This window comes from Afipia sp. GW822-FHT04G07 (assembly GCF_058800765.1).
On the sequence record NZ_JBXAMP010000002.1, the window covers coordinates 403,568 to 460,132 of the forward strand.

At 61.8% G+C, this 56,565-nt stretch carries 53 protein-coding genes and 2 riboswitches (2 of these 55 only partly in view); of the genes, 24 read left to right on the forward strand and 29 right to left on the reverse strand.

Annotated elements, in window-relative coordinates:
• The 5 genes from AC1RKJ_RS21530 to AC1RKJ_RS21550 form a co-directional block, all read left to right on the forward strand.
• Positions 1-712, forward strand: the 3' portion of a protein-coding gene (locus AC1RKJ_RS21530) for an ABC transporter substrate-binding protein (protein ID WP_492793158.1). It extends 509 nt beyond the left edge of the window; 712 of the gene's 1,221 nt are visible here — the last part of the coding sequence; its start codon lies beyond the left edge, outside the window; the stop codon is at positions 710-712.
• Between the two features lie 110 nt (positions 713-822).
• Positions 823-1,677 carry a branched-chain amino acid ABC transporter permease gene (locus tag AC1RKJ_RS21535; protein WP_492793159.1) on the forward strand — a complete coding sequence of 285 codons (855 nt, stop codon included), beginning with the start codon at positions 823-825 and terminating at the stop codon, positions 1,675-1,677.
• A 1-nt stretch (position 1,678) separates the two neighbouring features.
• A complete protein-coding gene (locus AC1RKJ_RS21540; RefSeq protein WP_492793161.1) occupies positions 1,679-2,608 on the forward strand; it encodes a branched-chain amino acid ABC transporter permease in 930 nt (309 codons plus the stop codon).
• Positions 2,605-3,348, forward strand: a complete 744-nt coding sequence (locus AC1RKJ_RS21545; protein WP_492793162.1) for an ABC transporter ATP-binding protein — start codon at positions 2,605-2,607, stop codon at positions 3,346-3,348. The genes AC1RKJ_RS21540 and AC1RKJ_RS21545 overlap by 4 nt, the downstream gene beginning before the upstream one ends.
• Complete coding sequence (locus tag AC1RKJ_RS21550) at positions 3,335-4,042, forward strand: ABC transporter ATP-binding protein (RefSeq protein ID WP_492793163.1); 708 nt, start codon at positions 3,335-3,337, stop codon at positions 4,040-4,042. Before AC1RKJ_RS21545 ends, AC1RKJ_RS21550 begins: the two co-directional genes overlap by 14 nt.
• A gap of 140 nt (positions 4,043-4,182) precedes the next feature.
• Here the strand turns inward: AC1RKJ_RS21550 and AC1RKJ_RS21555 are convergent, their stop codons facing one another.
• From AC1RKJ_RS21555 to AC1RKJ_RS21565, 3 genes are all read right to left on the reverse strand, one after another.
• Positions 4,183-4,578 (reverse strand): carboxymuconolactone decarboxylase family protein, encoded by a 396-nt coding sequence (locus AC1RKJ_RS21555; RefSeq protein ID WP_492793164.1) that lies wholly within the window; start codon positions 4,576-4,578, stop codon positions 4,183-4,185.
• 141 nt (positions 4,579-4,719) lie between these two features.
• Positions 4,720-5,703: a tripartite tricarboxylate transporter substrate-binding protein gene (locus AC1RKJ_RS21560; RefSeq protein ID WP_492793165.1), complete on the reverse strand. Its 984-nt coding sequence runs from the start codon at positions 5,701-5,703 to the stop codon at positions 4,720-4,722.
• 78 nt (positions 5,704-5,781) lie between these two features.
• Complete coding sequence (locus AC1RKJ_RS21565) at positions 5,782-6,864, reverse strand: tartrate dehydrogenase (protein ID WP_492793166.1); 1,083 nt, start codon at positions 6,862-6,864, stop codon at positions 5,782-5,784.
• A 190-nt stretch (positions 6,865-7,054) separates the two neighbouring features.
• Here AC1RKJ_RS21565 and AC1RKJ_RS21570 point away from each other — a divergent pair, with 190 nt between their 5' ends.
• The 3 genes from AC1RKJ_RS21570 to AC1RKJ_RS21580 all read left to right on the forward strand — a co-directional run bounded on the left by AC1RKJ_RS21570 (position 7,055) and on the right by AC1RKJ_RS21580 (position 10,040).
• Positions 7,055-7,759 carry a GntR family transcriptional regulator gene (locus tag AC1RKJ_RS21570; RefSeq protein WP_492793167.1) on the forward strand — a complete coding sequence of 235 codons (705 nt, stop codon included), beginning with the start codon at positions 7,055-7,057 and terminating at the stop codon, positions 7,757-7,759.
• Positions 7,760-7,900: 141 nt separating this feature from the next.
• Positions 7,901-9,118: an MFS transporter gene (locus AC1RKJ_RS21575; RefSeq protein WP_492793168.1), complete on the forward strand. Its 1,218-nt coding sequence runs from the start codon at positions 7,901-7,903 to the stop codon at positions 9,116-9,118.
• An 85-nt stretch (positions 9,119-9,203) separates the two neighbouring features.
• Positions 9,204-10,040: an alpha/beta hydrolase gene (locus AC1RKJ_RS21580; protein ID WP_492793169.1), complete on the forward strand. Its 837-nt coding sequence runs from the start codon at positions 9,204-9,206 to the stop codon at positions 10,038-10,040.
• An 8-nt stretch (positions 10,041-10,048) separates the two neighbouring features.
• Here AC1RKJ_RS21580 and AC1RKJ_RS21585 read toward each other — a convergent pair whose 3' ends face one another.
• Both AC1RKJ_RS21585 and AC1RKJ_RS21590 read right to left on the reverse strand, forming a co-directional pair.
• Positions 10,049-11,218: a M20 aminoacylase family protein gene (locus AC1RKJ_RS21585; RefSeq protein ID WP_492793170.1), complete on the reverse strand. Its 1,170-nt coding sequence runs from the start codon at positions 11,216-11,218 to the stop codon at positions 10,049-10,051.
• 88 nt (positions 11,219-11,306) lie between these two features.
• The gene (locus tag AC1RKJ_RS21590) at positions 11,307-12,437 is read right to left on the reverse strand and encodes a M20/M25/M40 family metallo-hydrolase (RefSeq protein ID WP_492793256.1); all 1,131 of its coding nucleotides are present in this window, start codon (positions 12,435-12,437) and stop codon (positions 11,307-11,309) included.
• Between the two features lie 228 nt (positions 12,438-12,665).
• Here AC1RKJ_RS21590 and AC1RKJ_RS21595 point away from each other — a divergent pair, with 228 nt between their 5' ends.
• Positions 12,666-13,535, forward strand: coding sequence for a DMT family transporter (locus AC1RKJ_RS21595; protein WP_492793258.1), 870 nt, complete (start codon positions 12,666-12,668; stop codon positions 13,533-13,535).
• Positions 13,536-13,541: 6 nt separating this feature from the next.
• Here AC1RKJ_RS21595 and hppD read toward each other — a convergent pair whose 3' ends face one another.
• A complete protein-coding gene (gene hppD / locus AC1RKJ_RS21600; RefSeq protein WP_492793171.1) occupies positions 13,542-14,666 on the reverse strand; it encodes a 4-hydroxyphenylpyruvate dioxygenase in 1,125 nt (374 codons plus the stop codon).
• Between the two features lie 139 nt (positions 14,667-14,805).
• Between hppD and AC1RKJ_RS21605 the strand changes: the two genes are divergently transcribed.
• On the forward strand, positions 14,806-15,282 hold the full coding sequence (locus AC1RKJ_RS21605; RefSeq protein ID WP_492793172.1) for an Lrp/AsnC family transcriptional regulator: 477 nt from the start codon (positions 14,806-14,808) through the stop codon (positions 15,280-15,282).
• On the opposite strand, the gene fahA is transcribed toward AC1RKJ_RS21605, so the two are convergent.
• The 6 genes from fahA to AC1RKJ_RS21635 are packed head-to-tail and all read right to left on the reverse strand — an operon-like array spanning position 15,279 to position 21,384.
• Positions 15,279-16,550: a fumarylacetoacetase gene (fahA, locus tag AC1RKJ_RS21610; RefSeq protein ID WP_492793173.1), complete on the reverse strand. Its 1,272-nt coding sequence runs from the start codon at positions 16,548-16,550 to the stop codon at positions 15,279-15,281. The genes AC1RKJ_RS21605 and fahA overlap by 4 nt on opposite strands.
• A gap of 16 nt (positions 16,551-16,566) precedes the next feature.
• A complete protein-coding gene (gene maiA, locus AC1RKJ_RS21615; RefSeq protein ID WP_492793174.1) occupies positions 16,567-17,205 on the reverse strand; it encodes a maleylacetoacetate isomerase in 639 nt (212 codons plus the stop codon).
• Positions 17,206-17,215: 10 nt separating this feature from the next.
• A complete protein-coding gene (hmgA, locus tag AC1RKJ_RS21620) occupies positions 17,216-18,562 on the reverse strand; it encodes a homogentisate 1,2-dioxygenase (protein ID WP_492793175.1) in 1,347 nt (448 codons plus the stop codon).
• Between the two features lie 4 nt (positions 18,563-18,566).
• The gene (locus AC1RKJ_RS21625) at positions 18,567-19,523 is read right to left on the reverse strand and encodes an MBL fold metallo-hydrolase (protein ID WP_492793176.1); all 957 of its coding nucleotides are present in this window, start codon (positions 19,521-19,523) and stop codon (positions 18,567-18,569) included.
• A complete protein-coding gene (locus AC1RKJ_RS21630; RefSeq protein WP_492793177.1) occupies positions 19,520-19,753 on the reverse strand; it encodes a DUF2783 domain-containing protein in 234 nt (77 codons plus the stop codon). Before AC1RKJ_RS21630 ends, AC1RKJ_RS21625 begins: the two co-directional genes overlap by 4 nt.
• Positions 19,750-21,384, reverse strand: a complete 1,635-nt coding sequence (locus tag AC1RKJ_RS21635) for an FAD-dependent oxidoreductase (protein WP_492793178.1) — start codon at positions 21,382-21,384, stop codon at positions 19,750-19,752. The genes AC1RKJ_RS21630 and AC1RKJ_RS21635 overlap by 4 nt, the downstream gene beginning before the upstream one ends.
• A 65-nt stretch (positions 21,385-21,449) precedes the next feature.
• Here AC1RKJ_RS21635 and AC1RKJ_RS21640 point away from each other — a divergent pair, with 65 nt between their 5' ends.
• Entirely contained in the window at positions 21,450-21,983 is a 534-nt protein-coding gene (locus tag AC1RKJ_RS21640) for a MarR family winged helix-turn-helix transcriptional regulator (RefSeq protein WP_492793179.1), read from the forward strand.
• Between the two features lie 181 nt (positions 21,984-22,164).
• On the opposite strand, the gene AC1RKJ_RS21645 is transcribed toward AC1RKJ_RS21640, so the two are convergent.
• The 3 genes from AC1RKJ_RS21645 to AC1RKJ_RS21655 all read right to left on the reverse strand — a co-directional run bounded on the left by AC1RKJ_RS21645 (position 22,165) and on the right by AC1RKJ_RS21655 (position 28,630).
• Complete coding sequence (locus AC1RKJ_RS21645) at positions 22,165-24,210, reverse strand: methyl-accepting chemotaxis protein (RefSeq protein WP_492793180.1); 2,046 nt, start codon at positions 24,208-24,210, stop codon at positions 22,165-22,167.
• A 203-nt stretch (positions 24,211-24,413) separates the two neighbouring features.
• Positions 24,414-25,547 (reverse strand): ribonucleotide-diphosphate reductase subunit beta, encoded by a 1,134-nt coding sequence (locus tag AC1RKJ_RS21650; RefSeq protein ID WP_492793181.1) that lies wholly within the window; start codon positions 25,545-25,547, stop codon positions 24,414-24,416.
• A 161-nt stretch (positions 25,548-25,708) separates the two neighbouring features.
• Positions 25,709-28,630, reverse strand: coding sequence for a ribonucleoside-diphosphate reductase subunit alpha (locus AC1RKJ_RS21655; protein WP_492793182.1), 2,922 nt, complete (start codon positions 28,628-28,630; stop codon positions 25,709-25,711).
• Between the two features lie 110 nt (positions 28,631-28,740).
• Positions 28,741-28,959: riboswitch (cobalamin riboswitch) on the reverse strand.
• 248 nt (positions 28,960-29,207) lie between these two features.
• Positions 29,208-29,423: riboswitch (cobalamin riboswitch) on the forward strand.
• A gap of 99 nt (positions 29,424-29,522) precedes the next feature.
• Here AC1RKJ_RS21655 and metE point away from each other — a divergent pair.
• On the forward strand, positions 29,523-31,865 hold the full coding sequence (metE, locus tag AC1RKJ_RS21660) for a 5-methyltetrahydropteroyltriglutamate--homocysteine S-methyltransferase (RefSeq protein ID WP_492793183.1): 2,343 nt from the start codon (positions 29,523-29,525) through the stop codon (positions 31,863-31,865).
• Between the two features lie 147 nt (positions 31,866-32,012).
• Here metE and AC1RKJ_RS21665 read toward each other — a convergent pair whose 3' ends face one another.
• From AC1RKJ_RS21665 to soxY, 8 genes are all read right to left on the reverse strand, one after another.
• The gene (locus AC1RKJ_RS21665) at positions 32,013-32,411 is read right to left on the reverse strand and encodes a c-type cytochrome (RefSeq protein ID WP_492793184.1); all 399 of its coding nucleotides are present in this window, start codon (positions 32,409-32,411) and stop codon (positions 32,013-32,015) included.
• Between the two features lie 114 nt (positions 32,412-32,525).
• Positions 32,526-33,800 (reverse strand): FCSD flavin-binding domain-containing protein, encoded by a 1,275-nt coding sequence (locus tag AC1RKJ_RS21670; protein ID WP_492793185.1) that lies wholly within the window; start codon positions 33,798-33,800, stop codon positions 32,526-32,528.
• 45 nt (positions 33,801-33,845) lie between these two features.
• Positions 33,846-34,163 carry a c-type cytochrome gene (locus tag AC1RKJ_RS21675; protein WP_492793186.1) on the reverse strand — a complete coding sequence of 106 codons (318 nt, stop codon included), beginning with the start codon at positions 34,161-34,163 and terminating at the stop codon, positions 33,846-33,848.
• Positions 34,163-34,867: a c-type cytochrome gene (locus AC1RKJ_RS21680; RefSeq protein ID WP_492793187.1), complete on the reverse strand. Its 705-nt coding sequence runs from the start codon at positions 34,865-34,867 to the stop codon at positions 34,163-34,165. The genes AC1RKJ_RS21675 and AC1RKJ_RS21680 overlap by 1 nt, the downstream gene beginning before the upstream one ends.
• A complete protein-coding gene (soxC, locus tag AC1RKJ_RS21685) occupies positions 34,851-36,128 on the reverse strand; it encodes a sulfite dehydrogenase (protein WP_492793188.1) in 1,278 nt (425 codons plus the stop codon). Before soxC ends, AC1RKJ_RS21680 begins: the two co-directional genes overlap by 17 nt.
• 75 nt (positions 36,129-36,203) lie before the next feature.
• A complete protein-coding gene (soxB, locus tag AC1RKJ_RS21690) occupies positions 36,204-37,901 on the reverse strand; it encodes a thiosulfohydrolase SoxB (RefSeq protein WP_492793189.1) in 1,698 nt (565 codons plus the stop codon).
• Between the two features lie 76 nt (positions 37,902-37,977).
• On the reverse strand, positions 37,978-38,307 hold the full coding sequence (soxZ, locus tag AC1RKJ_RS21695) for a thiosulfate oxidation carrier complex protein SoxZ (RefSeq protein WP_492793190.1): 330 nt from the start codon (positions 38,305-38,307) through the stop codon (positions 37,978-37,980).
• A gap of 48 nt (positions 38,308-38,355) precedes the next feature.
• Positions 38,356-38,820 (reverse strand): thiosulfate oxidation carrier protein SoxY, encoded by a 465-nt coding sequence (gene soxY, locus AC1RKJ_RS21700; protein WP_492793191.1) that lies wholly within the window; start codon positions 38,818-38,820, stop codon positions 38,356-38,358.
• A gap of 176 nt (positions 38,821-38,996) precedes the next feature.
• Between soxY and soxA the strand changes: the two genes are divergently transcribed.
• Genes soxA through AC1RKJ_RS21715 form a run of 3 tightly spaced genes read left to right on the forward strand, consistent with a single transcriptional unit; the run spans position 38,997 to position 40,995 of the window.
• A complete protein-coding gene (soxA, locus tag AC1RKJ_RS21705) occupies positions 38,997-39,821 on the forward strand; it encodes a sulfur oxidation c-type cytochrome SoxA (protein WP_492793192.1) in 825 nt (274 codons plus the stop codon).
• A 14-nt stretch (positions 39,822-39,835) separates the two neighbouring features.
• Positions 39,836-40,468: a sulfur oxidation c-type cytochrome SoxX gene (gene soxX / locus AC1RKJ_RS21710; protein WP_492793193.1), complete on the forward strand. Its 633-nt coding sequence runs from the start codon at positions 39,836-39,838 to the stop codon at positions 40,466-40,468.
• Between the two features lie 29 nt (positions 40,469-40,497).
• On the forward strand, positions 40,498-40,995 hold the full coding sequence (locus AC1RKJ_RS21715; protein ID WP_492793194.1) for a GlcG/HbpS family heme-binding protein: 498 nt from the start codon (positions 40,498-40,500) through the stop codon (positions 40,993-40,995).
• Positions 40,996-41,691: 696 nt separating this feature from the next.
• Here the strand turns inward: AC1RKJ_RS21715 and AC1RKJ_RS21720 are convergent.
• Both AC1RKJ_RS21720 and AC1RKJ_RS21725 read right to left on the reverse strand, forming a co-directional pair.
• Complete coding sequence (locus AC1RKJ_RS21720) at positions 41,692-42,243, reverse strand: SoxW family protein (RefSeq protein ID WP_492793259.1); 552 nt, start codon at positions 42,241-42,243, stop codon at positions 41,692-41,694.
• A gap of 46 nt (positions 42,244-42,289) precedes the next feature.
• Entirely contained in the window at positions 42,290-43,033 is a 744-nt protein-coding gene (locus AC1RKJ_RS21725) for a cytochrome c biogenesis CcdA family protein (RefSeq protein WP_492793195.1), read from the reverse strand.
• Between the two features lie 40 nt (positions 43,034-43,073).
• Here AC1RKJ_RS21725 and AC1RKJ_RS21730 point away from each other — a divergent pair, with 40 nt between their 5' ends.
• The 3 genes from AC1RKJ_RS21730 (at position 43,074) to AC1RKJ_RS21740 (ending at position 45,076) form a co-directional block, all read left to right on the forward strand.
• Entirely contained in the window at positions 43,074-43,478 is a 405-nt protein-coding gene (locus tag AC1RKJ_RS21730) for a thioredoxin fold domain-containing protein (RefSeq protein WP_492793196.1), read from the forward strand.
• Positions 43,479-43,517: 39 nt separating this feature from the next.
• Positions 43,518-43,895: an ArsR/SmtB family transcription factor gene (locus AC1RKJ_RS21735; RefSeq protein WP_492793197.1), complete on the forward strand. Its 378-nt coding sequence runs from the start codon at positions 43,518-43,520 to the stop codon at positions 43,893-43,895.
• Positions 43,896-43,966: 71 nt separating this feature from the next.
• Complete coding sequence (locus AC1RKJ_RS21740; RefSeq protein ID WP_492793198.1) at positions 43,967-45,076, forward strand: YeeE/YedE family protein; 1,110 nt, start codon at positions 43,967-43,969, stop codon at positions 45,074-45,076.
• Between the two features lies 1 nt (position 45,077).
• On the opposite strand, the gene AC1RKJ_RS21745 is transcribed toward AC1RKJ_RS21740, so the two are convergent.
• The 3 genes from AC1RKJ_RS21745 to AC1RKJ_RS21755 form a co-directional block, all read right to left on the reverse strand.
• Positions 45,078-45,530 carry a DsrE family protein gene (locus tag AC1RKJ_RS21745; RefSeq protein WP_492793199.1) on the reverse strand — a complete coding sequence of 151 codons (453 nt, stop codon included), beginning with the start codon at positions 45,528-45,530 and terminating at the stop codon, positions 45,078-45,080.
• 14 nt (positions 45,531-45,544) lie between these two features.
• Complete coding sequence (locus tag AC1RKJ_RS21750; protein WP_492793200.1) at positions 45,545-46,018, reverse strand: DsrE family protein; 474 nt, start codon at positions 46,016-46,018, stop codon at positions 45,545-45,547.
• An 81-nt stretch (positions 46,019-46,099) separates the two neighbouring features.
• Positions 46,100-47,155, reverse strand: coding sequence for a YeeE/YedE family protein (locus AC1RKJ_RS21755; protein WP_492793201.1), 1,056 nt, complete (start codon positions 47,153-47,155; stop codon positions 46,100-46,102).
• 365 nt (positions 47,156-47,520) lie between these two features.
• Here AC1RKJ_RS21755 and AC1RKJ_RS21760 point away from each other — a divergent pair, with 365 nt between their 5' ends.
• Complete coding sequence (locus tag AC1RKJ_RS21760) at positions 47,521-50,355, forward strand: bifunctional transaldolase/phosoglucose isomerase (RefSeq protein WP_492793202.1); 2,835 nt, start codon at positions 47,521-47,523, stop codon at positions 50,353-50,355.
• Between the two features lie 91 nt (positions 50,356-50,446).
• Here the strand turns inward: AC1RKJ_RS21760 and AC1RKJ_RS21765 are convergent, their stop codons facing one another.
• Positions 50,447-51,877, reverse strand: a complete 1,431-nt coding sequence (locus AC1RKJ_RS21765; RefSeq protein ID WP_492793203.1) for an aldehyde dehydrogenase family protein — start codon at positions 51,875-51,877, stop codon at positions 50,447-50,449.
• A gap of 323 nt (positions 51,878-52,200) precedes the next feature.
• Between AC1RKJ_RS21765 and AC1RKJ_RS21770 the strand changes: the two genes are divergently transcribed.
• The 5 genes from AC1RKJ_RS21770 to AC1RKJ_RS21790 all read left to right on the forward strand — a co-directional run.
• Positions 52,201-53,100 (forward strand): LysR family transcriptional regulator, encoded by a 900-nt coding sequence (locus tag AC1RKJ_RS21770; RefSeq protein ID WP_492793204.1) that lies wholly within the window; start codon positions 52,201-52,203, stop codon positions 53,098-53,100.
• Positions 53,101-53,381: 281 nt separating this feature from the next.
• A complete protein-coding gene (locus tag AC1RKJ_RS21775) occupies positions 53,382-53,822 on the forward strand; it encodes a PAS domain-containing protein (RefSeq protein WP_492793205.1) in 441 nt (146 codons plus the stop codon).
• 105 nt (positions 53,823-53,927) lie between these two features.
• Entirely contained in the window at positions 53,928-54,986 is a 1,059-nt protein-coding gene (locus AC1RKJ_RS21780) for an acyl-CoA dehydrogenase family protein (RefSeq protein ID WP_492793206.1), read from the forward strand.
• 27 nt (positions 54,987-55,013) lie between these two features.
• A complete protein-coding gene (locus tag AC1RKJ_RS21785; protein ID WP_492793207.1) occupies positions 55,014-56,174 on the forward strand; it encodes an acyl-CoA dehydrogenase family protein in 1,161 nt (386 codons plus the stop codon).
• Between the two features lie 25 nt (positions 56,175-56,199).
• Positions 56,200-56,565: the 5' end (the start) of an enoyl-CoA hydratase/isomerase family protein gene (locus tag AC1RKJ_RS21790; RefSeq protein WP_492793208.1), read on the forward strand. Its footprint extends 420 nt past the window's final position; only the first 366 of its 786 coding nucleotides appear in the window; its start codon is at positions 56,200-56,202; the stop codon falls past the right edge of the window.

The window sequence follows — 56,565 nt, forward strand, 5'->3', positions numbered from 1 at the left end:
CAAGGGCGAGATGGGCTTGAAGAAGATCGCCATTGTCGGCGAGAACGCCAAGTGGGTGCAGGATCTCGTTCCGATCCTGAAGAAGGGCGCGGTCGAGGGCGGCACCGAAGTGCCGCTGGCCGAATTCTTCGACACATCGACCTCGGACTTCTCGCCGCTGTTTGCCAAGGTGAAATCCAGCGGCGCGCAGTATCTGATCGTGATCCTGTCGCACGCCTCCTCGGACATCTTCGTCAAGCAGTGGCATGACGCGCAGGTGCCGATTCCGATCGGCGGCATCGATGTGAAAAGCCAGGACGCGGACTTCTTCACCCGCGTGAGCGGCAAGGCGCTGTCCGAGACCGTCGGCCTGTTCGCGACCCGCGCCGAACTGACGCCCAAGACGATCCCTTTCTGGGACGAGTTCGTCAAACGCTTCGGAACGGCGCCTGTCTACACCGGCGTCGGCGCCTACGACGCGATCTACGTCTACGCGGAGGCCGTGAAGCGCGCCAACTCGGTCGAGCCGAGTGCGGTCATCAAGGAACTCGAGAAGACGGATTATGTCGGCATCGCCGGCAAGATCCAGTTCGACGAAGTCCACGATGTGAAGACCGGACCCGGCCTGCAGAACCTGTTGTTCGCGCAATGGCAGAAGGACGGCGCACGCATCGTCGTGTGGCCGAAGGCTTCCGAAACGGGGAAGATGATCCCGCCGCCCTGGATGAACTGATCTGTACTTGTCGTGAGACGCGGCCGGTAATGAACTTACCGGCCGCATCCCTTCGCTCTGGAAGGGTGAAGCGAACGTCGGATACGGGACACTAGGAACAGCAGGGATCCATGCTCGAAATCCTGATTTACGGCGCGGTCTCCAGCGCAATTTACGCGATGCTCGCGGTGGGCTTCACGCTCATCTTCGGTGTCGCCCGCATCCTCAATCTCGCGCACGGCGCATTCTACGCTTTGGGCGCGTATGCCGCCTACGTCTTCACCTCCTTGCTGAATTTCCCACTGTTCATCGCGGCACCGCTGGCCGTCCTGCTGGTCGCGGGATTTGGCGTTCTTATGGAGCGCTATCTGGTGCGGCCGCTGCGCGCGTCGCAGCTCGCGGTGCTGATGATTACGCTGGCCGTTTCACTTGCCGTCGAGCAGGCGCTGTTCATCACCTTCGGCTCCGAATACCGCAACGTCCCCTCCTTCGTAGCGGACAAGGTTTCGATCGGCGGCGTCGACATCGGCGGCCAGAGATTGCTCGCGCTTGTCGCCGGCGTCCTGGTGCTGCTCATGCTGTGGCTGTTCATCCAGCGCACGCGGCTCGGCGCGGCCATTCTCGCTGTGTCGCAGGACCCGGAGGCCGCGCAATACATGGGCATTCCGACCAACCGCATTTTCTCCATTGTCATGGCGATTTCGGCCGGCACCGCGGCGCTAGCCGGCGTGCTGGTGTCGCCATTTCTTACCGTACAGCCGACCATGGGGCTGCTGCCGATGGTGAAAGCCTTCGCCATCGTCATTGTCGGCGGATTGGGATCGATCCCGGGCAGCATCATTGCCTCGCTGATCCTCGGCTATTCCGAAACCATCGTGGCCTATCTGGTTTCGACGTCATGGACCGAACTGGTGTCGCTGGTCGCGGTCGTCATCACACTCATGATCAGACCGTCCGGAATTCTCGGCCGGCGGGCGGCTTTCTGACATGCGGCAGGTCTCAACGATCGATATCGCCGGTGGAATCGCGGTCGTCGCCATCCTGGCGCTGGCTCCGGTGTTCGTGGCGAGCAACTACCTCACCGGCGTGCTGACGGTCTGCGCCATCTACGGCATCTGGGCGTCGAGCTGGGATTTCATGTCCGGCCTGACCGGCCGCGAAAATTTCGGCCACTCGCTGTTCATCGGCGCAGGTGCTTACACCGCGGGCTTTCTTGCGACGATCTGGTTTGCCAATCCGTGGTACAGCCTGCCCGCCGCCGTCGTTATTGCGGTGGCATTCAGTCTCATCGTCGGCTTTCCGACATTACGCCTGCGCGGGCCCTACTTCGCGCTGGCGATGCTGTCGGCGTCCGCAATCCTGCAACGCCTCTGCCTGATCTTCTGGGAGCAGACCGGTGGCGAAGAAGGCCTCTATGGCCTCGAACCGCTAATTCGTAATCCCATGCACTACTACTGGTTCGTGCTGGCGGTCCTCGTCGTCACCGTGATCGCGCTGACGCTTCTCGCGCAATCGCATTGGGGCCTGCTGCTGCGCGCCATTCGCGGCGACGAGGCAACCTGTCAGGCCGCCGGCATCAACGTCACCTTCTACAAGATCGCATCGCTGGCCATCAGCGCGGCGTTCGCGGGGCTCGGCGGCGCGCTTTATGCGCATTACCAGCTTCAGGTCAGCCCGCCGCTGTTCTCGGTCATCGTGTCGATCACCATCATCATCATGTGCTACGTCGGCGGCATCGGCTCGATCTATGGCGCGGCCATCGCAGCGATCCTTCTCACCCTGCTCACCGAGATGCTGCGCGGCTTCGGCGAGTACCGGCTCTGGATCTACACGCTCACCCTGATGCTGATCCTGTTCTTCCTGCCGAACGGCCTGGTCGCGCCGCTCTGGCGCCGGTTGACGGAGCGTTTCCGATGACGGCGTTGCTCGAAGTCCACGACGTCACCAAGCGCTTCGGCGGCCTCACAGCCGTGAAGAACGCGACCTTCACGCTGCAGAAAGGCGAATTCACCGGAATCCTCGGGCCGAACGGCGCCGGCAAGACGACGCTGTTCAATTTGCTCACCGGCTTCATGGCGCCGACGTCCGGCACCATCAAGTTCAACAACGAGGCGCTGCAGGGCCTCGCGCCGTACAAGATCGTCAATCGCGGCATGGCGCGTACCTTCCAGCTCACGCGGCCGTTCGTCGGCATGAACCTGCTTGAAAACGTGCTCGTCGCCTGCATGTCGCCCCGCGCACATCAGGACAAAGACAAGGAAGACCGCGCGCGCCACCTGCTCGAACAGGTCGGTCTCGGAGGACGCGGGCTGGAGCCGGTTGAAACGCTGCCCTACGGCGACCTGCGGCGGCTCGAAATCGCCCGCGCGCTGGCGACCCGGCCCGACCTGCTGCTGCTCGATGAACCCTTCGCTGGATTGGGCAGCAGCGAAATCGAACCGCTGGCGCAACTGATCAAACGCCTGCATCGCGAGGAAAACCTGACCATCCTTCTGATCGAACACAAGCTGCGCGAGTTCATGGCGCTGGTCTCTCGGGTGATCGTGATGAATTTCGGCGAGATCATCGCGGTCGGCCCCCCGGATGAGATCGTGAAAAATCCGAAGGTGGTCGAAGCGTACATCGGCAAGACGGAGGACACCCATGCCTCTGCTTGAAGTCTCCAACCTGCGCGTCAGCTACGGCAAGGCGCTCGCCATCGAATCCGTCTCAATCAAGGTCGAAAAAGGCGAACTGGTCGGCGTGCTCGGCCCCAATGGGGCCGGCAAGACCACGCTGCTCAAAGCCATCTCACGCTCGATTCCGTCGCAGGGCACACTGAAGTTCAAGGATCAATCGCTTGAGGGCGTCGCGCCTTACGATGTGGTTGCGCGCGGCATCTGTCACTGCCCCGAAGGCCGCAAGCTGTTCTCCGAACTGTCGGTGCTGAAGAACCTGCAACTCGGCGCGTATCTGCGCAAGAACACCGCCGAGATCAGCGCCGATCTGGAGCGCGTGTTCACGCTGTTTCCCGTGCTGCGCGAACGGCAGTGGCAGCAATCCAGCACGCTCTCCGGCGGCGAACAGCAGATGGTTGCCATCAGCCGCGCGCTGATGGGCCGCCCCGAACTGCTGTTGCTCGACGAGCCGTCGGTCGGCATCGCCCCGCGGCTGAAGGGTCTGATCTTCGACGCAATCCAGCAGATCCGGAAGGATGGCACCGCCATCCTGATCGTCGAGCAGGACGCAACCTCTACCCTGAAGATCACCGATCGCGTCTATGTGCTCGAACACGGTCACACCATCCGCGAAGGCACGGCAAAGGACCTCGCGGGTGACGAGTATATTCGTCAGGTGTATCTGGGAGTTTGACGACAGAGATCAGCATATTGTCATGGCCGGGCTCCTCCCGCCATCTACGCCTGTTTGTCGCTATGCTCTTAAGACGTAGATGGCCCGGCACAAGGCCGGGCATGACGCCGTAGAAAAATTGTAACCTCAGATATGCCGCGTTACTTCTTGTCGAGCGCACCTTCGGCTTTCAGCACCTCGTGCGCGGCCTTGAAGGCCTCGAGGCCTGCAGGAATGCCGCTGTAGACCGTGGCGTGCAGCAGGATTTCCTTGATCTCATCCACGGTGACGCCGTTGACCAGTGCGCCTTTGACATGGAGCTTGAGCTCATTGGGCGCTTTCAGCGCCGTCAGCATGGCGAGATTGAGCATGCTGCGCGTCTTGCGATCGAGGCCGGGCCGCGTCCATGCATAGCCCCAGCACCATTCGGTGGTGATGCCCTGGAACGCCATCATGAAATCGTCGGCCTTGGCGATGCTGTTGTCGACATAGTCCTTGCCCAGAACGTCACGACGGACGGCCAGACCTTTTTTGAATTGTTCGCTTTCGCCGCTCATGACGTCCTCCAGACACTTCAACCAATGATGATTTATCAGCCTTAGCGGCTCTTCGTTGATCCGACAATCGCCTGTTTGCGCGTTGCCGCCATGATCGTCCGGCGGCGTTGCGCCGCCGGACGATCATCGTATCAGGTTCGCCTAGTTCGCCTTCGCGCCCGAGGCCTTGATGACAGGCGACCATTTTGCGACTTCGGCCTTGAGATGGGCGGACAGTGCTTGCGGACCTGCCTGCGCAGGTTTCACAGGCTCCGTGCCCAGTGCGGCCAGACGCTCGATGACTTTCGGGTCCTTCAATGCGGTCTGCAAGGCGTCGCTCAGTTTCTTCTGGACATCGGCAGGCAGTCCCTTGGGCGCCCACATCGCGTGCCACGCAGCCACCTCGAAGCCCTTGAGGCCGACCTCATCGAGGGTCGGCAGATCGGGCAAAACCTTCAGCCGCTCCCTGGTCGTCGCGGCGTAGCCCTTGATCTTGTTTTCCTTGATCTGCATCGTGGTGGTCGTGGTCTGGTCGCACATCACGTCGAACTGGCCGCCGAGAAGATCGGTCATCGCCGGCCCGGTCCCGCGATACGACAAGGCGGTCATCTGCGTATCGATGGCGCTCATCAACATGATCGCGCACAGATGCGACGCCGAACCGATGCCTGCATGGGCATAGGTGACCGCGCTCTTCTTCTGCTTGATCCAGTCGATCAGTTCCTTGGCCGTCTTCGGCTCAAGGCCGGCCTTGCCGACGACCGTCATCGGAACGTCAGCGATGCGGCCGATGGAATCGAAATCGTCGATCACGTTGTAGCGCAGGTTGTCATAAAGAGTCGGCGCGGTCGCCTGCGCGATATGCCAGACCGTCACCATGTATCCGTCGGCGGGAGAGTTCGCGACACGCGTCATGCCAATGGTGCCGCCCGCGCCGCCGACATTCTCGACAATAATTCGCTGACCCAGCGTTTGCCCCATCGATTCCGCGACCAGGCGGGAGACCGCATCCGTTGGCCCGCCCGCAGCGGCCGGAACGATCAGGGTGACCGGACGAGACGGAAAGTCCTGTGCCGTGGCGCGTTCGATGCCGACCGGCAACAGCGCCGTTATCGAGAATACAAGTCCAACGAATAGCTTCCGCATGACGTCCTTCTCCCTGTGCTTTTGTTTCCTTGCCGTGTTCTTGTTTTTGTTCTTTTGACCTTTACCGCTGGCTGGATTTCAGTCCGCTTGATTGTCTCCGATGAGCGCGTCGCACACGGCCTTCGTGACGTCGGCCGTTCGGGCTTTTCCGCCCAGATCCGGCGTGTGCAGCGATTTGTCCGCCGTGACCTTCTCGATCGCCCGCATCAGGCGCGCCGCCGCGGATGGCTCGCCGAGATGTTCCAGCATCATGACACTGGACCAGAACGTGCCGACCGGATTGGCGATGCCCTTGCCGGTGATGTCGAAGGCCGAGCCATGAATTGGCTCGAACATCGACGGAAACTGGCGCTCGGGATTAAGGTTGGCGGTCGGTGCAATGCCGAGCGAGCCGGCCAGCGCCGCCGCCAGATCGGACAGAATATCGGCATGAAGATTGGTCGCGACGATGGTGTCCAGCGTCTCGGGCTTGAGCGTCATACGCATGGTCATGGCGTCGACCAGCATCTTGTCCCATGTGACATCGGGAAACTCGGCAGCCACTTCCGCTGCGATTTCATCCCACATCACCATCGCATGGCGCTGCGCGTTGGACTTCGTCACCACGGTCAGGAACTTGCGTGGACGCGAACGGGCCAGCGCAAAAGCGAAACGCATGATGCGCGCGACCCCTGCCCGCGTGAACATCGACACGTCGGTGGCAACTTCCTCCGGCAGGCCACGATGCACGCGGCCGCCCACTCCGGCATACTCTCCTTCGGAATTCTCCCGGACGATCACCCAGTCCAGTTCGGGACCGGAGACATTGCGCAACGGACTGACGATACCGGGCAGGATGCGCGTCGGCCGCACATTGGCGTATTGATCGAACGGCTGGCAGATCGCGAGCCGCAGGCCCCACAGCGTGACGTGATCGGGCACGTCGGGCGCGCCTGCGGACCCGAACAGGATCGCATCGTGGTTCTTGATCAGGTCGCGGCCATTGTCCGGCATGAACGCGCCGGTTTTCTTGTAGCGGTCCGACCCCCAGTCGAAATGATCGAACGCGAACGTGAACCCGCCATCGCGCTTCGCGCATGCGGTGAGCGCTTCCACACCGGCGGAAATAACCTCGGAGCCGATACCGTCTCCGGGGATGGCAGCAATTCGATAAGTTTTCACGATGACCGTCCGATAGCCGAGAAGAACGCGGGATGGGTAGCCGCCAGCGACCGGGCATTTTGCACCCCCGCCGCCCTCCGGCTGCCAATTTGAGGTGCCATCTTCCATGGAAGATGGTACGCATGTCAAGGTGACGATCCGCGATCCCGGCGAGATTGCGCTTTGCGGCTGTTTCGTTAGGAATCGGCAGATGAATCGCTTGAATGCTCCCGGCGCCCCGCCGCCCGCGAAAACCCAGTCGTTGGTGGCCGATGCCTATGGGATGATGAAGGCCGCCATTCGCGACAACGTTTTCCCGCCCGGCTATCAGGGTTCGGAACAGGAGATCGCGCTGCGGCTCGGCATGAGCCGGACGCCCGTTCATGAAGCCCTGATCCGCCTTCAGGAAGAAGGCCTCGTTCGCGTGCTGCCGAAGCGCGGCGTCACCGTGCTGGCGCTGTCGCCCGGCGACATGCGCGAAGTCTACGATGTTATCATCGCGCTTGAGGGAATGGCCGCGGAGCTGATCGCCGCCATGAGCCCCGCCGCCCGCCGCCCGATCGTTGTCGAACTCGACACCATCAATGCCGAGATGAAAGCCGCCCTGCAACACGACGATCTCGACGCTTGGGCGCGCGCGGATGACCGGTTTCACCGCACGCTGATCGATCGCAGCGGCAATGCCCGTCTCGCCCGGCTGTTCCGCAGCATCATGGATCAATCGCACCGGGCACGCATGATGACCCTGCGGCTGCGCGCCAAGCCGCTGAAATCCATCAAGGAGCATCAGGCCCTTGCCGCCGCCATCAAGAGCGGCGATCCGGCACTGGCGTGTGGCCACGCCCAAAGCCATCGGCGGCGCGCCCGCGACGAGCTTCTTCCGCTGCTGGATCAATTCGGAATGAAGCATCTCTGAGCCGGATGGCCGTTAACAGCTTCGCTGTCGCGAAACAGCCCCACGATTGCATGGGCGCATTCGAAAACTGCACCTGCTCCTGACCGCGGAATTGCGGTTCATATCCGGTATGGATCGCGACTCACGCTGCCGGCACGCCCGATGACGCCACCGTTGAAACCGATGAACACGGCGCTCGGTGTGCTTGCGCTGTGCTTTGCGTTATCAATCATCGGGCGCGGGCTGAGTGAGACTTTCACAGTCTTCCTGCTGCCGATCTCGCAGGGTTTCGGATGGGATCGCGCCGAAGTCATCTCGATTTACTCCGTGGCGGCATTGGCGACCGGCCTCGCCAATCCGGCCGTAGGGCGCCTGTTCGACCACTCAGGCCCCCGGACAGTTTACGCCGTTGGACTGTTGCTGCTGGGCGGCGCATTTTTCACCTCAGCCTTCGCCCAGCATCTCTGGCAATTTCAGCTCACCCTCGGTCTGTGTGTCGGGTTCGGCGCGTCCTGCATCGGCAATGTGCCGAATTCCATCCTGCTCGGGCGATGGTTCGGACCGAGGCTGCCGACCGCCATGTCCGTGGTCTATTCGGCGGCCGGCGCCGGTGTCCTGATCTTGCTGCCGCTGTCGCAGGTTCTCATCGACCATTTCGGCTGGCGCGGCGCGTATCAGATTCTGGGCGGCACGGTGCTCGTCCTGCTCGTGCCTTTGCTGTTGCTGCCCTGGAAGACTTTCGCAACGGGATCCACGACACTGGCAAAATCCACATCGGCCGACGCCAACTATGTCGACTGGACGCTCGTCAGCGCCATGCGTCACCATGCTTTCTGGTCGCTGTTCTTCACGTTCTTTTTTACCGCCGTGGGCATGTTTTCCATTGCGGTACAAATCGTCGCCTATCTTGTCGATGCCGGTTTCCCGCCTTTGCAGGCCGCGACCGCGTGGGGCTTCAGCGGGGTCGTGCTGCTGTTTGGCATGCTGGGGGTGACCTGGCTTGACGGAATCATCGGCCGCCGGCGCTCCGTGCTGTTCAGCTACGCGCTATCGATCATCGGCATCGGCCTGCTCTGGCTGCTGCGCTTCTACCCGAACGTCTGGATGCTGACCGCCTTCGTGGTTTGCTTCGGCAGCATGATCGGTTCGCGCGGGCCGCTCATTTCCGCAACCGCGCTGAAGATATTTCGCGGCGAGCGCGTCGGCACCATCTACGGCACAATCTCCATCGGCAGCGGACTGGGCGCGGCGCTGGGCTCATGGGCCGGCGGCCTGATTCACGATTTCACCGGAAACTACGATGTCCTGCTGGTGTTCTCGCTGGTGAGTGTCGTTCTCGGCATGATCCCGTTTCTTGTTGTCCCCGCGCTGCGGCAGTAATCTCTGCCATCATGCAGGTTGCGTTCGCGACATGCAGTTGCGATCATTGCCCGGACAACAAGACGCCCATCCGAGAGGTTTCGTCATGAGTACCCCGCGCGACGCACCGGATTGGCGCAAGCTGACACAAGAGCAGCTTGATCTCGGCCTGAACAACACGCTTCACGTGCCTGAAACAGCCACCATCGTCGGCGGATGGGAAAAGGCCTCCGCCGAGATGCGCGCCCGCTATCCGCAGTCGCTCGATCTTCGCTACGGCCCGCGCGAGCGCAACCGCATCGACCTCCTGAAAGCGAACACGGGCGGCCCGACGCTGGTTTTCATTCATGGCGGCTACTGGCAGACGCGCGCGAAGGAGAACTTCACGTTCTGTGCCGCGGGTCCCATGAAGCACGGCATCAACGTCGCCTTTATGGGCTACACGCTTGCGCCCGATGCCACGCTGGACCAGATCGTGGATGAGGTCCGCACCGGCATCGACTATCTTGCCGGAGAATTGCCTGCGCTGGGCGGCGATCCCGAGCAGATCGTGGTGTCGGGCTGGTCGGCCGGCGGTCATCTGTCGTCCATGGTGCTCGGGCATCCGCGCATCAAGGCCGGGCTTCTGATCAGCGGCATCTACGATCTCGAACCGATCCGCCACAGCTATCTCAACGCCAAGCTCGGGCTCGACGAAGCCATGAGCCGCCGCAACTCGCCGATGTTGCAACCGGGCGGCGTCAACAAGCCCCTCGTCGTCGTGGCCGGAAGCGGCGAACTGCCGCTGCTGCGCCAGCAGTCCGCCGAGTTTGCAGCTCACCGCGCAACCCACGGGCTGCCTGTCGTGTACGAGGAAATCCCCCGGGCGAACCACTTCACCATGATGGATGAACTGGCGTCGCCAACGGGCCGCCTGACGACGCTGGTCCGCCGGCTCTTTTGAAAGCCGGGCTATCCCGCCGCGAGCGGCATCCGCGTCTCGATGATCCGCGAAAACAGACTGGCTCCGACCGGCAGGATTCCATCGTCGAGAACAAACCCGGGATTGTGCAGCGGCACCGATCCTTCGTGCCCCAGCCAGAAGTACGCTCCCGGCACCTTGAGCAGCATGTCGGCAAAATCCTCGCTCCCCATCTTCGGCTTGGACACGGTCAACACATTGTCGCCGCCGACGACTTCGCGCGCGACATCCGCAACGAATCCCGCCTGCTGCTCGTGATTGATCAGCACGGAAAAGATGTCGCGAATGTCCACGTCAATCTCGACCTGATAGGCTGCGGCGATCCCGGCCGCAATGGTCCGCATGCGTTCGCTGATCTGTTTGCGAACCTTGTCCGAGAAGGTGCGCACCGTGCCGGACAGCTTCGCCTCGCCCGGAATGACGTTGTAGGCCGAGCCCGCATGAATCTGCGTGATCGAAAGAACCGCGGCTTCAGTCGGCTCGACGTTGCGGCTGACGATTGTCTGCAAGGCCTGCCCAAGTGTCATCGCGATCACCACAGGATCTCGCGACATTTCCGGCATCGCCCCGTGACTGCCATAGCCGGTGATGGTGATGTCGAAGAAGTCGGCGCTCGCCATGCAGGCACCCGGAGCGATGGCGACCTGCCCCGGTCCCAGTTGCGGCGCGTTATGCAACCCGTAGACCTCGTCGACCGGAAACTTCTCGAACAGGCCGTCCTTGATCATGGCCCGCGCGCCGCCGAGACCTTCCTCAGCCGGTTGAAAGATGAATGCAACCGTGCCGTCGAAGTTGCGCGTTTCGGCCAGATAGCGCGCGGTGCCCAGGAGGATGGTGGTGTGACCGTCATGACCGCAGCCGTGGAAGCGATCGGGAATCGTCGAGCGCCATGGCAGATTGGTCTTTTCCTCCATCGGCAATGCGTCCATGTCGGCGCGCAGACCGATGCGCTTCTTGCCGCCGCCCTTGCCTTTCAACAGGCCGATCACGCCGGTGCCGCCGAGGCCGCGATGCACCTCGATCCCCCACTGCGCGAGCTTCTCGGCGACGATGCCCGATGTGCGATGTTCCTCGAAGCCGATTTCCGGATGCGCGTGAAGGTCACGGCGGATGGCGATGAGTTCGTCGGCGTAACCTTCGATACGATCGATATTCGGCATGGGTTGCTATCCCGCTTTGATGATTTTTGATCCGGCCTTGCGTCTCACTCCCGGCCGCGTGGCGCGACCGGAGGCCCATCCTTGCATCTCATGCGAGACTGGCCAAGAGCCCTGCCATCAGACGGCCGCGCTCAACGAGGCTATCGACTTCGATATGCTCGTTCAGCGTGTGATAGTCGGCGCCGCGAAGACCCAGACCGTCCAGCGTCGGCAATCCCATCGCGCCCGTGAAGTTGCCATCGGAACCGCCACCCGAACTGCCGTGTATCAAATTGAGACCGAGCTTCTGCGCGACGGCGCGCGCCTGCTCATACAGCGCAATGGTTCCGGCATCCGGTTCCCAAACCGGCCGGGTCACACCGCGCGTGACCGTAAAGCTCACATCGTTGCTCGTGCCGGACAGCGCCAGCATCCGCTCGACGCCGTGGTCCAGATCGGATTGACGTTTCGCCATGCTGAGCGCTTCGCCGCGGCAACTCGACGCCACGCAATTCACCCACTGCCCGCCATGAACCACGCCGACGCTGAACGTGCAGTCCTCGCCCGTCATGCCGTCGATGGCGATGATCTGCCGCGCCATTTCACGGATCGCGGAACGCCCGGCCGCGAGCGTCGCGCCGGCATGGCTTGGTTTTCCCGCAGCTTCCAGATTGAACCGCGCGATCGCGTAGCGCCCGGTGATGACGCCTGAATTCTTGAACGCGGGTTCCGGCACCAGCACATATTTATTGCGGGAGGCTTCGGCTTCGATGATATCGCGCGTGCTGGGTGTGCCGACCTCCTCGTCGGGCGTGAAGAGAACAGTCACGGGAAGCGGCGTTGCGATGGCCGCCTTCTGCAATTGCCGGATCGCCTCGAGCGACGCGTAATTGCCGCCCTTCATGTCGAGAATACCGGGGCCATAGCATTTGCTGCCTTCACGCCGCCACGGCAGCTTCTCCAGCGTGCCGACGGGATGAACGGTGTCCATGTGCCCGGCGATCAGGATGCCCGGCTCTCCCTGCCGGGGATGGGGAAACCGCGCGCGGATGCATCCGCCAAAGCCTTGACGTCCCACAATGGTTTCGATCGACGCACCGGCAATCGCCATGTCGCGCGCCGCGAGCGCAAGCATCCTGTTGACGGCGGCGGCATCCCATGTCGGGCTCTCGCACTCCACCCATGGGCGCAGGCCCGTCAGCATCGTATCGACATCGAACGGCAGCGAGGCGGGATCGATCACGGCGTGTCCTCTTGTTTTGCTTTTAGCGGAGGAAGCAGACGCCCCGCGCTGGGATCGTTGCAGGTTCAGCCGCCAATTCAAATGCAAACTTGAGGGACCTGCTGCGAGTTTGGCGATGTTGCGCGCGCAAATGAGATTGCGTAAGCAGATCGCGCCAATATAGGGGTTTACGATGTTGATTTGCGCTGCAGCAAAGGTGCGTTTGTGAAGCAATCCATCGTCGCGATGCCACCCTCCAATGCGAAAGCCGCGAGTTGGATGGCCGGCTGGCTTACCCTGATGCTGATCATGCTGGTCGCGGGCCGCGAGGCTGCCCGCGAGGTCAACGTTTTCCAGATCCTGGAAATGCGTTCGGTCATCGGCCTCCTGATGCTTTATCCGCTGGTTCACATGAGCGGCGGCCTTGCCGGCATGAAGACGGCGCGCCCGATGCAGTACATCGGCCGCAACATCATTCATTACGGAGCGCAGTACGGCTGGTTTCTGGCGCTGACGCTGATTCCGCTGGCGCAGGTGGTGGCCATCGAATTCACGATGCCGATCTGGACCGCCCTGCTCGCGGTCAGCTTTCTCGGCGAGCGCCTGAATGTCTGGAAAATCCTGGCCATCGTGCTGGGACTCGTCGGCGTCGTCATCATCGTGCAGCCCGGAGCCGCCGAGATCAGCCCCGGTCAGCTCATCATGGTCATGGCCGCCATCGGCTTCGGCATTTCGGTCGTCATGATGAAATCGCTCACCCGCACCGATTCGGTTGTGGTGATTGTGTTCTGGATGATCGTCATCCAGTCCGTGATCGGATTGATTCCGGCCATCTACACCTGGAAATGGCCGTCCGCGCACGTCTGGCCGTGGATCATCGTGATCGCATTCTGCGGCACCTATTCGCACTACTGCATGACGCAGGCGATGCGTTATGCCGATGCCACGGTCGTCGTGCCTATGGATTTTCTCCGGGTGCCGCTGAGCGCCGCCGCCGGCTGGCTGGTCTATTCCGAGCGGCTTGACGCCGCGACCGTGATCGGCGCGGCGCTGATCCTGACCGGAAACCTGCTCAACCTGAAACGCTCGGCCTCGGCGCGCACGGCAACAACGTAAGGTCCGTCAGGCCGCGCTCTTGTTGTCGACCGATAGCACGCCGCGCCGGATCTGATCTTCCTCGATGGATTCGAACAGCGCCTTGAAGTTGCCTTCGCCGAATCCGTCGTCACCCTTGCGCTGGATGAACTCGAAGAAGATCGGCCCGATGGCGTTGGCAGAGAAGATCTGCAACAGCACCTTGGTGTGGCCGCCATCCACCACGCCCTCGCCATCGATCAGGATGCCGTTCTTCTGCAACCGCGCGACATCCTCGCCGTGCTTCGGCAGCCGCGCGTCGATTTTCTCGAAGTAGGTTTCCGGCGGCGGCGGCATGAACGGCAGCCCGTCTGCCCGCAGCTTTTCGATGGTGCGATAGATGTCCTTCACACCACAGGCGATGTGCTGAATGCCCTCGCCGCGGTAGATATTGAGATATTCCTCGATCTGCCCGGAATCGCCCGCATCCTCGTTGATCGGAATTCTGATCTTGCCGTCGGGACTGGTCAGCGCGCGCGAGAACAATCCAGAGGCCCGGCCCTCGATATCGAAGAAGCGGATCTGCTTGAAGTTGAACAGCCGCTCGTAGAAGCCGGTCCAGACGTCCATCCGTCCGCGATGCACGTTGTGAGTGAGGTGGTCGAGATAGAACAGTCCCGCGCCGTCCGGACGTGCATCCCTCGCACCGAGCCATTCAAACTCGGCGTCATAGGCAGACCCCTTCGCGCCATAGCGATCGACGAAGTACAAAAGACTGCCGCCAATGCCCTTGATCGCCGGAACATCGATCGTCTTGCGAGCGGACACCTCATCCGCCGGCTCCGCGCCGAGCGACAGCGCCCGCTCATAGGCCTGCTTCGCATCGACCACGCGGAACGCCATCGACGGCGCGCAGGGTCCATGCGCAGCGACAAACTCGAAACCGTGGGTGCCGGGCTGCTCGTTGACGAGATAATTCACCTCGCCCTGACGATAGACGGTGATCGCCTTGGTCTTGTGCTTGGCGACGGCGGTAAACCCCATCAGGCGAAACAGGGCATGAAGCTGCTCGGGCTCGGGATGGGCATATTCGACGAACTCGAAGCCATCGGTCCCCATGGGGTTCTGTGCGGAAATAACGGCGGCCGGTGCATCGTGCGGAAACGGACCCATGACGGTCTCCCTTGAAAAGCCTGGCTGACGGCTGTCTACTTCCAGCATCGTGCGCCGCTTTTGACGCAATGTACGTGCAAAATCAGGCTAGAAATGCCATAATGACGCATACTTTGTGCATGAAAGAGAGATTTTACGCATGATTTCGCTCGACGGTTTTGACCTCAAAATCCTTGCCGCGCTCCAGGACGATGGCCGCCTGACCAACCAGCAACTGGCCGATCTCGCCGGTCTCTCGGCCTCGCAATGCTCGCGCCGCCGCACGCGGCTGGAAGACGAGAAGATCATCGCAGGCTATCACGCCGACCTCGCCAGCGAGGCGCTTGGGTTCAACGTGCTGGCGTTCATCCAGATCACGCTGGCGACGCACTCCCCCAACAACGCCAAACGCTTTCGCGACCTGATGCGGCGGGTCGACGACATCCAGGAAGCATATTCGCTGACCGGCGATGCGGATTATCTGCTGAAGGTGGTGCTGAGCGATCTCAAGAGTCTGTCGGACATCGTCAACAATGTCCTGATGCCGCATGACAGCGTGGCGCACGTGCGCTCGTCCATCGTGCTCGACCGGTTGAAAACGACACGCAAGCTGCCGCTGCGGAGGCTCGCGAGTTAGACCGACGGCAGGATAGTGCCTTCGACCTCGCCGAAGCCGATGCGGTAGCCATCGCCCTGGCACCAGCCGCGCATGGTGAGCGAGTCGCCGTCCTCGAGAAATGCGCGCTGCTCGCCGCTCTCGAGCGTCATCGGCTCGGCGCCGCCCCAACTCAACTCCAGCATGCTGCCGCGCTCGCCCTTCTCGGGACCGCTGATGGTGCCGGAGCCAAGCAGATCGCCGACATTCATCGCGCAGCCGCTGGATGCATGATGCACAAGCTGCTGCACCGACGACCAGTACATGTACTTGAAATTCGTGCGGCTGATGCCGGCCGGCTTGTTCATTTTCTCCGTGCGCAGATCGACCGCGAGCTGAACATCGTAGTTCTGCGGCTTGGCCTGCTGCAGATAGGACAGCGGCTTCGGGTCCTGCGCCGGACCGCTGACCAGAAACGGCTCCAGCGCCTCGCGCGTCACGATCCACGGGCTGATTGAAGTGCCAAACGCTTTCGCCTGAAACGGCCCGAGTGGCACGTACTCCCACGCCTGAATGTCGCGCGCGCTCCAGTCGTTCAGGAGCGTGAAGCCGAAGATCATCTCCTCGGCCTGCTGCTCGGTCAGCATCTCGCCCATCGCGGACGCCTGCCCAATCACGACGCCCATCTCCAGTTCGAAATCCAGCCGCTTGCACGGACCGAATGTCGGCAGATCCGCAGTCGGCGGCTTGAGTTGTCCGCGCGGACGGCGGATCGGCGTGCCGCTGACCACGACGGTCGATGCACGGCCATTGTAGCCGATGGGAATCGACAGCCAGTTCGGCATCAAGGCGTTGTCCTTGCCGCGGAACATGATGCCGACATTGGTCGCGTGTTCCTTCGACGAATAGAAATCGGTGAAGCCTTGGACCTCAATCGGCATGTGCATATCCGCGAAGTTCCGCGGAATCAGGACACGCCTCCTTAGTTCAGCGTTGTCGCGTAGCTCAGGATGATCGTGCCGCAACAACTCACTGATGCGTGCGCGGGTCTTCGTCCACACCTTCGGTCCCAGAGCCATGAAGGTATTCAGCGAGGGCTTCGCGAAGACAGCTGTGGCATCCTCGAAACGGATTAATCCCGCCGCTTCCAGCGCCGCCAGATCGAGAACGAAATCGCCGATGGCCACACCCACGCGCAGGTCCGGCTGCTCGGGGGTGAAGAACACGCCATAAGGCAAATTCTGGATCGGAAAATCCGACGACGCATCGACGTCGATGAAAGAGCGCAGCCTCGGATCGTTCGGGTGCATCGTGTCCATCCGTTGGTTATTCGGCGTCGGGCTGGCGGCCGGGCTCGGCGGCGGCGAAAGCTTCGATTTTTGCTGCGGCAGCATCGAGGGCCACGATACGCTTGTACGGCGTGAGATCGACCCCGAAACGCCGCGCGTTGAACACCTGCGGGACAATGCAGATATCCGCCAGCGTCGGTTTGTCACCGAGTGCAAACGGGCCCGGCAGATGGGCCAGCCGCGCCTCGATTGCGTCAAAGCCGGCTTCGATCCAGTGCTTCGACCACGCCGCACGCGTCGGCTCATCGACGCCCATTTCGATCAGTTTATTCAGCACGCGCAGATTTCCAATCGGATGAATGTCGCTGACCGCGACCAGCGCGATCTCGCGCGCAATCGCCCGCCTCTTCGCGTCCGGCGGCAGCAACGGCGGCTCGGGATGCGTCTCGTCGAGATACTCGATGATCGCCAGCGATTGTGCGAGTTCGAGATCGTCGTCGATCCAGTACGGCACCAGCCCCGCCGGATTGATCTTGCGGTAAGCCGGCTGCGTCTGCTCGCCCTTGCGCAAATGCACGAAATGATGGTCCGCGCTCAGCCCCTTGAGATTGAGCGCGATGCGCACGCGATAGGCCGCGGTCGAGCGGAAGTAACCGTAAAGGACAGCATCACTCATGCAAAACCATTCAAGGCTTGGACGGATCGAAGCGGCGCTCCAACCCTTGCCAGCAGTCGGCATAATCATCCTGCAACGCGCTGGTGGTCGCCGCATACTCGGTCACGCGCTGCGGATAGCGCGTCTCGAACATGAAGGCCATGGTGCCGGTCAGCTTGACGGGCTTCAGTTCGCCGTTGCTGGCGTGGTCGAATGCTTCGCGATCCGGGCCATGCGGCAACATCATGTTGTGCAGGCTGATGCCGCCCGGCACGAAGCCCTGCGGCTTGGCGTCGTACACGCCGTAAATGAGGCCCATAAACTCCGACATGATGTTCATGTGATACCACGGCGGACGGAAGGTGTTTTCCGCCACCGCCCAGCGCTCGGGGAAAATCACGAAATCGATGTTCGCGGTGCCCGCAGTTTCCGATGGCGACGTCAGCACCGTGAAGATCGACGGGTCGGGATGATCGAAGCCGATGGCGCCGATGGGCGAGAATGTCCGCAGGTCATATTTATACGGCGCATAGTTGCCGTGCCACGCCACCACGTCGATGGGCGAATGCGGCAGTTTGGTCACGAACAGCGAGCCGCCCCACTTCACGTAAAGCTCTGTCGGCGTTTCCTTGTCCTCATAGGACGCAACCGGCGTCAGGAAATCGCGCGAGTTGGCGAGGCAGTTCGCGCCGATCGGTCCGCGCTCCGGCAGCGTGAACGCGCCGCCGTAATTCTCGCAAAGATAGCCCCGCGCCGGACCTCTCGGAATCTCCACACGGAATTTCACGCCGCGCGGGATCACGGCGATCTCGCCGGGCTCGATATCGATGAGGCCGAATTCGGTGACAAGGCGGAGATTGCCGTCCTGCGGAACGAACATCAGTTCGCCGTCGGCATTGTAGAAATGCTGATCCACCATCGACTTGGTGATGAGATAGATGTGTGCCGCCATCCCGGCCTGCGTGTTCGCGTCGCCTGCCGTTGTCATGGTGATGACGCCTTGCAGGAAGGTCTGGTCGCCCTTCGGCATCGGCAACGGGTCCCAGCGCAGTTGCGCGATGGGCATGTCGTGTTCGGCGCACGGCGCGGTGCGCCAGTATTTCGCATCGGCCTTCGCGAAACGGCCGGAATGTTTCACCGACGGACGGATGCGATACAGCCACGAACGCTCATTGCTGCCGCGCGGCGCGGTGAACGGCGAACCCGATAATTGCTCGGCATAAAGCCCGTAAGCGCAGCGCTGCGGCGAGTTGCGCCCGATGGGCAGCGCGCCGGGCAAGGCCTCGGTCTCGAAGCTGTTGCCGAAGCCGGACATGTAGCCCGGCGTCACGTTGACGCTGTTGCGGTTGACGGCGCCAGGAGCGGTGTTGACGTTCATGGTCCTATCCTCCTTGCAGAGCAGCCCACATGTCGCGATCGCGCTTGTCTGTCCAGATCACGGGATCGTCGATCCCCGACGCCTCGTCGAAGGCGCGCGAGACATTGAACGGCAGGCAATGCTCATAAATGGCGAAGCTGGAAAACTTCGGGTCCATCACCTCGCGGGTCGCCGTCATGGTTTCCTTCAGCGTGCGCCCCTTCGCCACCGACAGTTCCGCCGCGCCATACAGCGAACCGACGAAATCGCGCGTCATGGCAATCGCCTCGTTCACGGTCGTCGTACCCTTCAGCGCATCGCCACGGCCCGGTGCGACCGCCTTCGGATTGAATTCGCGGATTTCATTCAGCGTCATCGGCCATTCGCGCAACAGCGCGTCGCCGCAATAGCACGCCGAATGAAATTCGATCAGGTCGCCGGAACACATCACCTGCGCATCCGGCACCCATGCGACGATATCCCCGGAGGTATGCCCCGCGCCGAGATGCATCAGCTTCACCTCGCGCTTGCCGAGATAGATCGTCATGTCGGTCTCGAAGGTCAGCGTCGGCCAGGTCAGGCCGGGAATGCTCTCGGCGTCGCGGAACAACCGCGGAAAGCGTCCGAATTCGGAGTCCCAGTCCTGCTGCCCGCGCTCGGCGATCAGGCGGTGGGTTTCCGTTGAGGCGACGATGTCCTGCGCCTTGTAGGCCGAGGCCCCAAGCACACGCACAGCGTGATAGTGCGACAGAACCACATACTTGATCGGCTTGTCGGTCACGGTCCTGACCCGCTCGATCACACTGTTCGCCATCGCCGGGGTCGCCTGCGCGTCGAACACAATGCAGCCGTCATCGCCCACGATCACCGCTGTGTTGGGATCGCCTTCCGCGGTGAATGCATAAATGTCCGGTCCGATCTCGGAGAAGGTGATCTTCTTCTCGGCCATATCCCCGGTCGATGCGAAACCCTTGGCGGTCATGTGCTGTCCTTTGTCGTCGTCTTCTTGTCTGCGGGGTTACCGAGTTGCCGCTTCGCCAACGCGATGGCTTCGCGCAACACCTCGGCATCCCCGATATGATTGGCGAGAATCAGAACCAGCGCCGTATCCAGCGATACACTGTCCTCGTCGCTAAGACCGCGATGCGCCTCGACCATCAGACGATAGGCGGCATCCGGATCGGCAAAATTCGATTGCGTCGAAAGCGTCATGACGTCGCTCCCGGTATTGTTTCCATCCTGGCGCTGGCGCGAGTGATGGCGGCCTGTACGGCACCGCGCGTCGGACGCTTGAAGCGCGCCGCGACATATCCATCGGGGCGCAGCAAATAGGCCGCACCGTCCGATGCATCATAGCGTTTCGCGAACAATCCCGACGGGTCGCGCAGCGGTGCGCTATCGCCTATCCAGATGGATTGACAGACTGGAATCCCGACGTCGGCACCATCGCCCGATCGCAGCAGAACAAAGCCGTCGAACGATTTTCTCGCCTCGGTTAGATGGATCGGTTCTCCGGTCGCCCTTGCCAATGGCGCGTCGATCATCTGCGCGCCCGGACGCGGCCCCGCGGCCCAGACATCCGCATCGGGCGTCGACAGCGGCGAGTCATAAACCGACGGCGTCGAGAGCCGCCCGCCATTGACCATGCGCTTGGCAAATTCTGTGTCCTTCGCCAGCCTCAGCACCGCCTGACGCATCCGGCGTTCCTGTCTGGAATGCGGCGCGATGAAGTCGGTCGAGCGGGTCGAGGCGCGGATGTTCTCGTCGGCAGCAGCGCTGCGTTCGATCTCGTAGCTGTCGAGCAGCGCGACCGGCGCGTCGCCGCGCAGGATCATGGAGAGCTTCCAGGCGACGTTTTCCGCGTCCTCTAACCCCGAGTTCGCGCCGCGCGCGCCGAACGGCGAGACCTGATGCGCGGAGTCGCCCGCGAAAATCACGCGCTCATGCACAAAGCGATCCATGCGGCGGCACTGGAACTTGTAAACCGAAATCCATTCAAAATCGAACTTGGCATGACCCAGCATTCGTTCGATCCGCGGCCGCACGTTCTGCGGCAGCCGCTCGATGGCGGGATCGGCATCGGGTCCGAGTTGCAGATCAATGCGCCAGACATCGTCGGGCTGGCGATGCAGCAGCGCGGACTGGCCCGCGTGAAACGGTGGATCGAACCAGAACCAGCGCTCGGTGGGAAATTCGGCGGTCATCTTGACGTCCGCGATCAGGAACTGGTCCTCGAACATCTCGCCGGAGAATTCCGCGCCGACAAAGCCGCGCAGCGCCGAGCGCGCGCCATCGCACGCGACCACGAAATCGACTTTCAGGTGATAGCGCCCGTCCGGCGTATCGATGGCGAGAACGACGTGATCGTTGCGCTGTTCCAGCCCGACGACCTTGTTGCGCCAGCGCAGATCGACCTGCGGCAAGTCCCGGATGCGATCGACCAGAAAGGCTTCCGCGTAATACTGCTGGAGATTGATGAAGGCCGGCATCTTGTGGCCGTCCTCCGGCAGCAGATCGAACTGGTAGACCAGATCATCCTGGAGAAAGATCTTGCCGACCTTCCAGACGACGCCCTTCTCCACCATCCGCTCGCCGACTCCGAGCCGGTCCCACAATTCGAGCGAGCGCTTCGAGAAACAGATCGCGCGCGAGCCGTCGCCGATCCGGTCGGCATCGTCCAGCACGACAACCGGATGTCCGCGCTGCGCCAGATCAATCGCCAGCGTCAGCCCGACCGGGCCGGCGCCGACCACCACCACCGGATGGCGCGCGGCATTCCCGGCCGCCCGGTCCTGATCGGAATGGCGGCGATAGCCGAATTGTGTGACGGGAGGTTGCGGCACGTCTCAAACCCTGTTCTGACCGGCTTCTTGAAACGAAGCTCTGGCCAAGAGGATAGACCATCGCTATGATCGTTGCAACTGCAACCAATGAGCCATCCCGCCCCAATCGGACATCTGCCTTGACCAAGCTCGATCTCTTCAAATTCATGCCGTTCCGGCTGAACCGGCTGGCGGCGGAAGTCAGCGCGGAACTCGCCAGCGAGTACCGGGAGCGATATGGCCTTGATATTCCGGAATGGCGGGTTCTGGCCACGCTCGGCTTCCGTGACGACGCCTGCACCGCGCAATACATCGCCTACTGCACGCGAACGCACAAATCGACCATCAGCCGGGCGGTCGCGCATTTGCTGAAACAGCAGGTGATCGAACGGGTGGAGAACGAGGACGACAGGCGCGAGCTGGCGTTGCAGCTTACGCGCAGGGGCCGCGCGCTTTATGAAGAGCTGATCCCGCGCCTGCTCGACAAGGAACAGGACATCCTGTCATGCCTCACGGCCACGGAGCGCAAGGAATTCGCGCAGGTGCTCGGCAAGATCGAAAAGCGGCTCGATCTGATTCAGAGCACCACAGACGCGCGCGCGAAGAAGGATGCGTATTAGACTTTCTGTCGCCGACCTGAATGACGTGATTGACACGATCTGCTCCCTCGCCCCGTTCTTACGGGGAGAGGGTCGGGGTGAGGGGCGCACTTCACTAATAGCTGACCGGACAGGCCCCTCACCCGGATTGCAATGCAATCCGACCTCTCCCCGTAAGAACGGGGAGAGGTAAAGCAAAAAATCACGCCGCCCGGATGTTCTCCATGAAGCGGTCGAGTTCCTGACGAAGCCGGGTGCTTTCGACCGCAAGCGTCTGCGCCGAATTCAGAACCTCGCCGGACGCAATGCCGGATTCGCTGGCGCCCCGGTTAACCTCGGAAATGCTTTCCGCGATCTCATGGGTGCCGCTGGCCGCGCTTTGCACGTTGCGGGCGATCTCGGTCGTCGCCGTGCTCTGCTGCTCGATGGCGGCCGCGATGTTGCCGGCGATCCGCGAGATCTGGCCGATGGTCTGGCCGATTTCCTTGATCGCGAAAACCGATTCCTGCGTCGCTTCCTGCATTCCGGCAATGTGCGACGAAATCTCGTCGGTCGCCTTCGCCGTCTGGCTGGCCAGCGATTTCACCTCGGATGCGACCACGGCAAAGCCGCGCCCCGCTTCTCCGGCCCGCGCCGCTTCGATGGTGGCGTTCAGCGCCAGCAGGTTGGTCTGCTCGGCGATGGCGGTGATCAGCTTGACCACGTCGCCGATCTGCTGCGCGGCCATCGACAGCTTGTTGATGCGCGCATCGGTCGCCTCGGCCTGCGAGACTGCGGCGGCTGCGATGCGGCTCGACTCCTGAACCTGCCGGCCGATTTCGTTGACGGACGCCGAGAGTTCTTCGGTCGCGGCGGCAACGGACTGGACGTTGGACGATGCCTCTTCGGAGGCGCTGGCGACCTTGCCCGAAAGCTCCTGCGCCGCGCCGACCGTTCGGCTCAGCGTGGTGGCGGAGGATTCAAGCTGACTGGCCGAGGCCGACACGCTCGAGACGATGACCCCGACGGCGGTTTCAAAATTGTCGGCAAAACGATGCAGTTCCGCGCTGCGCGCTTCGCTCGCCGATTTGCTCTGCGTCTCGCGTTCGGCGGCATCTTCCTGCGCCTTGACAACGGCCCGCATCTTGAACTCCTCGACCGCGCTGGCCATCTCGCCGATCTCGTCCTTCTGACCGAGGCCAGGCAGAACGACATCGAAGTTGCCGCCGGCGAGTTCACGCATCGCCTTGCACATGCCGACCATCGGCCTGGAAATACCGCGCCCCAGCAGCCATGCCAGAATGACGCCGAACGCAATGCCGCCGGCGCCGAGAATCGTCACGAAGGTCCCTGTCTTGTGCGCCTCTGCGGCGGATTCCTTTGCCATGCGGTTCTGCCGAACCAGCAAGCCATCCTTGATGGTTTTCGCTTCGCCCGTCACTGCCCCGGCCGCATCGTTCATCTTGGCGGACAGCGCATCGATTTGCCCCGTGTTCTCGACGAACTTCGCAAATGAAGCCTGATAGTTCTCAAGTTCCTGAGTGAGTTCCTTGATCTTCAGCAGCAGTTTCGGGTCATCCGACTGGAGCGACGACATGCCGTTCTTGAGAAGCTGCATGCGGGCCTTCACGCTCCCGGCAACGGACTTCTCCGGCCTGACGACATAGTTGCTGATGTTCGCCGTGATGGCGGCGGCCTGCGGCGCGAGTTCTTTCGCGGCGTTCTGAAACGAAGCAAAACCGGCCAGAATCGCGGTGTCGGCAAGGTCCTCGAACTTGTAACGGATGACGTTGCCTATCCGGAGCAACTGGTTCGCGGCGATGCTCGCGTTTTCCGTCTTGAGCGCAACGGTTTCCGCGAAGACAGATGCAAACTCGTTATAGCTGACCGAAAGGCTGAGAACGCTCTTGCGGCTTCCGGAGGTGGCGACGCGCGTGGCGCGCTCGATGGCGCTGCCGAGGGCCGTCTCCGCGGCTTTTGCCGCCGCTTCATCGGCCTCATTACCGCTCATCACGTAATAGCGGGCGAGGAGCTGATAGGCCGCAAGCTCGCGATCGATGTCACGCGCGCTGTCGGTTTCGGCCACGATTCCCTGATACGACAGCACGCCGGCGGCAATGCGCTCGAACCCGAAATAGGCAACGCCCATGTTGATCGCCGAAACGCTCAGCACAGTCACGAAGCCAAGCATGATCTTGGTTCGGAATCGTAGATTTGAAAAGAAGCTGGACTTTGCCTTCTGCTTCGCCGCGCCCCTGAACCAAGCCATTCCCACCCCCAGCCATTGCACGCAAAACCAGCGGGCAGCCCGCCCGCAGAAGCTTCAAGGTAAAAGAAATTGGATAACGCGCCGTAAATTCATACCCTGCCGCCGCGAAAAGCGCCTGCAAAGCAGGCATTTGTCGCGAATGTCAGCAGTTCGGCGGTATTTGAGTCTGGCGCCGGCGTCCGCCCGCGGCAGAAGTTAACGAATTATTCCCAGCTCAGCGCGCCGCCGTTCTGGTACTCGATCACGCGGGTCTCGAAGAAGTTCTTCTCCTTCTTCAGGTCCATGGCTTCCGACATCCACGGGAACGGATTTTCCGTCTCATTGAACACGCGGGTGAGCCCGAGCTGCGCGCAGCGCCGGTTGGCGATGAAGTGCATGTACTGCTCGCAGAGCGCCGCGTTCAAACCCAGAAAGCCGCGCGGCATGGTGTCCCTGCTGTAAGCCGCCTCAAGCTCTGCGGCGTCCCGGATCATGCCACGCACCTCGTCCTGGAATTCGCGCGTCCACAGATGCGGATTTTCCATCTTGATCTGGTTGATGACATCGATGCCGAAATTCAGGTGAATGGATTCGTCGCGCAGGATGTACTGGTACTGCTCGGCGATGCCGACCATCTTGTTGCGGCGGCCGAGCGACAGGATCTGCGCGAAGCCCGTATAGAACCACATGCCTTCAAAGATCACATAGAACGCCACGAGATCGCGCAGGAACGACTGATCCGCCTCAGGCGTGCCGGTCTTGAAGTCCGGGTTCTCGAGATTTTGCGTATGCCTGAGCGCCCATGCCGCCTTGTCGGTGATCGACGGCACCTCGCGGTACATGTTGAACAGCTCGCCCTCGTCCAACCCGAGGCTTTCGACGATGTACTGGAAGGTGTGGGTATGCACCGCCTCCTCGAACGCCTGCCGCAGCAGATACTGGCGGCATTCGGGATTGGTCAGGTGGCGATAGATCGCGAGCACGATGTTGTTGGCGACGAGGCTTTCGGACGCCGCGAAGAAGCCGAGGTTGCGCTTGATGGCGCGGCGCTCGTCCTCGGTGAGGCCGTCGCGCGACTTCCACAGCGCGATGTCGGCCTGCATCGAGACTTCGGTCGGCATCCAGTGATTGTTGCAGCCGGCGAGATACTTCTCCCAAGCCCATTTGTATTTCAAAGGCAGAAGCTGATTGACGTCGGCGCGGCAGTTGATCATCGCCTTGTCGTCCACCGACACACGGCCGCCCTTGCGGTCGATGGTGCCGAGCCCGGTTTGGTCGGTCGCGGCAGGTTGGCCGGTCAGGATGGGCGGAAGCGTGTTGATGGCTTTGTTCGGTGTGGTTTCGGACCAGTCGAGCATGGATGTGTTCCTAGTCTTCATTGAAATGGGGCGGCTCCCTCTCCCCGTTTTTACGGGGAGAGGGTTGGGGTGAGGGGCAAATCGGCGATACGGGAACGCCCCTCACCCGCCGCGCTTCGCGCGTCGACCTCTCCCCGCAATCGCGGGGCGAGGTGAAAAACTCACTGGCACGCCTCGCAGTCCGGATTGTCGATCGAGCACGCCACTGCATCGGACAGATCCGGCGCGGTCGATGCTTGCGGCACCACGATGGGCTTGTTCACCGGCATGGCAGCAAGCGACGACGACGACGAAACCGAATTGAGCTTGCCGTCGGTCCCCTTCAGCGTGGATTTCTCCACATGGGTCGCGCTACGCGAACGCAGGTAATAGGTCGTCTTCAGGCCGCGCGCCCATGCCAGCCGATACAGCTGATCGAGCTTCTTGCCCGACGGATTGGCGATGTAGAGGTTGAGCGACTGCGCCTGATCGATCCACTTCTGCCGACGTGCCGCAGCTTCGATGAGCCATGCGCTGTCGATCTCGAACGCCGTTGCATAGAGCAACTTGAGATCGTCGGGCACGCGATCGATGGAGCCGACGCTGCCGTCGAAGTACTTCAGGTCGGACACCATTACCTCGTCCCACAACCCGCGCGTCTTCAGGTCGCGGACCAGAAATTCGTTCACCTCGGTGAAGTCGCCCGACATGTTCGATTTGACGTAGAGGTTCTGGTAGGCGGGCTCGATCGACTGCGCCACGCCGCAGATGTTGGAAATCGTCGCCGTCGGCGCGATCGCCATCACGTTTGAGTTGCGCATACCGGTGGATTGCACCCGCTCGCGCAATGCAGCCCAATCCATCGTTGAGCCGCGATCCATCTCCAGACCACCCCGCGCATCCGCCAGAATCTCAATCGAGTCGAGCGGCAGGATGCCTTTGCTCCACAACGAGCCGCTGAACGACGGATAGCTTCCGCGCTCCGCGGCCAGATCGACGGATGCCGAGATGGCATGAAAGGAGATCGCTTCCATACTGGTATCGGCGAAGGCCACCGCTTGATCCGAGGCAAAAGGAATTCGCAATGCGTGAAGCGCATCCTGAAAGCCCATCAGGCCGAGGCCGACCGGGCGATGCTTGAGGTTCGAGCGGCGCGCTTCCGGAATGGTGTAGAAATTGATGTCGATGACGTTATCGAGCATCCGCATCGCGGTCGAAATCGTCCGCTTCAGCCGCGCATGATCGATGCCGCCCTCACCCACATGGTTGAGCAGGTTCACCGAGCCGAGATTGCACACGGCGACTTCGTCGTCCGACGTATTGAGCGTGATCTCGGTGCAGAGGTTCGACGAATGGATGACGCCGACATGCTGCTGCGGCGAGCGCAGGTTGCATGGGTCCTTGAACGTAATCCACGGATGTCCGGTCTCGAACAGCATGGTCAGCATACGCCGCCACAGGTCGGTGGCGCGCAGCGTCTTGAACACGCGCATTTCGCCGCGCGCGGCCTTCGCTTCATAGAACGCATAACGCTCGGCAAAGGCCTTGCCATAAAGGTCGTGCAGATCCGGCGTCTCGTCCGGCGAGAACAGCGTCCATTCGCCGTCGGCTTCGACGCGCTGCATGAACAGGTCCGGCACCCAGTTCGCGGTGTTCATGTCATGGGTGCGGCGGCGGTCGTCGCCGGTATTCTTGCGCAGGTCGAGAAATTCCTCGATATCGACATGCCACGTTTCGAGATAAGCGCAGACCGCGCCCTTGCGTTTGCCACCCTGATTGACCGCAATCGCAGTGTCGTTGGCGACCTTGAGGAACGGCACCACGCCCTGGCTTTCGCCGTTGGTGCCCTTGATGTGCGCGCCGAGGCCGCGCACGCGGGTCCAGTCGTTGCCGAGACCGCCGGAATATTTCGCCAGCAGCGCATTGTCCTTCACCGACTTGAAGATGCCATCGAGATCGTCCGCCACCGTGGTGAGGAAGCAGGATGACAATTGCGGCCGCAGCGTGCCGGAATTGAACAACGTCGGCGTCGAGGCCATGAAATCGAACGACGACAGCAGGTTGTAGAACTCGATGGCGCGGGCCTCGCGATCGATCTCGCGAATGGCGAGACCCATCGCGACGCGCATGAAGAACGCCTGCGGCAGTTCTATGCGGTTGCCGTCGTTATGCAGGAAGTAGCGGTCATACAACGTCTGCAAGCCGAGGAACTGGAACGACAGGTCCCGCTCCGGCTTCAAAGCCGCCGCGATCCGCTTCAGGTCATAGCGCGCCAATTCCGGATCGAGCAATTCAGCTTCGATCCCTGCTTTGATGTAAGCCGGAAAATACTCCGGGTAGCGCGCGGTCATGTCGGCCTGTGTGGCGTTGATCTGCGCGGCGTGGACAAACGACAGCACCTCGGTGCGCAGCTTGTCGAGCAGCAGCCGCGCGCTGACATAGGCGTAATTCGGCTCCTGCTCCACCAGCGTGCGCGCGGCCATGATGCCCGCGAGCGCGAGTTCGTCCTGGCTGATGCCGTCGTAGAGATTGCGGCGGGTCTCGGTGAGAACGGGGCCGAAATCGACACCGTCGAGATCGGCGCAGGCCTCCTGAATGATCAGCGTCAGGCGGTCGACATCGAGCGGCACGCGCGTGCCGTTGCCCAGCGTGACATGCAACTGCGGCTCGGACGATGTCTTGACCGGCTTGGCGGCGGCCTCTTCGGCGCGCTGGCGCTGGCGTTCGTCGCGGTAGAGCACATAGGCCCGCGCGACCTTGTGGTGTTCGCTGCGCATCAGCGCGAGTTCGACCTGATCCTGCACGTCTTCGATGTGGAAGGTGCGCCCCTCGCCGATCCGGCGGGTCAGCGCGCTCACCACCTCGTTCGTCAGTTGCTCGATGACTTCATGGACGCGGCGCGAAGCAGCGGCCGTGTTCCCTTCCACCGCGAGGAACGCCTTGGTCATCGCAATGGAAATCTTGCCCGCGTCGAACGGCGACACGGTGCCGTTGCGGCGGATGACCTGCAACGGCGGCTCATTTGCAGGGATGGCCAGCGACTCGGAACGCAACTGAATGAGAGGAGCGGATTTAGCGGCTTCGCGTTCGATCGAGAGTGACATCGGCAGACCCCGTGCATGTTGCAATTTTCTGGGGGCTGGGGCCGAAAGGCGCGTCGTCGCGGCGCGCGAACGCACCGAAGCACGCGACCGCCGGACACCCCGCCCGTGGACGTTCTTTTGGTGTCGCGGCAGGTCTCCTGGCTCGCAGGTCGGCGCTGAGTCCGGTCTTCCCGATGCGGATCAGGCATCAGTGACTTAGGTCGGACTCAACTCACTGCTTACAGTTGCGGGGGCAGCGCCGGAATTGCTGCACTGGATGCAGCTCACCGGCTTCCCATTTTCACCGCTAGGCCTTGCGGCTTTGCGGAACCTCGACGTCTACATCTGGTATCCGCCAGGCTACACTGTCAAGCGGCAGTGATCGTGGAAAACGGGGACAGGACGAGAAACAACATCAAACAAACGGGAAAACTCTCGAAAAAAAATTTTGACCAGTCGTCGATACGCCGTGCGGCCGACTGCTCTCCGGCGAATTACTAGAGAACTCTCTCAGGATGATTCTGCCCACTCTAGTTGGGGCGACGTCCGGGAGCGGTCCAGTGGGAAGCTTTCCTTTTGACCTGACGCCGCCCGCTTCTCATAACGAGAGCATCGCGGTTCTGCGGATCGGTGATCCGGAGCCAAGAGGGAATGCGGTGCGCGGGGCCTGACGGTCCCGCAATTCCGAAGCTGCCCCCGCAACTGTAAACGGTGAGCTTTGTCCATCCATGCCACTGAGGCGAAAGCTTCGGGAAGGCAGGACTTAAAGCGGCGACCCGTGAGCCAGGAGACCTGCCACGATCACATTACGTCCACGGGCGGGGTGCCCCGGTGTGTCGCTTGCGAGAGGACGGCCCCGCCGTCTCTGTTGTTCGCGCATGTCCGGCCCTGCTCCAACATCACGGGGTTTCCGATGTCGAGTTTGTCTTACGTATCGTCTATTCCTGTCGCCACGCTGGGCGTTCCGCGCATCGGTCCACGGCGCGAACTGAAAATCGCGCTGGAAAAATTCTGGGCCGGCAAGATCGATGAAGCCGCGCTGCGGGAGATCGCCGCAAAAATTCGCGCCGACAACTGGACGCGCCAGCGCGATCTCGGCGTCACCGTCATCCCGTCCAACGATTTCTCGCTTTACGATCAGGTGCTCGACACCAGCGCGATGGTCGGCGCGATTCCAAAGATCTACGGCTGGACCGGCGGCCCGGTATCGCTGGCGACGTATTTCGCGATGGCGCGCGGCAGCCAGAACGATGTGGGAGACTACGACGGCTGCGCGCACGGTCACGATCACGGCCATGGTCACGGCGTTCCGGCGCAGGAAATGACGAAATGGTTCGACACCAACTATCATTACATGGTGCCGGAGTTCGCGAAGGATCAGACCTTCGCCCTCGCCTCGACCAAGGCGATCGACGAATACCGCGAAGCGAAAGCGCTCGGCATCCAGACCCGGCCGGTGCTGGTCGGCCCGGTTACGTTTCTCAAGCTCGGCAAGGGTGAGAACCGGCTGTCGCTGCTGCCAAAGCTGCTGCCGGTCTACATCGATGTGCTCAACAGGCTCGCGAATGAAGGCGCGGACTGGGTGCAGATCGACGAGCCGTGTCTCGTACTCGATCTCGATGCCGCAGAGAAAGCGGCGCTCAAGACCGCGTACAGCGAAATCGCGCTGAAGGTGCCGGGCCTCAAGATCATGCTGGCCGCCTACTTCGGTGAACTCGGCGACAACGAAGCGCTGGCATTAAGCTTGCCGGTGTCGGGATTGCATCTCGATCTCGTGCGTGGCGCAAAGCAGATCGATCAGGCCCTGAAGCAGGCTCCCGCCGACCTCGTGCTGTCGCTCGGCGTGATCGATGGCCGCAATATCTGGCGCAGCGATCTGTCGAAAATTTTCGGCCAACTGGAGAACATCGCCGCAAAGCGCGGCGCGGATCGCATCCAGATCGCACCGTCATGCTCGATGCTGCATGTGCCGATCGACCTCGATCAGGAAACGGACTTGGATTCCGACCTGAAGACATGGCTCGCCTTCTCGGTGCAGAAGATGGGCGAATTGGCGGCGCTCAGCCGCGCGCTGTCATCGGGACGCGATGCCGCCAAGGATGTGTTCGCGGCTTCGGATGACGCTGCGGAAAAGCGCGCCTCATCCCCGAAGATCCACGACCCGGCGGTGATTTTGCGGGCCGCGAACCCCGCACGCGATCTGTCCGAACGCAAGAGCCCGTTCGGCACACGGCAGAAACTCCAGAGCAAGGTGCTCGGCCTGCCCTCGTTCCCGACCACGACCATCGGCTCGTTTCCGCAGACCGAAGAGGTGCGCAAGGCCCGTGCCGCCCATGCCAAGGGCCAACTCAGCGACGCCGAGTACGATGCGTTCCTGCGCAAGGAAACCGAGAAAGCGGTGCGCTGGCAGGAGGACATCGGCATCGACGTGCTGGTGCACGGTGAATTCGAGCGCAACGACATGGTGCAGTATTTCGGCGAACAACTGTCCGGATACGCCTTCACCAGGCACGGCTGGGTGCAGAGCTACGGCTCGCGCTATGTCCGTCCGCCGATCATCTTCGGCGACGTCTCGCGCCCGAAGCCGATGACGGTCGGCTGGTCGTCCTACGCGCAATCGCTGACACCGCTGCCGATGAAGGGGATGCTGACCGGCCCCGTCACCATGCTGCAATGGTCGTTCGTGCGCGACGACCTCGGCCGAGATCAGGTTTGCCGCCAGATCGCGTTCGCGCTGCGCGACGAGGTGACCGATCTCGAGCGCGCCGGCATCGGCGTGATCCAGATCGACGAGCCTGCGCTGCGCGAGGGTCTCCCGTTGCGCAAGGGCGACTGGAAGGCCTATCTCGACTGGGCGGTGGAGTGCTTCCGGATTTCGCAAGCGGGCGTGAAGGATGAAACGCAGATCCACACCCACATGTGCTACGCCGAGTTCAACGACATTATCGACGCCATCGGCGCGATGGACGCGGATGTTATTTCGATCGAGACGTCGCGCTCGAAGATGGAACTGCTCGACGCCTTCGTGACCTACAAGTATCCGAACGAGATCGGACCTGGCGTCTACGATATCCACTCGCCGCGCGTGCCCGAGGTGCCGGAGATGATGGAGCTGATCGGCAAAGCCCGCCGCAATCTGTCGCCCGAGCAGATCTGGATCAATCCGGATTGCGGCCTCAAGACACGCGGCTGGCCCGAGGTGAGATCGGCGCTCACGAACTTGGTCGAAGCGGCGCGACAGGCGCGGAACGGTTAGCGGACGACATTATCGCAAATCGTCATGGCCGGGCTTGACCCGGCCATCCACGACTTCGCTTCGATGGCAAACAAGGCCTGGATCACCGGGTCAAGCCCGGTGATGACGGATTGACCGTGTTGAGAGGCAAGTCGGCTGAAAATCAGCTTACTTCTTCTTGCCGTCCGCACCGAACTGCTTGAGGAACGCGGTCAGATCCTTGATCTCATCGTCCTTCTTGATGCCGGCGAACGCCATCTTGGTGCCGGGAATCTTGGCCTTCGGGTCCTTGATGTACTCGGCGAACACCGCATCGTCCCACGTGATGCCTGAATTCTTGTTGGCGTCGGAGTAATTGTAGCCTTCGACCGTTCCGGACTTGCGCCCGAACAATCCATTCAGCACCGGGCCGACGGTGTTCTTAGCGGTTTCGCCGACCTGATGACACGCGCGGCATTTGTTGAAGGACTTTTCGCCGGCGGCGACGTCCTGCGCGTGGGCGGAAGGGATCGTGGCGCAGATCATGGCAGCGAAAGAAACGGCGGCGAACAATGGACGAGTTATCATCTGTCTGGACCTTTGAACGGATAGGAGGCTGGCAAGCAGGCGGGCATAACGCGGGACGATCTTACCCGCTGCCGAAGCAGCGGGTATCTCTATTTAAGTACTATTTCAGGTGTCTCAGGCAAATATGTCGGCGGTGATTCCGGCGTACCAGCCCATATTTTCCCGCTGCGTCTCCTTGCGGAGTTCCGCGGTCTCGCCTGTCTTGGAAACGAAAGTCGAGGATGCGCCGATCTTGCCGTCCTTGGGTTCATAAGCGCCGCCGACCTTCACGCAATCGTCGGTGTCGATCATGCTCCAGCAGGTGTTGGTGTAACGCGCCGGGAACGTCTTGGCGGATGCAAGCTCCCCACGGATCATCATGGCGGCGACCTTGGCCTGGCTGTTGGCCGAGAAGGCCGATTTCGGCATTTCGCCCGCGATAGAGGCATCACCGAGAATGTAGATGTTGGAATCGATCGCGGACTTCATGTTTGCCGGATCGATGGCGCAATAGCCGGTGGCATTGGCGAGGCCCGCATCCCGCGCGATGGCACCCGCCATCTGCGCCGGAATGACGTTGACCAGCGCCGCGTTCTTGTAGGTCTCGAAGCCGGTCACCACGGTGTTGGTTTTCGGATCGACAGACTTCAGGCCGTCATGCACCTTGGGACCGAGCCATTCCACCAAGCCCTTGTAGTGCTTCTCCCAGCCTTCCTGAAACAATGCCTGCTTGGAGAAATTCTCCTTCGGATCAATCACGAAAATCTTGCAGCGATCCTTCTTCGCTTTCTTCAAGGCGTGCGCCATCATCGACACGCGCTCATAAGGACCGGGCGGGCAGCGATAGGGATTCGGTGGCGCGATCATCACGATGACGCCGCCGTTCGGCACGGCATCGAGCCGCTTCTTCAGCAGCAGCGTCTGCGCGCCCGGCTTCCAGGCGTGCGGCATCTTTTCTTCCGCCGCCTGCGACCAGCCCGGAACCGAATCGTATTTCAGGTCGATGCCCGGCGAAACGACCAGACGATCGTAAGGAATTTTCTTGCCGCCGGCGAGAATGACTTCCTTCTTGTCGCGGTCGATCTTCGCGGCGCGGTCCGCCACCAGACTGACACCGTGCTTTTTAAGTCCGGCATAACCGTGCGTGATCGAGGCGTAGTCCCTGACGCCGCCGAGATAGAGATTGCTGTGGAAGCAGGTCTGATATTTGGCGTTCGGCTCGATCAGGGTCACGGCAATCGCGCCCGCGCTGTCCTTGGCGATGTACTTCGCGGCCGTCGCGCCGCCCGCTCCGCCGCCGATTACCACGACGCGCGGCTTGGCCTGTCCGAAGACCGCAGGCGCGCCGAACACCGTCGTGCCGGTCAGCACCGCAGTACCGGTGAGAAATTGTCGTCGATTGAAATTCATAGTCCCCTCCCGCTGTTGATGGTCGGCAACATACACGTCGTTGAATTATTTTGGCGGTGACAGCTTCCCAAAGAATGTTGCCAACGCAGCAATTTCATCTCCCGAAAGCCGTCCGGCGATGGTTTGCATCACCGGGTTGTCCCGCTGCTTCTCCTTGTAGGCATTCATCACGGCGATGAACTGGTCCTCGGGCCATCCGGTAATTTTTGGGATGCCCTGCGCAATGGGACCCGATGCGCGATGACAGGTCACGCATTCGGTCGACAGATACTGCCCGAGTTCGCGGTCGCCCGCGGCGGCATCGGAAACAAGACCCACCGTCAGGATCAGAAACGCCGCCGTCGCTGTCGGCGGCGATCTCATCAATCGACCTTCGGCCCGGACTTGCCGTCGGGCGTCACGTCCACCGAAATCGCCCGGCCGATGACTTTCGGGGCGCTGCGGCAATCCTTCATGCACGGGTCTTTTTTCCAGAACTGCCTCTCTGCGGTCTCGCGGTCGTCGTCGTAGAAAGCGCCCGCATTCGGCATCTTGATGGACGTGAAATTCTTCTCGTTCAGTTCGAAATTCTCGTCCTTGATGACATCGTTCATCGACAGAATATAGGCGATCAGCGCGTAAGTGTCGTCGTCGGACAGCGACCGCGCATTGCCGTAGGGCATCGCGCGCTTGATATAATCGAACGCCGTCGACAGATCCGGCCAGAATGAGCCGACGGTCTTGTCGGGCCGGTCGGCCTTCAGCGTTCCCGCGCCTCCGGACAACACCGGCCAGCGGCCGGCGCCCTCGCCGAATTCGCCGTGACAGGACGCGCATTGCGCCTGGAAGATCACATCTCCCTGCTTCACCGTCCCTTTTCCAGCCGGAAGACCTTTGCCGTCCGGCCGCACATCGGTGTCCCATGCGGTGATTTCCTCGGGCAGCGCGACGCGCCCAAGGCCGAGCTTAGGCGAGGTCTTCGCCATTCCCTGTGCGGCAATTTGTTGCGCCGGGGCTTGCAGGTTTGCAACTGCGAGCGCCGCGCCGCAAACCAGAACAACGCCAAGAATTTTAGCCGATCTCGACATTTTCAGTCTCCCCGCCTGAACGCACCAGCCAGGTCTGAATGCCGTTGTTGTGGTAGATCGAGTTGACGCCACGCACCTTGCGCAGTTCGTCCTTGGTCGGCTGAACGTAGCCGGTCGAATCCATCGCACGGGACTGGATCATCAACTCCTGACCGTTCCAGTCGAAATCGACATAAAAACGCACCATCGATTTATCCAGCACCGGCCCGTCGATACGCGCGGTTTGCCAGTTGCGCCCGCCGTCCATCGTCACATCGACGCGCTTGATGGTGCCGCGGCCGGACCATGCGACGCCGCTGAGCACGTTCCGGCCCTTGTGCTTGAGCGGGGCCTGCGGCGACGGATTGGTCACCACCGATTTCGCATCCATCACGAAAGTATGTTTGCGCGAACGGCCGTCGGCCAGAAGGTCGGTGTATTTCGAGGTCTCCTCGCGGGTCTGCCATGGCTGGTCGCCGGCCTCGATCCGACGAATCCACTTCACCCAGAGATTGCCTTCCCATCCCGGGATCACCGCGCGCAGCGGATAACCCTGCTCGGGCCGCAACGCTTCGCCGTTCATCGCGAACGCGAGCAGGCAATCGTCCAGCGCTTTCTGCACCGGCAGCGAGCGGTTCATGCCGGCGGCATCCGCGCCCTCCAGCATCAGCCATTTCGCGTTCGGCTTGAGGCCCGCCTCATCCAGCAGCGTCTTCAACGACACGCCGGTGTACATCACGTTGTGCACCATGCCGTGGGTGAACTGGCAGCCGTTGAGCTGCGCACCGCGCCACTCCATGCCGGAATTCGCCGCGCATTCGAGGAAGTAGACCTTGTTCACACGCGGCATCCGCTTGATGTCGTCCATCGTGAACACCAGCGGCTTGTCGACCAGGCCGTTGATCATCAGCCGATGGTCGGCGGGATTGATCTCGGCCACGCCGCTGTGGTGACGCTCGAAGCAAAGCCCGGACGGCGTGATGATGCCTTCCAGCTCGTGCAGCGGCGTGAAATTCACCGACGATTCCGGCGACGCCGTCAGCCACGACACGTCGCGGCGGATCACATTCTTCTCGAATTTCGACGGCACGCCGTAAGGCTTTTTGTCGACGCCGTCGCCGAGATAGCGCTGCCAGTCCTGAACTTCGGTAATCAGCGGATCGGGCTTGGCGCTTTCCGCAACGGCGGGCAGCGCTGACAGCGCGGCGCCCGCGCCTGCCAGACCTGCTGCGCCGAGAAACTTTCGGCGGTTGAGAAATTCCGCAGATGGCTTGTCACTCATGCGGCACCTTTTTTCTCTCTACTTATCCTGATACGTGAATATGTTGGTCATGACGGCGCGCATGAATATGCCTCGTCAGACGCCGGAGACTTTAACAGCGGTGTTCGGTTCGACCTTCACGGTGCCACGCTTGCCCACATGTGCTGCGACCACATCCCAGATCGGCGGACCTTGCGTGTTCTCGTTGATGCTGGCCCAGCCGGCGACGGTGTAGCTCTTCGCCGCCTCGATCGGCTTGCCGGACTTGAGATGCGTCAATTCAGAAATGCGCGATCCCATCGGTTTTGAAACGTCGATGCTGTAGCCCATGCCGCCGATGCGGACCATGTCGCCGCCGCCCTGGAAATAAGGATCGGGATGGAAAATGTTGTCGGCGACATCTTCCAGAACTTCCTTCATCTGCGCGCCGGTCATCTGGTTGCGGTAGCAGTTCGGATAGGTGATCGCGGTGGCGTTGGTCACGTCTTCCCAAGTGATCGAATCGCCCGGGATCAGCGTGCCGCCCCAGCGGAAGCCCGGCGACAGCGCGATCTCGACGTCGCGTTCCGACAGCATCGCGTCGCAGATCAGATCGTCGAAGGTGCCGTTGAAGTTGCCGCGGCGGTACAGCAGCGAGTCGGTCTTGCCGATGACGCGCGCCAGATCCTTGGCGAACGGCGCCCTCACCTTCTCAACCAGCGCGGTCATTGACGCGTCTGGCTTGATGGCATCGGAGAACACCGGCATCAGCTTGAAGCGAACGCCGGCGACCTTCTTGTCCTTCACCTCGATATCGAGGCGCGAGACGAACTTGCCGTGCGAGCCGGTCGCGACCAGCACCGTATCGCCGACACGCACCAGACCCGGCATCGCATCGTGGGTGTGCGCGGTCAGGATCACGTCGAGGCCCTTGACGCGGCCCGCGAGCTTGCGGTCGACGTCGAAGCCGTCATGCGAGAGCAGCACAACGATCTGCGCACCCTCGGCGCGCGCCTCGTCGACCTGCTTCTGCATGTCTTCTTCGCGAATGCCGAATTCCCACTTCGGGAACATCCAGCGCGGGTTGGCCACCGCCGTGCGCGGCAGGGCCTGCCCGATCACGGCGATCTTCGCGCCGCCGCGCTCGAACATCTTGCGCGCCTCGAACACCGGCTCCTGCCATTCGTTGTCGCGAATGTTCTGCGCGAGAAACGCGAACGGTGCCTTGTCCGCGATGTCCTTGACGCGCTCGGCGCCGTAGGTGAACTCCCAGTGCCCGACCATGGCGTCGACTTTCAGCGCCGACATGACATCGACCATGTCCTGCGCCTTGGTCTGCAACGAGGTCCAGCTACCCTGCCAGGTGTCGCCGCCGTCGAGCAGCAGCACCTTGTCCTCGCCGCGCTCCGCGCGCACCGCGCCGATCAGCGCCGCGACGCGGTCCATGCCGCCCATGCGGCCGTAGTTGCGCGCCAATGAGACGAAATCATCCGCCGTCAGCGCATAGGCATCGGCCGATCCGGTCGCGACGTTGAAATACTTGCGAAACTCCGCGTCGGTGAGATGCGGCGGAAGTCCGCGATCCGCGCCGACGCCGAGGTTGACCGACGGCTCCCGGAAATACAGCGGCATCAACTGCGCATGAATATCCGCGACGTAGAGAATCGTTACCGTGCCGAGCGGATCGAAGCGCGTGATGTCGGCTTGCGTGAGACGCTGCTGGGCCGCGACCTGGCCGAGCGGACCAAGCCCGCTCCCGATCGTCAGCGCCGACGCAGCCGCGGTCGCCTGCAGGAAATCCCGCCTCGATATCATCGAACCATCCTCGATCCCCTCACGCGAAGGGAAATGTTCAGAAGTTTTGCGCGCGCATCACGGCCCGCGCGAAGAATCAGCCGACGGTGATCTTGTTCTTCGCGGTGTATTCCGAACCGTCGTCATCCTTCCACGTGAAGGTGAATTCGCCGGTCTCGGCGGCCTTGTAGAAGAACGACTGATAGGGATTGGCGGAGATCGCCGGATTCCAGTCGGCCTCGAACACCGGCTTGCCGTTGAACGTCGCCGAGAACTTGTTGATGATCTTCCGCGGCACGACCTTGCCGGACGAGTCCTTGCGCTGACCGGATTCCATCTCGTGCGAGATCAGCGTCTTGATCTCGATCATTTCGCCGGGCTTGGCGGTCGCCGGAACGCGAACGCGTGGTGTGGGTGCTGTGGCCATGGGAGAAGTCCTCGCCTGAATTGTTTTTTCTTGCCGAAACCGTTCCGATCAGCCGCCGCAGCCGCCGATCGTGACCTTGATGTTCGCTTTCGCCATGTGCAGGTTGCCGTTCGACATCTCCGCGACGCAGACGATGTTCTGCGTCTGCGCGAGGCGCATGCGGGTCGATGCGGAAGCCTTGCCGCAAGCCGGCGTGAACTTGTAGGTGACGACGCCCGGAAGCGGATTGCCGTCGGCGAACACATGCACGGCCTTGACGTAATCGGCGTCGGTCATCGGGCTTTCGACTTCCACATTGATCGGAACGACAAGGCCGTTCTCCGCGATCTCGGGCACGTCGAGCTTGATCTTGCCGCTCTCGAGTTTCTTGTCGCCGTACAGTTTCTTGATCTCTGCTGCGACCGCGTTCTCGTCAGCGAACGACATTTTCGGTGCGAGCAACGCCGCAAGCCCTGCGATGGCTGCAAGCGTCAGCGTTTCGCGACGGGTTGTTTCAACCGGCTTCAAATTCATCGACAATTCCTCCTGCGGGAGTCTTTTGCATCCCTTGACGATAGTATCGCTTGACGACGCCAAGTTTGATCTATCATGATCCGCTCACATCATTATATTCTTTTTTGTGAATGTAAAGATAATCTAGGCTGGGAATCGAAAAGGCCGCAAAGACGGCCTGACGGAGGGAGGACAAGATGAGACAGACCGCAATCCGGTCGGCAATCGCTGCTGCCATTCTTCTGTGCGCCTCGAGCGCCGCCGTTCGCGCGCAAGACGCGAGCGAGAAGGAAATCGAGCGCTACCGCGCGATGATTTCCGATCCCATGTCCAATCCGGGTTTTCTCGCCGTTGATCGCGGCGAAGTTCTCTGGGCCCAAAAGCGCGGCGACAAGAACGCCTCCCTTGAGACCTGCGATCTCGGCCAGGGTCCGGGCAAGCTGGAAGGCGCGTTCGCCAAGCTGCCGCGCTATTTCAAGGATTCAGACAAGGTCATGGACCTGGAGCAGCGCCTGCTGTGGTGCATGACGAACATTCAGGGTCTCGACACCAAGGACGTGGTCACGCGCCGGTTCTCCGGCCCCGGCCGCGCGTCCGACATGGAAGACCTTGTCGCCTACATCGCCAACAAATCCAGCGGCATGAAAATCGATATTCCACTCGCCCATCCGAAAGAGCAGGAAATGGCCGCGGTCGGCGAAGCGCTGTTCTATCGGCGCGGCGGCGTGAACGATTTCTCCTGCGCGACGTGTCATGCCGAGGAAGGCAAGCGCATCAGGCTGCAGGGATTGCCGGACCTGTCAAAGCCCGGCAAGCAGGCTCAGGAAACCATGGGTGGCTGGCCGACCTACCGCGTGTCGCAGGGCGCGCTGCGAACCATGCAGCATCGTTTGTGGGATTGTTACCGCCAGCAGCGCTGGCCTGTTCCGGAATACGGCACCGATGCGCTGACCGCGCTGACCGTCTTCCTTCAGAAGCAGGCAGCGGGCGGCGAAATCAACGTCCCGTCGATCAAGCGTTGAGAGAGGAGCGCATCATGACATCATCATTGAAAATCGCCGCGCTGGCTCTCGCCACTGGCCTCGTTGCCCTTCCCTTTTCGGCGTCGGCGCAGACCGCGCCGAAGGCCGCCGACCCTGCCATCGTGGACGCCTATGTGAAGTCGACCTTCGGCAAGGCGCCGCCGGAATGGCAGGAACGTATCGTCCCGGACGAGACGCTGAAGACCTGCAACAAGTATCACAACAACGTGCCGCCGGCCGAAGCCGACGCGATCACGAAGCGTGAACTCGCCCGCGTCGTCTATCCCGCCGACGGAAAACTCCTCGGCGACTGGAAGTCCGGCGCGAAGATCGCCAACAACGGACGCGGCGGACAATTCTCCGATCCACCGGGCACCGTCGCGGGCGGCAACTGCTACGCCTGCCACCAGATGGAGCAGAAGGAAGTCTCCTTCGGCACGCTCGGTCCGAGCCTCACCAACTACGGCAAGGACCGCAAGTTCGCGCCCGACGAAGCCAAGGCCGCCTTCACCAAGATCTTCGATTCGCAGGCGGTGTTTGCGTGCTCCAACATGCCGCGCTTCGGCGCGAACAAGGTGCTCGACGAACAGCAGATCAAGGATCTCGTTGCGTTCCTGTTCGATCCGGAATCGCCGATCAACAAGTAAGCTCGGCCTTCGATCACGCGGAGCTAGATATGACTTTGAAAAGTTTGCTGACCGCATCGGCGATGTGCGCCCTCGCGTCATCGCCGGTGTTCGCGCAGGAAACGACCGTGACCTACAAGTCGCTGACACCGGACCTTGCGCTGGAAGCCGCGCGGGGTGCGCTCGCCGATTGCCAGAAGCGCGGGTTTCAGGTGGCGGTCGCGGTCGTCGATCGCTTCGGCGCACCGCAGGTGATGCTGCGGGATCGTTTTGCGGGCGCGCATACGCCGCCCACCGCAACGGGCAAGGCATGGACTGCCGTGAGTTTTCGCAGCAGCACCACCGAACTGAACGCCGCAACCCAGACACCTGCAATGCAGGGTCTGCGCAATCTGCCGAACGTCGTGGTCATCGGCGGCGGCTTGATGATTGAAGCGGGCGGCGCGCTGCTCGGCGGCATCGGCGTCTCCGGCGCGCCCGGCGGCGATGCGGACGAAGCCTGCGCCAAGGCAGGCATCGCCGCGATCAAGGACAAGCTGGATTTCTAGGGGCGCGATGCTCGCTAAACATTCGATGTCGTCCCGGCAGTCGGTTGGAGCGCAGCGATTTCCCACCCTGTCATTCCGGGATGTGCCTCTTGGCGCAGGCCCGGAATCCATCCTTCAAGAAACTTAGAAATAGTTCTGGATTCCGGGTTCGCGCGAAGATGCGCGCCACGGAATGACGACGAAAATATTGAGCGATCGCACCCTCGAAACATTTCGTGATGGGGACACAAATCCCCGCGCTCTGAACCCCGCTTATGTTCAGCACGTCCTGTTCGTGAGGGGCGCTTTCTAGAGGCGTCTTGAGAGCGGAGCAGGATGCGGCGCCTGCACGTGTGTTTCGCAAACACACGCTCGGGAGGCTGGGGTCACCGTCCGGGCTCACTATGGGGCTCTGCCGTTCGCGGCTGGACGCGGACAGGATGAAGGCGGAGAAATCCCGCCGGATAAAGACGCACCGCGTCCGTCCTGTCCCGGAAGTACGGTCCTCTCGCCCAAAATCGCCGCAATGGAGCGCCGTGAGGCGATGCGCTTCCGGAGACACGCCGCTTCGCACGCGGTGCCGGCAGCGAAACAAGACAAAGGTGCGCTTTACGGCGCTCCATGCCCCTCATTGGTTTTGAGAGGCAGAACCAAAAGCCTAACTCGCGCGTGGCGCGAGAACAAACTGACGTGGCTGTTTGAAAATTGAATCGAGAATTAAGCCTGCCGCTTCAGCCATTCCGGAAACGGTGCGGACTCGTAGCCCTTCTCGCGGACATAACGAAACATCGCGAGAAATTCTGTCGGCTCAAGCAGTCCCGGCATGCGCACAACTTCCCGCGCCTGACCTTGCTTCGCCGCAAGACCGGCCGTGGACTCCGGAAAAAACTGGATGGTCGGCGTGAAGCGAACGCCGTAAGCCTCGCCGAACGCCTTCTCACCGCGCTTGCGTCCGTCGAAATCCGTCACCTCGCGCGCGCCGATATGGTTGAGATGGAGAATCTCGAAGTTGTCGCGAATGTAGCTTTCGATCTTCGGGTCGATCATATGCACTTCGTGCATCCGCTTGCAGGCCGGGCAGCCCTTCAGGCCCCACATGATCGCGAAGCGCTTGCCCTTCGCGGTCGCCCCCGCGAGATCTTCGGAGAGATCGAGGAAGCTCTCCAGATACCAGTCCATATGGTAGATGCCGTCGTCACCGAGGATCGGCTTGCTCGCCGCCGCCGGCGCAACACGCATAGCGAGAACGCCCGCGCCAAGCGCTGCCATCGCCCGCCGTCTTGTCAGCAATTGCTTTTGCAAGAGAACCTCCCGTTCAACCGATCGATCCGAACACCGGAAACGTTTCCAGCAGCCAACCGGCGATGCGCGGCATTCCGCCAGTCAAAAACAGCACACCCGTCAGCACAAGAGCGCCGCCGATCACCTTTTCGATAGTCCCCATGTGGCCGCGCAGCCGCGCCATCAGCCTCACGAACGGGCCGGAAAAAAGCGAGGCCAGCATGAAGGGAATGCCGATCCCGAGCGCATAGGCTCCGAGCAGCAACGCGCCCCGCGCCGCCGATCCCTCGACACCCGCGACCACGAGAATGGCGGCCAGCACCGGCCCGACGCAGGGCGTCCAGCCGAATGCGAAAGCAAGGCCCACGACATAGGCGCCGAGAAATCCCGCCGGCTTCGATGCGGTCTGAAATCGCGCTTCGCGAAACAGCAGCCCGATCCTGAACAACCCGAGGAAATGCAGGCCGAGGATGATGATGACAACGCCGGCGACAATGGCGAGCGTCTCGAACCAGGCGGTGATGGTCTTGCCGATCGCCGACGCCGACGCGCCGAGCGCGATGAACACCGTGGCAAAGCCGAGCACGAATGCGAAAGACAGTGCGACCACGCGCCAGTTCGGCCGCCAGCCGCGCGCGGCATCATCCTTTGTCAGGTCGTCGAGGCTGATGCCGGCCAGAAAACAGAGATACGGCGGCACCAGCGGCAAGACGCAGGGCGACAGGAACGACAGCAGCCCCGCCCCCAGCGCACCTATGAAAGAAATGGAAGAAACCACGAGATTTCCGGCTCTAGCAGATATATGCGAATTCGTGTATATGTATCACATGTTCCCTGGATCGCGTACAAAAACCTTCGTTCTGGCAGCCATCGCGGTCGCGGCAAGCAACCTTTGGCCCGCACTGGCCTCCGCGTCCGAACTGCTGATGTTCGAGCAGGCCGGTTGCGTCTTTTGCCAGCGATGGGATCGCGATGTCGGCGCGCTCTATGGCAAGACCGACGAAGCCAAGGCGCTTCCGCTGCGGCGCGTCGACATACAAAACCAGAAAATGAGCGGCGTCACCCTCGCCTCGCCTGTGCGTTACACGCCGACGTTCGTGGTGGTGGACAACGGCCGCGAAATCGGACGCATCACCGGCTACAGCAGCGACGACGCATTCTGGGGTTTGCTGGATTCTCTTGCCGCCAAACTTGCACGGCCATCGGAGCCGAATCGAATCTGACCGATTGTGAGTTCACCGTTTGAAAGACAAGCCGCAGCCATGACATCGATCCTTCCATCCGAACTGGAAACCGAGCTTCGCGACGGCGCGGAGTACTCGCCCGAACTCGATCAGCTGATGCGCAAGGCGAGAAAGGCCAGCAATTTTCTCAAAGCGCTCTCGCATGAAAACCGGCTGCTGCTGCTGTGCCTGCTGGCCGAGCGCGAGCGTTCGGTCACGGAGCTTGAGAATATTCTTTCGCTGCGACAGTCAGCGGTGTCGCAGCAGCTCGCGCGGCTGCGTTACGACGGCATGGTGGATACGCGGCGCGACGGCAAGACGATCTACTACAGCATCGCCAATGACGATGTGCGCCGGGTGATCTCGGTGGTCTACGATATTTTCTGCTCGCCCGTGGAGACGACGGCAAAGAAATAATCCTGCCGCAGCGGCAGGCGGATGTGGAGCGGCCCGCACGGCCAAGCTCCATGCCGACTGGGAGAAACGCCATGCAGAATATGTCTGCCTGGATGCAAGCACTCGCCGGCTTCGCCATTGGAGCAGCCGCGGGCTTTGCCGTGCGCCACGCGCGGCTGTGCACATTCGGCGCGATCGAGGATGCGCTGATGGGCGGCGACAGCCGGCGGCTGCGCGTGTTCGGGCTTGCGCTCGGCATTGCCATTCTCGGAACGCAGGCGCTGATCGCCGGCGGCTTTCTCGATCCTGCGCTCGTCACCTACACGCCGTCCGCGCTGCCTCTGGTCGCGATCGCGGTCGGCAGCGTCATGTTCGGCATCGGCATGGCGATGGTCGGCACCTGCGGCTTCGGTTCGCTGGTGCGGCTCGGCGCCGGCGACCTGCGCGGCCTCGTCGTCGTTCTGGTTCTGGGCGCCGCGGCCTTCGCCACGCTGCGCGGCATACTTGCCGGTTTCCGGATCGACTTCATGGAATCGCTGTCGCTTCCGATGCCGGACGGCGCGCGTTCCGACATCGCGTCGCTGTCGTCGCTGATGCTGGGTATAGATACGCGGATTGTCATCGCGATCATCGCAGGAGCCGTCCTGTGCTGGCTGGCGCTCAGCGACATCCGGTTGAGGCGCGCGCCGCGAATGGTTTCGGCGGGCATCGTCCTCGGCCTCATGATCGTCGCGGGATGGATTGCCACCGTCGCATTAACCGACGACTTCGCCGGGCCGCAGCGTCCGCAAAGCCTGACGTTCGTCTCGACAGTGGGCAAGGCGCTTTATGCGGGCCTTTTGAATGTGACCAACTTCGCTGACTTCGGCGTCGGCAGCGTGTTTGGCGTCATCGCCGGATCGGGTTTGGCCGCATGGCGCGCCGCCGAATTGCGCTGGGAAGCGTTCGACGACGATCACGAGATGCGCCGTCATCTCTCCGGCGCGGCGTTGATGGGTGTCGGCGGCATTCTCACCGGCGGCTGCACCATCGGTCAGGGACTGACGGCGGGATCGATGCTGGCGCTGTCGGCGCCGCTCGCGGTCGGCGGCATGATTCTCGGCGCACGGCTCGGCATTGCCATCCTGGTCGATGGCTCGCCGCGCGACATCCTTCAGCGCCGCTGGGCGAACCTGCTCGGCAGAAGCGGACCTGCGGAGTGAATCAGGGCCGCAGGTAGCTCCAGCCCTGCTCCTGCAATTCGATCAGGCGCACCGCGCCCGACGGCGTAAGCTCCGCCTGAGAAATAAGGCTGACGGGCTTGCCCTCGCGCTTTTCCATGCCGTCCTTGGTATTGCCGCAGGCGATGAACTTGACGCTTGAAGGAAAGCTCGCGTCCACAGCTTGCTTGATACGGTCCTGCACCGGCGAGGTGTCCGAGCGCAGCATGTGCAAACCCGGGCCGTAAGTGACCAGTTCGATCTGGACCGTCTCGCCCTTCGACTTGTACTGCTCGATGATGTTGTTGACGTTGTTGAGAGCGAGGTTCATCACCGCCGGATCGTTCTGATCGACCTGAATGGAGACGCGGTGCTCCTTCTTGTCGGCGGCAAAGCCGGCAGAAGCGGTCAAGGCCAGCATCAGCGCGGCGGCAATCGCACCACAAAATAATCTCATCTCAAATCTCCATATCAAGGACGAACGACGGTATACCCGCTTTCACTCAAAGTCAGCAATTGGCCGACGCCAACCTGAACTTCGATGGCATGCGGATTGATTTTCGGCCGCTGTCCGGTTTCGCGCTCGATTGTATCCAGCGTGTTGCCGCAGACGTCGAAGCGCACGCCCTGCTTGACAAGGCTGTCGACCAGTTGCCGGTTTTCATTGGTGTCGCGCAACAAATCGATACCCGGCCCGAACGTCACCACTTCGATGGCGACCTTGTCCTGACCGTAGGCTTTCTGAAGGTTGCTGGCGACGCTGAGCACCAGCCGCTGCTTTTTCGGATCGGCGTCAGAGAGTTGCAGTGCAATGAAATGCTCGGCGAAGGGCTTGTCGCTGGTTGGCTTGCGTTCCGCGGCCTTGGTTTGCGCGCGCGCCGGACGGGCGGCAGCAGATGCGACCGCGACAAGCGCAATGGAGCGAAACAATTCGCGGCGATTCATATGGCGTGTTCTCCCGGCCGACAACGCGGCGGGAGGATGCCGCAGCGTCCTCAGAACGACAAGATGTTTACTGCAAACGTTCTAGTGAGCGCGCGTCGCGAGCGCCGGGATAACGACGGCGCCGCGAATGCCGAGCGCCGCGCCCGACAGAATTCCGGCGGCTGCGATAAACGAGGGCATTCCCAGCGTGGAAAGACCGGTCAAACCCTGGCCAATGGAGCAGCCATAGGCCATTGCGCCGCCGGCGCCCATCAGCAACGCGCCGGAAATCGAACGCACCATGTGGTTCGGCGACGTGTAGCCTTCGAGCTTGAAACGCCCCGTGAGAACGGCCGTCAGCAGACTGCCGGTGAGCACGCCGGCAACCAGCGCGATACCGAAGTTCAGCGTCAGCCCGGTCGAGAGCATCGTGTATTGCAGCGCATCGGCGATCGGCGAGACGAAGCTGAGCGACGTCACAGGAATCGGATTGAATTCGTCGGCGCCGATCCAGCCCGTCGTGAGCCAGCCGGCCACGACCAGACCACCGACTGCGAACCCGGCTGCGATCTGACCATACGAACGGCGGAACTGCCGATCGGAGAACGCAAAGATCAACAGCGCGCCGCTGGCAAGCAGCGTGACGGCGATACGGGCCACGAATTCATCGATGCCCATGGTGGCCAGCAGCGCGGGCGCAGAGACAGCGGCCGGCGTCGTTTGCGTCGCCTGAAGGAATGCCAAACGAGCCGGCGCGATCAGACCCTTCAGGGTCATCTGCGCGGCGATGCCGATGATCGCGATCACGACCAGCGAACGGAGATTGCCTTTTCCGAGAAGAACCAGCGCGCGCGAGGCGCAGCCGTTGGACAGCACCATGCCGAAGCCGAACAGCAAGCCGCCAGCAAAAATCAGCGGCGCGGAGAACGAAGGCTGCAAATAGAGCGACTTGGCGATGTCCACGATGCCGGCGCCCGCAATGAACTGCGTGCCGAGAATCGCGACAGCCAGTGCGACTGCGTAGCTGCGGACCTTGCGGCCGTCATTGGCCGTCCACCAGTCCCGCAGGCTGCTCATCAGGCAAAAGCCACTGAGCAGACCGACCACGCCAAAGGCGAGGCCGATCAGGAAGCCAGCGGAAACGGGGATGCCGGGCATGGCGAAGGTTCCTTGAGCTTTGTCGATAACGTCTTGAAATCCACCAACATCTATTCGCCCGTATGCCGGGGGTCTATATCGTTGAAAAACTAAGGATAATGTTGCCCGGCCGACCCGAAATGGAGAGAGTCCTCCTATTCTGGGAGGCCGCAGGCGGAAATCCTTCTCCACGGTTCCCACGAAAAATCGGGCTGCTGGAGGCACTCTCTATAATTACCTCCGGAGGCCGTTCCACAGCGCAGGTCGGGGCGCTTCATTCAGTCCGTTTTGAGCTGCCCGGCCTCAAAAGAACCTTTTGACAAGGTTTGGCTTTACGTCTGACAACGTCTCACCTTCCCGCCTCGCCAAAATCCACCAGAGAACTCATGAACCCAGTCAAAACTCTTACAAATCACGGTCAGGCGATCTGGCTCGATTTCCTCGCACGCGGGTTCATCGCCAATGGCGATTTGAGGGCGCTGGTCGATCAGGACGGCGTGCGCGGCGTCACCTCCAATCCCTCGATTTTCGAGAAGGCCATCGGCGGCAGCGACGAATACGACAGCGCTGTGTCGGTGCTGCTGAAAGAACGCGACCGGCCGGTGGGCGACCTTTATGAAGCCCTTGCCGTGGAAGACATCCAGCGCGCGGCGGATGCACTTCGATCGGTCTACGACGAACTTCAAGGCACGGACGGCTATGTCAGCCTCGAGGTATCCCCCTATCTGGCGCGCGACACGGCGGGCACCATCGCCGAGGCGCAGCGGCTATGGAAAGATGTCGGCCGCGACAACCTCATGGTGAAGGTTCCGGGCACGCGCGAGGGTGTGCCGGCGATCCGCGAACTCATTGCGCAGGGCATCAGCATCAACGTCACGCTGCTGTTCTCGCAGAAGATGTACGCGGAAGTGCTCGAAGCCTACATCGCCGGCCTCGAAGCTTTCGTCGCGGGCGGCGGTGACCCGAAGCGCATCGCCAGCGTCGCAAGCTTCTTCGTCAGCCGGATCGATGTTGCGGTCGACAATCAACTGGACGGCAAGATCGCGGCCGCAAGTGGCGACGAGAAAGTGCAGCTCGAAGCGTTGAAGGGCAAGGTGGCGATCGCCAACGCAAAGCTCGCCTACCAGCACTACAAGAAGGTCATCGCCAGCGAGCGCTGGAAAAAGCTGGCGGCCAAGGGCGCGCAGGTGCAGCGGCTGCTTTGGGCCAGCACAGGCACCAAGAACAAGGCTTACAGCGATGTTCTTTACGTCGAGGAACTGATCGGCCGCGACACGGTCAACACCGTGCCGCCCGCGACGCTCGATGCGTTTCGCGATCACGGCAAGCCGCGCGACAGCCTCGAGCAAAATGTTGCGGACGCCGAGCGTGTCCTCGCCGAACTTGCGAAAACCGGTATCTCGCTGGATGCAGTCACCGAAGCGCTGGTCGATGACGGCGTGCAATTGTTCGCCGAGGCTGCCGACAAGCTGCTCGGCGCTGTTGCGCACAAGCGCGCGACGATTCTCGGCACACGTATCGATGCGCAGGCCATCAAGCTCGGCGCGGAAATCGAAAAAGACGCCAAGGCGCTCGCGGAGAGCTGGCGGGCGAAGGGCACCATCCGTGCCTTGTGGTATCGCGATGCGTCGGTCTGGACCGGCAAAGACGAAAGCAAATGGCTCGGGTGGCTGGATGTGGTCGCCCGCGAGCAGAACGAGATTGCGCGTTATGTCGCGTTTTCCGGATGGGTGAAGAGCAAGAACTTCACCGATGTCGTCGTGCTCGGCATGGGCGGCTCAAGCCTCGGGCCGGAAGTGCTCGCGGAAACCTACGGTCAGACCGCAGGCTTTCCGAAGCTGCGCATCGTGGACTCAACCGATCCCGCACAGGTGCGCCGGACCGAAGCTGACATCAAGCTCGACAAGACGCTGTTCATCGTGTCGAGCAAATCCGGCGGCACCACCGAGCCCAACGCGCTGATGGAGTATTTCTTCGTTCGCGCCGGCGCAAAGGCAAACGAACGCTTCGTCGCTGTGACAGATCCCGGTTCATCGCTGGAAAAAGTCGCAATCGCGCGCGGCTTTGCGCAGATTTTCCATGGCGAGCCGACCATCGGCGGCCGGTATTCGGTCCTCTCTCCGTTCGGCCTCGTGCCTGCGGCAGCAGCCGGAATCGACATCGCGGAGTTTCTCGGCCACACGGCGGCGATGGTTCGCTCCTGCGGTCCCGATGTTCCGCCGGCGGAAAATCCCGGCGTGCAACTCGGGCTGGCGCTTGCCGCCGCCGCGAAGCATGGCCGCGACAAACTCACACTGACCGGATCGAAACGCATCGCGGACTTCGGCGCGTGGGCCGAGCAGCTCATCGCGGAATCCACCGGCAAGAACGGCAAGGCGCTCATTCCGCTCGAAGGGGAAGCCCTCGGCAAGCCCGACGTCTATGGCAAGGATCGCGTGTTCATCGACCTGCGTCTGACAGACGATACCGACAACGTACGCGAGACAGCGCTCGCAGCACTGGACGCTGCCGGCCATCCCGTCATCCGTATCGAAGTGACCAGCCCGGCGCATATCGGGCAGGAATTTTTCCGCTTCGAAATTGCAACGGCGGTGACGGGCGCCGTCATGGGGATCAATCCGTTCGACCAGCCCGACGTCGAAGCCGCGAAGATCAAGACCCGCGAGTTGACGTCCGCGTTCGAGAAATCCGGCACGTTGCCCGACGAGACCGCCGTTGCGACGGACGGAGCAATTGCGATCTTTACGGACAAGGCGAACGCCGATGCACTGCGCAAGGCAGGCGCTGGAAGCGACCTTCCGTCATGGCTGAAGGCGCATCTCGCCCGCATCGCGCCCGGCGATTATGTCGCTGCCCTCGCCTATCTCGACCGCGACGAGGCCAACATCGCGGCCATGCAGACCATCCGCATGGCGATCCGGGACGGCAGACGGGTCGCCACCTGTGTCGGGTTTGGCCCGCGTTTTCTGCATTCCACCGGCCAGGCTTACAAGGGCGGGCCGAACACCGGTGTATTTCTCCAGATCACGTCGGACAACGCCGCCGATCTCGACGTCCCCGGCCAGCCCATCAGCTTCGGTGTAATCGAGGCGGCGCAGGCCCGTGGCGATTTCGACGTTCTCGCGGAACGCGGACGGCGTATCCTGCGGCTCCACATCAAGGGGGATATCGCCAAGGGCCTCGCGGTGATCGCTGGTGCGGTCCAGGGCGCATTGGCTTAAACGCGTCAGCGCATCCACCTTGCAGATGCCCATAAAAATGCCGGCGTGAGCAAAGCCCACGCCGGCAAAATTAAAGCTGAATCGGCTCGTCTCAGGCGGCGTTGAAGCCCGCGATGGCCTTCACCTCGAGATATTCCTCAAGGCCGAACTTGCCCCATTCGCGGCCGTTGCCCGACTGCTTGTAGCCGCCGAAAGGCGCCGTGCGGTCATTGGGAACGCCATTGAGATTGACGTTGCCGGCGCGAATCTGGCGACCAACCTTGCGCGCACGCTCAACTGTGCCGGCCGAAACATAGCCCGCGAGACCGTAAGGCGTGTCGTTGGCGATCTTCACCGCATCCGCTTCGTCCTTCGCTCCCATGATGACCAGCACCGGTCCGAAGATTTCCTCGTTGGCGATGGTCATTTTGTCAGTCACGTCCGAGAACACCGTCGGGCGAACATAGAAGCCCTTGTTGACGCCCTCCGGAAGGCCAACGCCGCCGGCGACCAATGTCGCGCCTTCGTCGATGCCCTTCTGGATCAATCCTTGAATCTTGTCCCACTGCGTGCGGTTCACAACCGGACCGATGGTGGTGCCTTCAGCCCGCGGATCGCCCGCCTTGGTCTTGTCGGCGACGGCCTTGGCGATCGCCGCGATTTCCTTGATCTTCGCCTGCGGCACGATCATGCGCGAGGGCGCGTTGCAGGACTGACCGGAGTTGTTGAACATGTGCATCACGCCGCCAGTCACCGCCTTGGTAAAGTCGGCGTCGTCGAGAATGACGTTGGGCGACTTGCCGCCAAGTTCCTGACTGACGCGCTTCACGGTGTTCGCGGCGCGCTTGGCGACGTCGATGCCGGCGCGGGTCGAACCGGTGAACGAGATCATGTCGATCCCGGGATGCTCGCTCATCGCGACACCGACATCTGGGCCGAGGCCGTTGATCAGATTGAACACGCCCTTCGGCACTCCCGCTTCATGGAGAATTTCCGCGAAGATCAGGGCGGACGACGGTGTGTATTCCGACGGCTTCAGGATCATCGTGCAGCCTGCCGCAATCGCAGGCGCCACCTTGCAGGCGATCTGGTTGAGCGGCCAGTTCCACGGCGTGATCATGCCGACAACGCCGACGGGTTCGCGCACGACGACCGCCGAGCCGACGGTTTCCTCGAATTCGTAGTTCTTGAGAACATCGAGCGTCGATGCGAGATGGCCGAGACCGGCGCCGGCCTGCATCTTCTCTGCCATGGGCAGCGGCGCGCCCATCTCGTCGGAAACGGCAGCGCCGATGTCCTTCATGCGGGTCTTGTAGACGGCGATGATCTTTTCGAGCAGCGCAACGCGCTCTTCGCGGGTGGTCACCGAGAACGTCTCGAAGGCGCGGCGGGCGGCTGCAACGGCCTTGTCCACGTCGGCTTTCGATCCAACCGCAATTTCGTAAATCGCTTCTTCCGTCGCCGGATTGACAACCGGAATGGACTTCTTGACCGCGGGGTCAACCCAGGCGCCGTCGATGTAGAACTGCATACGATTGGTCATGGCGTTTCCCTTAACTGCCGCTTTCTTGCGTACATATGGATGAATCGATCATACGATCGGTAATTCGATGTATCGGCCATCGCCGATATGCCGTGATCGTATCGCTCTTGCAGCGAGAGCGAAAGACCCATCCTCGATGGTTTATCCGCACATCCGGGTGCAATGCATGAGAGATATGCGAGCACCTTTTCCGGCATTTTGCGAAGCACGACCGGCAGATCGTGACATGCCGCGCCGGAGGCATTTTGGCGCGCTCCAATCCTTTTGACAATCACGGAGTATGGGCGCTTAATATCGACTTTCCGAATATGAACGGACAGCCGATGGACACCGAACTGGCGAGAACTTTTCTCACCGTCGTCGAGGCGGGAAACTTCATCAGCGCCGCGGAGAGGCTTCACGTCAGCCAGTCCACCGTCAGCACGCGAATCCATACGCTCGAAGAGCTGCTCGGGTGCATTCTGTTCGTTCGCAACAAGGCCGGCACAACGCTCACCGCCCCCGGTTATCAGTTTCAGAAACACGCGACAGCGCTGGTCCGGACCGTGGCGCAGGCGCGTCACGACGTCGGCATTCCGGAAGGCTTCAGCGGTACGCTCGTGGTCGGCGGCCGTGTCGGATTGTGGGAAGAGTTTCTGCTGGATTGGTTGCCGCTGATGCAGAAGGCCACGCCCACGATTTCCATTCTGGCCGAGACCGGTCTTGAACCCGACATCATGCAAGGTCTCATTGAAGGCCGGATGGACATCGGCGTCATGTATACGCCGCAAAGCCGCCCGGGCCTGAAGGTCGAGCAATTGTTCGAGGAACGTCTCGTGATGGTGTCGACGAACGCGAAAAGCGCGCCAGCACCTCAGGCCGGATATATTTATGTCGACTGGGGCCCCGAGTTCTATGCGCGCCACAGCGCTTACTTCCCGAGTTTCGGCGGACCGGCGCTAACAGCAAACGTCGGATGGCTGGGGCTTCAGTACCTGCTAAAAGCCGGTGGATCGGGCTATTTCCCGATGCGGATCGTGCTTCCTCATCTGGCCACGAAACGATTGCATATCGTTGCCGGCGCGCCCGAATTCTCAATGCCGGCCTATGTCGTCTATCCTGTCGATAGCGGGCGCGATGTGATCCGGGACGCCGTGGTACTGATGCATCGTCTGGCGGCATCCGCCACGAAAAAAAGCGCCGCAGCAAAGCCGGTCAAGCGGACGGCCCGGGCAAGGCGTTAAGCGGCGCAATCCGACCCATTCGGTTTTTCGATATGACCGGCCGGTATTTATCGCTTGTCAGTCGAGCTGTCCGCGGGAGGATAGCTTTCACGCCGCCGCGAAAAACAGGGAATCGCCATGTATCGAACAGCGTCCGGACAAGAGACCGATCTCGCGGGGAAAATCCGGAAATACACTGCCTCTGCATGTTGGCCGCGCGACTCCGAGTCGTCCTGCACCGGACCGGCTGACAACGATACGGCGCGCCCTTCTGTTCCCGATAACGAACGGGACCAGAAGATATGACAAGTCCCGTCGGTCTTGCAGATGCGTTGCTGACATCGGCGTCGGACGCCATCATCGCAACTGACCGTGACAGCGTGGTCACCTTCTGGAATCCCGGAGCCGTCCGGATATTCGGTTTCTCCGCCGGCGAAGCCGTCGGCCAGTCTCTGGACTTCATCATTCCGGAAAATCTAAGGGCCCGCCACGGGGCGGGTTACAGGCACGCGATGGCGACCGGCCAAAGCCGCTACGGCGAAGGTGATCTGCTTTCGGTACCGGCCCTGACAAAAACCGGTCAGCGCATCTCCGTCGAATTCACGATCGTCATGCTGCGGGACGAGCGCGGCCTGCCCGCCGGCACCGCCGCCATCCTTCGCGACGTCACCAGGAGTTTTCAGGAGAAACTCGCGTTGAGGCGTCAGGTTGCGGAACTTCAGCGCACGCTCCCGGGCGTTTGAACTGAACGCGCCTCGCTGCGACATTTCCGGAAGCCTGATCTGATTTGACATGCTTCGGAACGAAGGGATAGCGTTCCGAACAACGTCATTCAAAGGTATTGCAGCTTGACCGATAACATCGTCGCGGAGACGGCCGAGCGTATCCTTACCGATCTGGCAGACGCGCAGCGCATCAACAGCGCCACCGACGACAGTTGGAAAACACCGCTCTGGACCGCACTTGCCGATGCGGGCTTGCCGTTGTCGTGGGTGCCGGAAGACTGCGACGGCTCCGGCGCGGGCCTTGCCGATGGGTTCAGTGTCGCGAGTTCAGCAGGACGGTTTGCGGTTTCAATTCCGCTGGTCGAAACAATGCTTGCGGGCTGGCTGCTGGCGCAAGCGGGACTTCCCTCACCTTCTGGCAAGATGACCGTTGTACCGGCGCGTCCGCAGGACCGCGTTAAGGTCAATGCCGACGGTACGCTCAGCGGACGGGTGCGCGGCGTTCCGTTTGCATCCGAGGCCGAACATATCGCGGTGATCGCATCCGGCGCACAGGGTTTCACGATTGCTCTGGTCGAAGCCTCCGCGTGCCGTATTGAGACTGGAGAAAGCCTCGGCAGCGATGCGTCCGACACTGTCACCTTCAACAACACCAGAGCTGTTTCCGCAAAGCCCGCGCCGTCCGGAACAACGCCGGTTTCGCTGATGCTGATGGGCGCGACCCTGCGCAGCCTGCAGATTGCAGGTGCGCTGGAAACCATGCTGGACGTGACCGTGCGTTACTCGAACGAGCGCGTTGCTTTCGAGAAGCAAATTTCAAAATTTCAGGCGGTTCAGCACAATCTCGCAAGATTGGCCGGCGAAGTCGCCGCCGCAGTCGCCGCCGCAGGATCGGCAGCCGACGCCGTTGCGACCAGCGCATCGTTCGACGATGCGGTGTTTCTGGAAGTCGCCTCCGCAAAGGTCCGTTGCGCGGAAGCAGCCGAGAAAGGCGCCGCTATCGCGCATCAGGTGCATGGCGCCATCGGCTTTTCCATGGAGCATATCCTGCATCGCTACACGCTGCGCGCGCTGGGATGGCGTGACGACTTCGGCCACGAAACCTATTGGGCAACGGAGCTTGGCAAGTTCGTCGCCGCCCGCGGCGCAGACGAGTTGTGGCCGCTGGTTGCCTCGAGATAGAACACGAGACGAGTTCAGGACAGCACGATGACCGCAGCGCTTCGTTTCGATCAGATCCGCTTGCCCGAAGAATGCGAGACCTTGCGGCACGAGGTGCGCGCATTTCTCGCTGAGGAAATCGCGGCTGGAACTTTCAACCCGCACGAACCTCAGCGCGAGGACGTCGACATTCCCGAATTCAGCCACCGCGTGGGTCAACGAGGCTGGATCGGAATGACGTGGCCCAAGAAATACGGCGGGCACGAGCGCACCTTTCTGGAGCGCTATGTGGTCACCGAGGAGATGCGCGTCGCCAATGCACCGACGCGCCGGTTCTTCGTGGCCGACCGCCAGAGCGGACCCGTGCTGCTGAAATACGCCAATGAGCGGATCAAGATGGATATCGTGCCGCGCATCTGCCGCGGCGAAGTCTGCTTCGCGATCGGCATGAGCGAACCGAACTCCGGCTCGGATCTGTTCGCGGCCAAGACGAAAGCCACCAAGACCGACGGCGGCTGGCTCATCAACGGCACCAAGATATGGACGACGTCAGCGCATATGGCCGACTACATGCTCGCGATTTTCCGCACCTCGCCGCCGACCAAGGAAAACCGCCGTCACGGTCTGACGCAGTTCCTTGTCGACATGAAGACGCCGGGCATCACCGTCAATCCGATCGCGCAGATCAGCGGGCTGAAAGAATTCAACGAAGTCGTGTTTCAAGACGCCTTCATGCCGGACGACCATGTGCTGGGTGAAATCGACGGCGCATGGAAGCAGGCGACCAGCGAACTGGCCTATGAGCGCAGCGGGCCGGAACGCTTTCTCGAAACCTATTATGTGCTGACCGAGCTGGTACGCGCGCTGGGACCGAACCCGGACACGCGCGGCGCGGAAGGCATCGGCCGGCTGGTCGCACAGCTCCATACCATGCGCCGCATGTCAGTGTCGGTCGCGGGCATGTTACAGGCGGGCAAGGAACCGGTCGTAGAAGCGTCCATCGTCAAGGACATCGGCACTCTCTGGGAGCAGCAGCTGCCGCATCGCGTGCGCGATCTCGCCGCTTTCGTCGACATGGATGCCTCCAACCACCACACGCTGGAAGAGCAGTTGGCATTCGCCATCAAGATCGCGCCGAAGCTAACGATCCAGGGTGGCACGACGGAAGTGCTGCGCGGCATCATCGCGCGCGGACTCGGACTGCGCTAAATCACCTGACTATAAAGGATTACTCATGAGCGGCTTCACCGACATCGGCGTCGAAAAACACGGGCATGTCACGCTGATCGAGATTCGCCGGCCGCCGCTGAATTTTTTCGATCTCGCCCTGATCCGGCAGATCGCCGATGCGCTGGACCAGATCGACAAGGACATCGACGCTCGCGCGGTCGTCCTTGCATCCCAGGGGAAGGCGTTCTGCGCTGGCGCGAACTTCAACCGACCCGCCGGGTTTGATGGCGACGCGGCATCCGGCGACGGAACCACAGGTGATCTTTATCTCGAGGCGGTACGCATCTTCAGCAACAAGAAGCCGATTGTCGCCGCCGTTCAGGGCGCGGCTATCGGCGGCGGGCTTGGGCTGGCGGTATCCGCCGATTTT

Coding starts and splice junctions, on each gene's coding strand:
- AC1RKJ_RS21535 (WP_492793159.1), top strand. CDS start 823: ATGCTCGAAATCCTGATTTACGGCGCGGTCTCCAGCGCAATTTACGCG.
- AC1RKJ_RS21540 (WP_492793161.1), top strand. CDS start 1,679: ATGCGGCAGGTCTCAACGATCGATATCGCCGGTGGAATCGCGGTCGTC.
- AC1RKJ_RS21545 (WP_492793162.1), top strand. CDS start 2,605: ATGACGGCGTTGCTCGAAGTCCACGACGTCACCAAGCGCTTCGGCGGC.
- AC1RKJ_RS21550 (WP_492793163.1), top strand. CDS start 3,335: ATGCCTCTGCTTGAAGTCTCCAACCTGCGCGTCAGCTACGGCAAGGCG.
- AC1RKJ_RS21555 (WP_492793164.1), bottom strand. CDS start 4,578: ATGAGCGGCGAAAGCGAACAATTCAAAAAAGGTCTGGCCGTCCGTCGT.
- AC1RKJ_RS21560 (WP_492793165.1), bottom strand. CDS start 5,703: ATGCGGAAGCTATTCGTTGGACTTGTATTCTCGATAACGGCGCTGTTG.
- AC1RKJ_RS21570 (WP_492793167.1), top strand. CDS start 7,055: ATGAATCGCTTGAATGCTCCCGGCGCCCCGCCGCCCGCGAAAACCCAG.
- AC1RKJ_RS21575 (WP_492793168.1), top strand. CDS start 7,901: ATGACGCCACCGTTGAAACCGATGAACACGGCGCTCGGTGTGCTTGCG.
- AC1RKJ_RS21580 (WP_492793169.1), top strand. CDS start 9,204: ATGAGTACCCCGCGCGACGCACCGGATTGGCGCAAGCTGACACAAGAG.
- AC1RKJ_RS21585 (WP_492793170.1), bottom strand. CDS start 11,218: ATGCCGAATATCGATCGTATCGAAGGTTACGCCGACGAACTCATCGCC.
- AC1RKJ_RS21595 (WP_492793258.1), top strand. CDS start 12,666: ATGCCACCCTCCAATGCGAAAGCCGCGAGTTGGATGGCCGGCTGGCTT.
- hppD (WP_492793171.1), bottom strand. CDS start 14,666: ATGGGTCCGTTTCCGCACGATGCACCGGCCGCCGTTATTTCCGCACAG.
- AC1RKJ_RS21605 (WP_492793172.1), top strand. CDS start 14,806: ATGATTTCGCTCGACGGTTTTGACCTCAAAATCCTTGCCGCGCTCCAG.
- fahA (WP_492793173.1), bottom strand. CDS start 16,550: ATGCACCCGAACGATCCGAGGCTGCGCTCTTTCATCGACGTCGATGCG.
- maiA (WP_492793174.1), bottom strand. CDS start 17,205: ATGAGTGATGCTGTCCTTTACGGTTACTTCCGCTCGACCGCGGCCTAT.
- hmgA (WP_492793175.1), bottom strand. CDS start 18,562: ATGAACGTCAACACCGCTCCTGGCGCCGTCAACCGCAACAGCGTCAAC.
- AC1RKJ_RS21625 (WP_492793176.1), bottom strand. CDS start 19,523: ATGACCGCCAAGGGTTTCGCATCGACCGGGGATATGGCCGAGAAGAAG.
- AC1RKJ_RS21630 (WP_492793177.1), bottom strand. CDS start 19,753: ATGACGCTTTCGACGCAATCGAATTTTGCCGATCCGGATGCCGCCTAT.
- AC1RKJ_RS21640 (WP_492793179.1), top strand. CDS start 21,450: ATGATCGTTGCAACTGCAACCAATGAGCCATCCCGCCCCAATCGGACA.
- AC1RKJ_RS21645 (WP_492793180.1), bottom strand. CDS start 24,210: ATGGCTTGGTTCAGGGGCGCGGCGAAGCAGAAGGCAAAGTCCAGCTTC.
- AC1RKJ_RS21650 (WP_492793181.1), bottom strand. CDS start 25,547: ATGCTCGACTGGTCCGAAACCACACCGAACAAAGCCATCAACACGCTT.
- AC1RKJ_RS21655 (WP_492793182.1), bottom strand. CDS start 28,630: ATGTCACTCTCGATCGAACGCGAAGCCGCTAAATCCGCTCCTCTCATT.
- metE (WP_492793183.1), top strand. CDS start 29,523: ATGTCGAGTTTGTCTTACGTATCGTCTATTCCTGTCGCCACGCTGGGC.
- AC1RKJ_RS21665 (WP_492793184.1), bottom strand. CDS start 32,411: ATGATAACTCGTCCATTGTTCGCCGCCGTTTCTTTCGCTGCCATGATC.
- AC1RKJ_RS21670 (WP_492793185.1), bottom strand. CDS start 33,800: ATGAATTTCAATCGACGACAATTTCTCACCGGTACTGCGGTGCTGACC.
- AC1RKJ_RS21675 (WP_492793186.1), bottom strand. CDS start 34,163: ATGAGATCGCCGCCGACAGCGACGGCGGCGTTTCTGATCCTGACGGTG.
- AC1RKJ_RS21680 (WP_492793187.1), bottom strand. CDS start 34,867: ATGTCGAGATCGGCTAAAATTCTTGGCGTTGTTCTGGTTTGCGGCGCG.
- soxC (WP_492793188.1), bottom strand. CDS start 36,128: ATGAGTGACAAGCCATCTGCGGAATTTCTCAACCGCCGAAAGTTTCTC.
- soxB (WP_492793189.1), bottom strand. CDS start 37,901: ATGATATCGAGGCGGGATTTCCTGCAGGCGACCGCGGCTGCGTCGGCG.
- soxZ (WP_492793190.1), bottom strand. CDS start 38,307: ATGGCCACAGCACCCACACCACGCGTTCGCGTTCCGGCGACCGCCAAG.
- soxY (WP_492793191.1), bottom strand. CDS start 38,820: ATGAATTTGAAGCCGGTTGAAACAACCCGTCGCGAAACGCTGACGCTT.
- soxA (WP_492793192.1), top strand. CDS start 38,997: ATGAGACAGACCGCAATCCGGTCGGCAATCGCTGCTGCCATTCTTCTG.
- soxX (WP_492793193.1), top strand. CDS start 39,836: ATGACATCATCATTGAAAATCGCCGCGCTGGCTCTCGCCACTGGCCTC.
- AC1RKJ_RS21715 (WP_492793194.1), top strand. CDS start 40,498: ATGACTTTGAAAAGTTTGCTGACCGCATCGGCGATGTGCGCCCTCGCG.
- AC1RKJ_RS21720 (WP_492793259.1), bottom strand. CDS start 42,243: ATGGCAGCGCTTGGCGCGGGCGTTCTCGCTATGCGTGTTGCGCCGGCG.
- AC1RKJ_RS21730 (WP_492793196.1), top strand. CDS start 43,074: ATGTATCACATGTTCCCTGGATCGCGTACAAAAACCTTCGTTCTGGCA.
- AC1RKJ_RS21735 (WP_492793197.1), top strand. CDS start 43,518: ATGACATCGATCCTTCCATCCGAACTGGAAACCGAGCTTCGCGACGGC.
- AC1RKJ_RS21740 (WP_492793198.1), top strand. CDS start 43,967: ATGCAGAATATGTCTGCCTGGATGCAAGCACTCGCCGGCTTCGCCATT.
- AC1RKJ_RS21745 (WP_492793199.1), bottom strand. CDS start 45,530: ATGAGATTATTTTGTGGTGCGATTGCCGCCGCGCTGATGCTGGCCTTG.
- AC1RKJ_RS21750 (WP_492793200.1), bottom strand. CDS start 46,018: ATGAATCGCCGCGAATTGTTTCGCTCCATTGCGCTTGTCGCGGTCGCA.
- AC1RKJ_RS21755 (WP_492793201.1), bottom strand. CDS start 47,155: ATGCCCGGCATCCCCGTTTCCGCTGGCTTCCTGATCGGCCTCGCCTTT.
- AC1RKJ_RS21760 (WP_492793202.1), top strand. CDS start 47,521: ATGAACCCAGTCAAAACTCTTACAAATCACGGTCAGGCGATCTGGCTC.
- AC1RKJ_RS21765 (WP_492793203.1), bottom strand. CDS start 51,877: ATGACCAATCGTATGCAGTTCTACATCGACGGCGCCTGGGTTGACCCC.
- AC1RKJ_RS21770 (WP_492793204.1), top strand. CDS start 52,201: ATGGACACCGAACTGGCGAGAACTTTTCTCACCGTCGTCGAGGCGGGA.
- AC1RKJ_RS21775 (WP_492793205.1), top strand. CDS start 53,382: ATGACAAGTCCCGTCGGTCTTGCAGATGCGTTGCTGACATCGGCGTCG.
- AC1RKJ_RS21785 (WP_492793207.1), top strand. CDS start 55,014: ATGACCGCAGCGCTTCGTTTCGATCAGATCCGCTTGCCCGAAGAATGC.